At 73.4% G+C, this 57,671-nt stretch carries 47 protein-coding genes (1 of these 47 only partly in view); 36 read left to right on the top strand and 11 right to left on the bottom strand.

The window, feature by feature from the left end; genetic code table 11:
* The 5 genes from rimO to ACIG5E_RS24685 form a co-directional block, all read left to right on the top strand.
* On the top strand, nt 1-1,312 hold the 3' portion of the coding sequence (gene rimO / locus ACIG5E_RS24705) for a 30S ribosomal protein S12 methylthiotransferase RimO (protein ID WP_396536702.1). 194 nt of this gene lie to the left of the window's left edge; the window shows 1,312 of its 1,506 coding nt (coding positions 195-1,506); the start codon falls outside the window, past its left edge; its stop codon occupies nt 1,310-1,312.
* Nucleotides 1,309-1,944, top strand: a complete 636-nt coding sequence (pgsA, locus tag ACIG5E_RS24700) for a CDP-diacylglycerol--glycerol-3-phosphate 3-phosphatidyltransferase (RefSeq protein ID WP_396536700.1) — start codon at nt 1,309-1,311, stop codon at nt 1,942-1,944. Before rimO ends, pgsA begins: the two co-directional genes overlap by 4 nt.
* A gap of 16 nt (nt 1,945-1,960) precedes the next feature.
* Nucleotides 1,961-2,437: a CinA family protein gene (locus tag ACIG5E_RS24695; protein ID WP_396536698.1), complete on the top strand. Its 477-nt coding sequence runs from the start codon at nt 1,961-1,963 to the stop codon at nt 2,435-2,437.
* A gap of 315 nt (nt 2,438-2,752) precedes the next feature.
* Nucleotides 2,753-3,121 carry a helix-turn-helix domain-containing protein gene (locus tag ACIG5E_RS24690; RefSeq protein ID WP_030290911.1) on the top strand — a complete coding sequence of 123 codons (369 nt, stop codon included), beginning with the start codon at nt 2,753-2,755 and terminating at the stop codon, nt 3,119-3,121.
* A 54-nt stretch (nt 3,122-3,175) separates the two neighbouring features.
* Nucleotides 3,176-3,475, top strand: a complete 300-nt coding sequence (locus tag ACIG5E_RS24685; protein WP_396536696.1) for a hypothetical protein — start codon at nt 3,176-3,178, stop codon at nt 3,473-3,475.
* Nucleotides 3,476-3,547: 72 nt separating this feature from the next.
* Here the strand turns inward: ACIG5E_RS24685 and ACIG5E_RS24680 are convergent, their stop codons facing one another.
* Nucleotides 3,548-8,275 (bottom strand): ATP-dependent helicase, encoded by a 4,728-nt coding sequence (locus ACIG5E_RS24680; RefSeq protein ID WP_396536694.1) that lies wholly within the window; start codon nt 8,273-8,275, stop codon nt 3,548-3,550.
* 194 nt (nt 8,276-8,469) lie between these two features.
* Here ACIG5E_RS24680 and ACIG5E_RS24675 point away from each other — a divergent pair, with 194 nt between their 5' ends.
* The 5 genes from ACIG5E_RS24675 to recX all read left to right on the top strand — a co-directional run bounded on the left by ACIG5E_RS24675 (nt 8,470) and on the right by recX (nt 13,807).
* Nucleotides 8,470-9,972, top strand: a complete 1,503-nt coding sequence (locus ACIG5E_RS24675; protein ID WP_396536692.1) for a S8 family peptidase — start codon at nt 8,470-8,472, stop codon at nt 9,970-9,972.
* A 62-nt stretch (nt 9,973-10,034) separates the two neighbouring features.
* On the top strand, nt 10,035-10,229 hold the full coding sequence (locus ACIG5E_RS24670) for a DUF3046 domain-containing protein (RefSeq protein ID WP_396536690.1): 195 nt from the start codon (nt 10,035-10,037) through the stop codon (nt 10,227-10,229).
* Nucleotides 10,230-10,265: 36 nt separating this feature from the next.
* Nucleotides 10,266-11,492: an AI-2E family transporter gene (locus ACIG5E_RS24665; RefSeq protein WP_396536688.1), complete on the top strand. Its 1,227-nt coding sequence runs from the start codon at nt 10,266-10,268 to the stop codon at nt 11,490-11,492.
* 211 nt (nt 11,493-11,703) lie between these two features.
* A complete protein-coding gene (recA, locus tag ACIG5E_RS24660) occupies nt 11,704-12,819 on the top strand; it encodes a recombinase RecA (RefSeq protein ID WP_396536686.1) in 1,116 nt (371 codons plus the stop codon).
* A gap of 4 nt (nt 12,820-12,823) precedes the next feature.
* The gene (gene recX, locus ACIG5E_RS24655) at nt 12,824-13,807 is read left to right on the top strand and encodes a recombination regulator RecX (protein WP_396536684.1); all 984 of its coding nucleotides are present in this window, start codon (nt 12,824-12,826) and stop codon (nt 13,805-13,807) included.
* Between the two features lie 95 nt (nt 13,808-13,902).
* Here recX and ACIG5E_RS24650 read toward each other — a convergent pair whose 3' ends face one another.
* From ACIG5E_RS24650 to ACIG5E_RS24630, 5 genes are all read right to left on the bottom strand, one after another.
* Nucleotides 13,903-15,630, bottom strand: a complete 1,728-nt coding sequence (locus ACIG5E_RS24650) for an FAD-dependent monooxygenase (protein WP_396536682.1) — start codon at nt 15,628-15,630, stop codon at nt 13,903-13,905.
* 122 nt (nt 15,631-15,752) lie between these two features.
* Entirely contained in the window at nt 15,753-16,601 is an 849-nt protein-coding gene (locus ACIG5E_RS24645) for an amino acid ABC transporter permease (protein WP_396536680.1), read from the bottom strand.
* Nucleotides 16,598-17,248 carry an amino acid ABC transporter permease gene (locus ACIG5E_RS24640; protein ID WP_396536678.1) on the bottom strand — a complete coding sequence of 217 codons (651 nt, stop codon included), beginning with the start codon at nt 17,246-17,248 and terminating at the stop codon, nt 16,598-16,600. The genes ACIG5E_RS24645 and ACIG5E_RS24640 overlap by 4 nt, the downstream gene beginning before the upstream one ends.
* A gap of 43 nt (nt 17,249-17,291) precedes the next feature.
* On the bottom strand, nt 17,292-18,194 hold the full coding sequence (locus ACIG5E_RS24635; RefSeq protein ID WP_396536676.1) for a glutamate ABC transporter substrate-binding protein: 903 nt from the start codon (nt 18,192-18,194) through the stop codon (nt 17,292-17,294).
* A gap of 118 nt (nt 18,195-18,312) precedes the next feature.
* Nucleotides 18,313-19,089 (bottom strand): amino acid ABC transporter ATP-binding protein, encoded by a 777-nt coding sequence (locus ACIG5E_RS24630; protein WP_396536674.1) that lies wholly within the window; start codon nt 19,087-19,089, stop codon nt 18,313-18,315.
* Between the two features lie 391 nt (nt 19,090-19,480).
* Here ACIG5E_RS24630 and ACIG5E_RS24625 point away from each other — a divergent pair, with 391 nt between their 5' ends.
* On the top strand, nt 19,481-20,239 hold the full coding sequence (locus tag ACIG5E_RS24625) for a response regulator transcription factor (protein ID WP_396536672.1): 759 nt from the start codon (nt 19,481-19,483) through the stop codon (nt 20,237-20,239).
* Nucleotides 20,240-20,245: 6 nt separating this feature from the next.
* Nucleotides 20,246-21,679 carry a sensor histidine kinase gene (locus tag ACIG5E_RS24620; RefSeq protein ID WP_396536670.1) on the top strand — a complete coding sequence of 478 codons (1,434 nt, stop codon included), beginning with the start codon at nt 20,246-20,248 and terminating at the stop codon, nt 21,677-21,679.
* Here the strand turns inward: ACIG5E_RS24620 and ACIG5E_RS24615 are convergent.
* Nucleotides 21,676-22,695, bottom strand: coding sequence for a TAXI family TRAP transporter solute-binding subunit (locus tag ACIG5E_RS24615; RefSeq protein WP_396536668.1), 1,020 nt, complete (start codon nt 22,693-22,695; stop codon nt 21,676-21,678). The two genes, ACIG5E_RS24620 and ACIG5E_RS24615, sit on opposite strands and share 4 nt — an antisense overlap.
* 117 nt (nt 22,696-22,812) lie before the next feature.
* On the opposite strand from ACIG5E_RS24615, the gene miaB reads away from it, so the two are divergent.
* Nucleotides 22,813-24,315 carry a tRNA (N6-isopentenyl adenosine(37)-C2)-methylthiotransferase MiaB gene (miaB, locus tag ACIG5E_RS24610; RefSeq protein ID WP_396536666.1) on the top strand — a complete coding sequence of 501 codons (1,503 nt, stop codon included), beginning with the start codon at nt 22,813-22,815 and terminating at the stop codon, nt 24,313-24,315.
* 130 nt (nt 24,316-24,445) lie between these two features.
* Entirely contained in the window at nt 24,446-25,144 is a 699-nt protein-coding gene (locus ACIG5E_RS24605) for a class III extradiol dioxygenase subunit B-like domain-containing protein (RefSeq protein ID WP_396536664.1), read from the top strand.
* Between the two features lie 4 nt (nt 25,145-25,148).
* Here the strand turns inward: ACIG5E_RS24605 and ACIG5E_RS24600 are convergent, their stop codons facing one another.
* Complete coding sequence (locus tag ACIG5E_RS24600) at nt 25,149-25,406, bottom strand: antitoxin (protein ID WP_396536662.1); 258 nt, start codon at nt 25,404-25,406, stop codon at nt 25,149-25,151.
* Between the two features lie 180 nt (nt 25,407-25,586).
* Here ACIG5E_RS24600 and miaA point away from each other — a divergent pair, with 180 nt between their 5' ends.
* The 5 genes from miaA to hflX all read left to right on the top strand — a co-directional run bounded on the left by miaA (nt 25,587) and on the right by hflX (nt 32,340).
* Nucleotides 25,587-26,522, top strand: coding sequence for a tRNA (adenosine(37)-N6)-dimethylallyltransferase MiaA (miaA, locus tag ACIG5E_RS24595; RefSeq protein ID WP_396536660.1), 936 nt, complete (start codon nt 25,587-25,589; stop codon nt 26,520-26,522).
* A gap of 229 nt (nt 26,523-26,751) precedes the next feature.
* The gene (locus ACIG5E_RS24590) at nt 26,752-27,264 is read left to right on the top strand and encodes a hypothetical protein (protein WP_396536658.1); all 513 of its coding nucleotides are present in this window, start codon (nt 26,752-26,754) and stop codon (nt 27,262-27,264) included.
* Nucleotides 27,265-27,296: 32 nt separating this feature from the next.
* The gene (gene dapF, locus ACIG5E_RS24585; RefSeq protein WP_396536656.1) at nt 27,297-28,262 is read left to right on the top strand and encodes a diaminopimelate epimerase; all 966 of its coding nucleotides are present in this window, start codon (nt 27,297-27,299) and stop codon (nt 28,260-28,262) included.
* Between the two features lie 212 nt (nt 28,263-28,474).
* Nucleotides 28,475-30,841: a RelA/SpoT family protein gene (locus tag ACIG5E_RS24580; protein WP_396536654.1), complete on the top strand. Its 2,367-nt coding sequence runs from the start codon at nt 28,475-28,477 to the stop codon at nt 30,839-30,841.
* A complete protein-coding gene (gene hflX, locus ACIG5E_RS24575; protein WP_396536652.1) occupies nt 30,838-32,340 on the top strand; it encodes a GTPase HflX in 1,503 nt (500 codons plus the stop codon). Before ACIG5E_RS24580 ends, hflX begins: the two co-directional genes overlap by 4 nt.
* Nucleotides 32,341-32,381: 41 nt before the next feature.
* On the opposite strand, the gene ACIG5E_RS24570 is transcribed toward hflX, so the two are convergent.
* Together ACIG5E_RS24570 and ACIG5E_RS24565 are read right to left on the bottom strand one after the other, a co-directional pair.
* Nucleotides 32,382-33,503 carry a trypsin-like serine peptidase gene (locus ACIG5E_RS24570; protein WP_396536650.1) on the bottom strand — a complete coding sequence of 374 codons (1,122 nt, stop codon included), beginning with the start codon at nt 33,501-33,503 and terminating at the stop codon, nt 32,382-32,384.
* Complete coding sequence (locus tag ACIG5E_RS24565) at nt 33,500-34,678, bottom strand: trypsin-like serine peptidase (RefSeq protein WP_396536648.1); 1,179 nt, start codon at nt 34,676-34,678, stop codon at nt 33,500-33,502. The genes ACIG5E_RS24570 and ACIG5E_RS24565 overlap by 4 nt, the downstream gene beginning before the upstream one ends.
* A gap of 336 nt (nt 34,679-35,014) precedes the next feature.
* On the opposite strand from ACIG5E_RS24565, the gene ACIG5E_RS24560 reads away from it, so the two are divergent.
* Genes ACIG5E_RS24560 through ACIG5E_RS24540 form a run of 5 tightly spaced genes read left to right on the top strand, consistent with a single transcriptional unit; the run spans nt 35,015 to nt 42,706 of the window.
* Nucleotides 35,015-36,811 carry an IucA/IucC family protein gene (locus tag ACIG5E_RS24560; protein ID WP_396536646.1) on the top strand — a complete coding sequence of 599 codons (1,797 nt, stop codon included), beginning with the start codon at nt 35,015-35,017 and terminating at the stop codon, nt 36,809-36,811.
* Nucleotides 36,703-37,374, top strand: coding sequence for a GNAT family N-acetyltransferase (locus ACIG5E_RS24555; protein WP_396536722.1), 672 nt, complete (start codon nt 36,703-36,705; stop codon nt 37,372-37,374). The genes ACIG5E_RS24560 and ACIG5E_RS24555 overlap by 109 nt, the downstream gene beginning before the upstream one ends.
* Nucleotides 37,375-37,383: 9 nt before the next feature.
* Nucleotides 37,384-38,784, top strand: coding sequence for a lysine N(6)-hydroxylase/L-ornithine N(5)-oxygenase family protein (locus tag ACIG5E_RS24550; RefSeq protein WP_396536644.1), 1,401 nt, complete (start codon nt 37,384-37,386; stop codon nt 38,782-38,784).
* Nucleotides 38,762-40,585 carry an IucA/IucC family protein gene (locus ACIG5E_RS24545; protein ID WP_396536642.1) on the top strand — a complete coding sequence of 608 codons (1,824 nt, stop codon included), beginning with the start codon at nt 38,762-38,764 and terminating at the stop codon, nt 40,583-40,585. The genes ACIG5E_RS24550 and ACIG5E_RS24545 overlap by 23 nt, the downstream gene beginning before the upstream one ends.
* Nucleotides 40,586-40,597: 12 nt before the next feature.
* Nucleotides 40,598-42,706 (top strand): ATP-dependent DNA helicase, encoded by a 2,109-nt coding sequence (locus ACIG5E_RS24540; RefSeq protein ID WP_396536640.1) that lies wholly within the window; start codon nt 40,598-40,600, stop codon nt 42,704-42,706.
* 106 nt (nt 42,707-42,812) lie between these two features.
* On the opposite strand, the gene lexA is transcribed toward ACIG5E_RS24540, so the two are convergent.
* Entirely contained in the window at nt 42,813-43,598 is a 786-nt protein-coding gene (gene lexA / locus ACIG5E_RS24535; RefSeq protein ID WP_396536720.1) for a transcriptional repressor LexA, read from the bottom strand.
* A gap of 438 nt (nt 43,599-44,036) precedes the next feature.
* Between lexA and nrdR the strand changes: the two genes are divergently transcribed.
* The 12 genes from nrdR to ACIG5E_RS24475 all read left to right on the top strand — a co-directional run bounded on the left by nrdR (nt 44,037) and on the right by ACIG5E_RS24475 (nt 57,373).
* A complete protein-coding gene (nrdR, locus tag ACIG5E_RS24530) occupies nt 44,037-44,534 on the top strand; it encodes a transcriptional regulator NrdR (protein ID WP_396536638.1) in 498 nt (165 codons plus the stop codon).
* 235 nt (nt 44,535-44,769) lie between these two features.
* Nucleotides 44,770-47,652, top strand: coding sequence for a vitamin B12-dependent ribonucleotide reductase (locus ACIG5E_RS24525; RefSeq protein ID WP_396536636.1), 2,883 nt, complete (start codon nt 44,770-44,772; stop codon nt 47,650-47,652).
* A gap of 171 nt (nt 47,653-47,823) precedes the next feature.
* The gene (locus tag ACIG5E_RS24520) at nt 47,824-48,582 is read left to right on the top strand and encodes an SDR family oxidoreductase (protein ID WP_396536634.1); all 759 of its coding nucleotides are present in this window, start codon (nt 47,824-47,826) and stop codon (nt 48,580-48,582) included.
* Nucleotides 48,583-48,640: 58 nt separating this feature from the next.
* Entirely contained in the window at nt 48,641-48,877 is a 237-nt protein-coding gene (locus ACIG5E_RS24515) for an RNA polymerase subunit sigma-70 (protein ID WP_396536632.1), read from the top strand.
* A gap of 3 nt (nt 48,878-48,880) precedes the next feature.
* Nucleotides 48,881-49,447, top strand: a complete 567-nt coding sequence (locus tag ACIG5E_RS24510; RefSeq protein ID WP_396536630.1) for a Clp protease N-terminal domain-containing protein — start codon at nt 48,881-48,883, stop codon at nt 49,445-49,447.
* 227 nt (nt 49,448-49,674) lie between these two features.
* Nucleotides 49,675-51,390: a sensor histidine kinase gene (locus tag ACIG5E_RS24505; RefSeq protein ID WP_396536628.1), complete on the top strand. Its 1,716-nt coding sequence runs from the start codon at nt 49,675-49,677 to the stop codon at nt 51,388-51,390.
* A gap of 319 nt (nt 51,391-51,709) precedes the next feature.
* Entirely contained in the window at nt 51,710-52,150 is a 441-nt protein-coding gene (locus ACIG5E_RS24500) for a roadblock/LC7 domain-containing protein (RefSeq protein WP_396536626.1), read from the top strand.
* Nucleotides 52,147-52,515 (top strand): DUF742 domain-containing protein, encoded by a 369-nt coding sequence (locus ACIG5E_RS24495; protein WP_396536624.1) that lies wholly within the window; start codon nt 52,147-52,149, stop codon nt 52,513-52,515. The genes ACIG5E_RS24500 and ACIG5E_RS24495 overlap by 4 nt, the downstream gene beginning before the upstream one ends.
* Nucleotides 52,496-53,182, top strand: a complete 687-nt coding sequence (locus ACIG5E_RS24490) for a GTP-binding protein (RefSeq protein ID WP_396536622.1) — start codon at nt 52,496-52,498, stop codon at nt 53,180-53,182. The genes ACIG5E_RS24495 and ACIG5E_RS24490 overlap by 20 nt, the downstream gene beginning before the upstream one ends.
* Nucleotides 53,183-53,207: 25 nt before the next feature.
* The gene (locus tag ACIG5E_RS24485; RefSeq protein WP_396536620.1) at nt 53,208-54,446 is read left to right on the top strand and encodes a cytochrome P450; all 1,239 of its coding nucleotides are present in this window, start codon (nt 53,208-53,210) and stop codon (nt 54,444-54,446) included.
* A gap of 61 nt (nt 54,447-54,507) precedes the next feature.
* Entirely contained in the window at nt 54,508-55,722 is a 1,215-nt protein-coding gene (locus ACIG5E_RS24480) for a cytochrome P450 (RefSeq protein WP_396536618.1), read from the top strand.
* 265 nt (nt 55,723-55,987) lie between these two features.
* A complete protein-coding gene (locus ACIG5E_RS24475; RefSeq protein ID WP_396536616.1) occupies nt 55,988-57,373 on the top strand; it encodes an ABC transporter substrate-binding protein in 1,386 nt (461 codons plus the stop codon).
* Nucleotides 57,374-57,671 lie beyond the last annotated feature (298 nt).

Below are 57,671 nucleotides of genomic sequence, written 5' to 3'. Positions count from 1 at the left end.
CGAGGCCAACGACCTCAAGGGACACGGCCGCACCCAGGCCGTCGTCGCGGTCGGCTGCATGGCCGAGCGGTACGGCAAGGAACTCGCCGACGCGCTGCCCGAGGCCGACGGGGTGCTCGGCTTCGACGACTACGCGGACATCTCCGACCGCCTGCAGACCATCCTCTCCGGCGGCCACCACGCCCCGCACATCCCGCGCGACCGCCGCAAGCTGCTGCCGATCAGCCCGGCCGAGCGGCAGTCCGCCGCCGAGGCCGTCGCGCTGCCCGGCCACGGCGCCGAGGCCGCCGCCGAGCCGATCACCGACCTGCCCGAGGGCCTCGCCCCGGCCTCCGGCCCGCGCACCCTGCGCAAGCGGCTGGACGACAGCCCGGTCGCCTCGGTCAAGCTCGCCTCCGGCTGCGACCGGCGCTGCTCCTTCTGCGCCATCCCGGCCTTCCGCGGCTCCTTCATCTCCCGCCGCCCCTCCGACGTGCTGAACGAGGCCCAGTGGCTGGCCGGACAGGGCGTCCGCGAGATCGTCCTGGTCAGCGAGAACAACACCTCCTACGGCAAGGACCTCGGCGACATCCGGCTGCTGGAGACGCTGCTCGGCGAGATCTCCGCGATCGAGGGCGTCGAGCGGGTGCGGGTCTCCTACCTGCAGCCGGCCGAGATGCGCCCCGGCCTGATCGACGCGATGACCGGGACCGCCGACGTGGTGCCCTACTTCGACCTGTCCTTCCAGCACTCGGCCCCCGCCGTGCTGCGCCGGATGCGCCGCTTCGGCTCCACCGACCAGTTCCTGGAGCTGCTGGGGACCATCCGGGACAAGGCCCCGCAGGCCGGCGCCCGGTCCAACTTCATCGTCGGCTTCCCCGGTGAGACCGAGGAGGACTTCGCCGAGCTGGAGCGCTTCGTCACCCACGCCGGGCTGGACGCGATCGGCGTCTTCGGCTACTCCGACGAGGACGGCACCGAGGCCGCGACCTACGACGGCAAGCTGCCCGAGGACGTCGTCGCCGACCGGCTGGACCGGCTGAGCCGGCTCGCCGAGGAGATGACCGCCCAGCGGGCCGAGCAGCGGATCGGCACCGAGGTCGAGGTGCTGATCGAGTCGATCGAGGACGGCGTGGTCGAGGGCCGCTCCGCCCACCAGGCCCCGGAGACCGACGGCCTGACCACCCTGCACGGCGTCGAGGACCCGCAGGTCGGACAGTTCTGGCGGGCCACCGTGGTGGCCAGCGAGGGCGTCGACCTGATCGCCGAGGCGCTGGACCAGGTGCGGCCGCCCAGGACCGCGGGGGCCGAGGCTCCGGGAGCCGGGGCATGACCAAGGGGCCCGGCGCCCCGGCCGCGGCCCACCCGGGCAGACCAGCGGCCGCCCCGCCGGCGCCGGGTATCTGGAACATCGCCAACGTGCTGACCATGGTCCGGCTGCTGCTGGTGCCGGTCTTCGTGGCGCTGCTGTTCGCCGACGGCGGGCACGACCCCAAGTGGCGCTCGGTCGCCTGGGCCTCCTTCGCCATCGCGATGATCACCGACCTGTTCGACGGCGAGCTCGCCCGCCGCAAGGGCCTGGTCACCGACTTCGGCAAGATCGCCGATCCGATCGCCGACAAGGCCATCATGGGCGCGGCGCTGATCGGCCTCTCGGTGCTCGGCGACCTGCCCTGGTGGGTCACCGCGGTGATCCTGGCCCGCGAACTCGGCATCACCCTGATGCGCTTCTGGGTGATCCGCTTCGGGGTCATCCCGGCCAGCCGCGGCGGCAAGCTCAAGACGCTGACCCAGGGCATCGCGGTCGGCATGTACGTGCTGGACCTGCACGGGTGGCTGGCCACCGGGCGGGCGGTCCTGATGGGCCTGGCGGTGCTGCTGACCGTCGGCACCGCGCTGGACTACGTCGGGCAGGCGCTGCGACTGCGCCGCGAGGGCACGGCCGCGGAGCACGCGGACCGGTAGGAACGGGGGAGCTTCGGTGACGGACCACGAGCTGGCCGAGCGGGTGCACGCCGCCCTGCGGGCCGAGGGCGGCACACTGGCCGTCGCCGAGTCGCTCACCGGCGGGCTGCTGGCGGCCGCGCTGGTGGACGTCCCAGGGGCCTCCGCGACCTTCCGCGGCTCGGTCACCGCGTACGCGACCGAGCTGAAGGCCTCGGTGCTGGGGGTGGACGAGGGCCTGTTGGACGTGTACGGTCCGGTCCACCCGGTGGTGGCCCGTCAGATGGCCGAGGGCGTGCGCGCGCTGCTGGGGGCCACGTACGGGCTCGCGACGACCGGGGTGGCCGGTCCGGACCCGCAGGACGGGCGGCCGGTGGGCACCGTACACCTGGCGGTCGCCGGCCCGGGGGGAACTCTGGTCAGTTCGCCCCTGCTGTCGGGCGCTCGTGCCACAATCCGTCACGACGCGGTGACCGCCGCACTGGAACTGCTCGCCGGCCGGCTCGCTCGATGACGGTCGGCGGACGGATCTCCACGGAACCGAGATCTGCCGAACCGGCGCACGGGTATGGCACAGCTGGAGGATCGTGTTACATCCAACGGCCTGGTGGGGCAGAAACCAGGTGGCGAACGAGTTGCGTGACGGTGGCCGGGTGGGCCAGATCGGGTACCACGAGGGGCCCGCGAACCCGGGTGCGACACCGGAACAGGGAGGGGGACGGCCTTGCAGCCCAGAGTGAACACGACCAGGGTCCCCGCACGCGAAGCGGGCAAGGCGGTACGGTGGGGGCGTGACATCTCGATCCGCAGTCCGAGGAGGGAGGCACCGATGATCCTGCTCCGTCGCCTACTGGGCGATGTACTGCGTCGGCAGCGCCAGCGCCAGGGCCGCACACTCCGCGAGGTGTCGGCGGCCGCCAGGGTTTCGCTCGGGTACCTCTCCGAGGTCGAGCGGGGACAGAAGGAGGCCTCTTCGGAGCTGCTCTCCGCCATCTGCGACGCACTCGACGTCCGGATGTCCGAGGTCATGCGCGAGGTCAGCGACGAACTGTCGCTCGCCGAACTTGCGGCGATGGCCACCCTCTCCGAAGGTGATCTGCTGAGGCCGGTACTCGAACCGGTTCCGCTGCCCGCCCCCGGCGCCGACCGGGCGAACATGTCGCCCAAGGCCGCCGCGATGGACGTGGTCGCTGCCTGATCCGGCCTCGACTCCCGGGTTTCCGATGCCCGGGGCGAGCGGAGGAGGGCGGTCGTGCGGAGAATCGCGACGGTGCGCACGGTGGCCCGAATACGGCTGCGGGTGCGACGGGCGGTGCCGTGGCCGGTTCGCTTGGTCCTGGTGGTCCTCGCGGCCGGGCTCGCCTGGTGGCTCATGGCCGTCCGGGGGCAGCTGGCCGACGGCGCGGTGCTGGGGCTGCTGGTGGCCGGTGGCTGGGGGCTCGGTCTCATCCCGGTCCATGCCGACCGGAACGCGACCGGACCGGTGCGACGCCGCCGTCGGCGCGAGGAAGCCGTGAGCCGGGTGGAGGCACCATCGCCGCCGATCGGGTGAATCGACGTGGCCGGAGGCTGCGGGGTCGTTGACTCCGCGGCCTCCGGGCTTTTCCGCAGCCTTCGGGCCCTGTTACGGGCGCAGCCGCAGCCCGCGGGGCGTGGCGTGGAAGCCCGCCTCCTCCAGGGCGCGGCCGAGGTCGGAACCGAGGGCGGGCTCGCCGTTGGCCCGCTCGACCGTGACGCTGCCGAGCGCGCCCGCGCGGACCGCCCCGGCGAGTGCTCCGGCGGCCAGCGCGACGGCGGCCCCGTCCTCCGGCCACGCCAGCAGGGACTTGCCGCCCCGCTCGACGTACAGCGCCAGCTCGCCGTCCACCAGCACCACCAGGGCGCCGGCCTTGCGGCCCGGGCGGTGCGCCTTGGCCTCCTTGGCCCCCGGGGCGGCGGGCGGCTCCGGCCAGGGCAGCGCGGCGCCGTAGGCGTTCGCCGGATCGGCGGCGGCCAGCACCAGCAGCTGCGGCGGCTCGGCGGCCGGCGCGGCCGGCCACTCGGTGGCGCGGGCCCGCTCCAGCCGGCCGCTGACCGAGCGCAGCCGGTCGGCCGCGCCCTCCATGGCGAACTGGGCGCCGCCCAGGCCCTCGACGAAGTAGCCCCGGCGGGCCCGGCCGCGCTCCTCCATCGCGGCGAGCACCCGGTAGACCCCGGCGAAGCCGCCGGGCACCCGTTCGGCCGCCACCGTGCCGCGGGTGAGCAGACCGTGCCGGTCCAGCAGGCTCTGCGCCTGGGCGGTGGCCCGGACCGTCGGGTCGGCGGCGAGGGAGGGCAGCAGCGACCAGCGCCCGGCCACCGTCGGCGGGCCGCCGCGCAGCGCGCCGCCGGCCCGGCCGAAGGCGCGGCCCGCGCCGCCGTAGCGGCCGCGCGGGACGGCCCGGGGCGCGCGGTGGGCGGTGGCGCCGGCCGTGCGGCCGGAGCCGAGCAGGGCGCGCAGCGGGGCCAGGGTGTCGTTGGTGACGTACCCGGCCCAGACCAGGTCCCAGAGGGCCTCGACCACCTCCGGCTCGGCCGTCTCCTCGGGCAGCTGCTGGACGAGCTGGCGGAAGAACAGGCCGTAGCCGCCCGCCAGGGACTGCAGCAGGGCGCTGTGCAGCGGGGTGAGCGCGGGCGGCACCGGCTCGGGGCGCAGCAGGTGGGCGTTCTCGGCCAGGTGCAGGCTGAGCCAGCCGTCCTTGCCGGGCAGTGCGCCCGCGCCGCACCAGCCGATCTCGCCGGCCGCCATCAGCTCGTCCAGCAGGCCGGGGGAGTAGTCGCTGAGCCGGGCCGGGAGGATCAGCTTCTCCAGGGCGGAGGCGGGCAGGGCGGTGCCCTGGAGCTGTTCGACCACCCGGAGCAGGCCGTCCGGGCCGCGCAGCCGGTGCCCGGCCAGGTGCTGCCACTGCGGCAGGAAGGCGGCCAGGGCGCGCGGCGGGACGGGCTCGACCTCCTGGCGCAGGGCGGCCAGCGAGCGGCGGCGCAGCCGGCGCAGCACCTCGGCGTCGCACCACTCGTGGGCGGTGGTGTGGCTCTCGGCCGGCCTGAACTGGCCCTGGACCAGGCGGCCGGCCGAGGTGAGCCGCTGCAGGGTGCCGGTGACGACGGCGGTGCCCAGGCCGTAGCGGGCGCCGGCCTCGGTGGCGGTGAACGGGCCGTGGGTGCGGGCGTGCCGGGCCAGCAGGTCGCCCAGCGGGTCCTTGACCGGCTCGGTGAAGGCCTCGGGGACGCCGACCGGCAGCGGGGTGCCGAGCGCGTCGCGCAGCCGTCCGGCGTCCTCGATCGCGGCCCAGCGCTGCTCGCCGGCGATCCGGACCTGGATCACCCGGCGGGCGGCCTCCAGTTCCAGGGCCCAGAGCGGCTCGGCGCCGCGGACGGTCAACTCGGTCTCGGTGAGCGGGCCGAGCAGGCGCAGCGCGTCGGCGACGCCCTCGGCGTCCTTGATCCGGCGCTCGGGGGTGAGGCGTTGGAGCTCGGCCTCCAACTCGGCGAGCACCTGCGGGTCGAGCAGCTCGCTCAGCTCGGCCTGGCCGAGGAGCTCGGACAGCAGTCGGGAGTCGAGCGAGAGGGCGGCGGCCCGGCGTTCGGCGAGCGGGGAGTCGCCCTCGTAGAGGAACTGGGCGACGTAGCCGAAGAGCAGTGAGCGGGCGAAGGGCGAGGGTTCGGGGGTGGTGACCTCGACCAGGCGGACGGCGCGGGATTCGAGGTCCCCCATCAGCTCGACCAGGCCGGGGACGTCGAAGACGTCCTGCAGGCACTCCCGGACGGCCTCCAGGACGATCGGGAACGAGCCGTACTCGGAGGCGACTTCGAGCAGTTGGGCGGCGCGCTGGCGCTGCTGCCAGAGCGGGGTGCGGCGGCCGGGGTTGCGGCGGGGGAGCAGCAGGGCTCGGCCGGCGCACTCGCGGAAGCGGGAGGCGAACAGGGCGGAGCCGCCGACCTGTTCGGTGACCAGCTGCTCGATCTCGGTGGAGTCGAACAGGGCGGCGTCGGCGCCGACCGGGGCCTCGTCCGGGGCCGGACCGGCGGGCTCCGACGGGCTGCTGAAGTCGAAGTCGGGGGCGAGCAGGTCGGCGTCGGGCAGGCGGAGCACGATGCCGTCGTCGGCGTGCATGACCTGCGGGTCCAGGCCGTGCTTCTCGCGCAGCCGGGCGCCGAGGGCGAGCGCCCAGGGGGCGTGCACCTGGGCGCCGAACGGGGAGTGGATGACGATCCGCCAGTCGCCGAGTTCGTCCCGGAAGCGTTCGACCACGATGGTGCGGTCGTCGGGGAGGTGGCCGCAGGCGGCCCGCTGTTCGGCGAGGTAGTCCAGCAGGTTGGCGGCGGCCCAGTCGTCCAGGCCGGCCTGCTTGAGGCGCTCGGTGGCGGCCTCGGGCCGGAGGGTGCCCAGCTCGCGGGTGAACGCGCCGAGGGCGCGGCCGAGTTCGAGCGGGCGGCCGAGGGTGTCGCCCTTCCAGAACGGGAGCCGGCCGGGGACACCGGGGGCGGGGGTGACCAGCACCTTGTCGTGGGTGATCTCCTCGATCCGCCAGGAGGTGGTGCCGAGGGTGAACACGTCGCCGACGCGGGATTCGTAGACCATCTCCTCGTCGAGTTCGCCGACCCTGCCGCCGCCCTTTTTCCCCGTCTTTGAATCGGACGCAGTCGTACCGGCGATGAAGACGCCGAACAGGCCTCGGTCGGGGATGGTGCCGCCGGAGGTGACGGCCAGGCGCTGGGCGCCGGGGCGGCCGGTCACCGTGCCGGCCACCCGGTCCCAGACCACCCGGGGGCGCAACTCGGCGAAGGCGTCCGAGGGGTAGCGGCCGGCCAGCATGTCGAGCACGGCGTCGAAGGCGGACTGCGGGAGGGTGGCGAAGGGCGCGGCGCGGCGGACCACGGTGAGCAGTTCGTCCACCGGCCAGGCGTCCAGTGCCGTCATCGCGACCAGCTGCTGGGCCAGCACGTCCAGCGGGTTGCGCGGGATGCGCAGCGCCTCGATCCGCCCCGCCCGCATCCGCTCGGTGACCACGGCGGACTGCACCAGGTCCCCCCGGTACTTGGGGAAGAACACGCCGGTGGAGACGGCGCCGACCTGGTGGCCGGCCCGGCCGACCCGCTGCAGGCCGGAGGCGACCGAGGGCGGGGACTCGACCTGGACGACGAGTTCCACGGCGCCCATGTCGATGCCGAGCTCCAGGCTGGAGGTGGCGACCACGGCGGGCAGCCGGCCGGCCTTCAACTCCTCCTCGACGAGGGAGCGTTGCTCCTTGGAGACGGAGCCGTGGTGGGCCCGGGCGATCACCGCGGGCACGCCCCTGGCGGCGCCCGAGCCGCCCATCAGCTGGGCCGGGGCGTGCGCCTCGGGGGCGGCGGTGCCGGTGGCGCGCTCGTACGCGATCTCGTTCAGCCGGTTGCACAGGCGCTCGGCCAGGCGGCGGGAGTTGGCGAAGACGATGGTCGAGCGGTGCGCCTCGACCAGGTCGACGATCCGCTCCTCGACGTGCGGCCAGATCGAGGCCTGGCGCTGCGGGTCGGAGCCGGCGGCGCCGCCGGTGGCCGGGGCGGCGGGCAGGTCGTCAAGGTCGGGGACCGGGACGACCACCGAGAGGTCGAACTCCTTGGCGGAGGCGGGCTGGACGACGGCGGCGCCGCGCTGGGGGCTGAGGAAGCGGGCCACCTCCTCGACCGGGCGCACCGTCGCGGACAGGCCGATCCGGCGGGCCGGGCGGTCCAGCAGTTCGTCCAGCCGCTCCAGGCTGAGCGCGAGGTGGGCGCCGCGCTTGGTGCCGGCGACGGCGTGGACCTCGTCCAGGATCACCGTGTCGATGCCCCGGAGCGCCTCCCGGGAGGCGGAGGTGAGCAGCAGGAAGAGCGACTCGGGGGTGGTGATCAGGATGTCCGGCGGGTGGGTCGCGAAGCGGCGGCGGTCGGCGGCCGGGGTGTCGCCGGAGCGGATGGCGACCTGGACCTCGGGCTCGGGCAGGCCGAGCCGGACGGCGGCCTGGCGCAGGCCGGTCAGCGGGGCGCGCAGGTTCCGTTCGACGTCCACCGCGAGGGCCTTGAGCGGGGAGACGTAGAGCACCCGGCAGCGGCGCTTCGTCTCGGCCGGGGGCGGGGTGCTGCTGAGCCGGTCGAGTGCGGAGAGGAAGGCGGCGAGCGTCTTGCCGGAGCCGGTGGGGGCGACCACCAGGACGTCGGTCTCCCGCCGGATGGCGCGCCAGGCCTCGGCCTGGGCGGTGGTGGGGGCGGAGAAGGCACCGGTGAACCACGCCCGGGTGGCCGGGGCGAAGCCGGCCAGCGGGTCGTCGGGCCGGGGGGCGTCGGCGGGCGGGGTCGGGTGCTGGGGCGCCATGCCCCCATGGTGCCGGGTGGGACTGACAAGCGGGGGCGGGGCGCGAGGAGGGTGTAGCTGCGGGGGCGGGAACGATGATCCGCTCATATGGTGAGGAATCGGGCATGTGATCACTTCGTGGCTGCGGCTGCCCGGCTTGCCGGCTGCCCTGCTTTGGCCGTGACCTCACCGGACCGACGAGCGGAGAGCGTGGGATGGCGCAGACGCACCAGTCCGGCGGTCCCGTCCGGGCGGTCCGCCGCCGCAGAGTGTGCGGGCCCGCCCGGGCGCTGCTCGCGATGCTGCTCACCGCCCTGGTGGCCGGCGGCGCCGTGCCGTACGTGTCGGGGCCGGGGCGGGCCTACCTCAGCTACCTGGTGCTGGCCGAGCGGGAGGACGCCGCGGGGGCCGCCAGGGCCGGGAAGGAGAGCCGGGCGTCGGGCGGACAGGTGGTGCAGGAGTACCCGCAGATCGGGGCGGTGCTGGCGTACGCCACCGGCGGCTTCGCGGAGCGGGTGCGGAGCAGGCCGGGGATCGCCGCGGTCGGGGCGACCCGGACGGCGCCGGTGGTGGGGCCGCCGCGGGCGGTGGACGGGGCGGGGGACTTCGCGGCGGGGGTGGCGCGGGGTGCGGGTGGGGACGGGCGGGAGGACGGGGCGGGGACGGTGCCGGACCCGGGGGAGGGCGGGGCCTGGAACCTCGCGATGGTCCACGCGGGAGCGGGGCCGACGGGGGACGGTGTCGGCGGGGTGCCGGGGGCGGAGACGCTGCGCAAGGTGCTGGTCGCGGTACTGGACTCGGGCGTGGACGACACCCACCCGGACCTGCGGGCGGCCGTCGACCCGAAGGCCTCGGCCTCCTGCGCCGACGGGCGGCCGGATGCCCGCAACGGCTCCTGGCGGCCCGACTCCGGCGCGGACGAGAGCGGGCACGGCACCCACGTCGCCGGGATCATCGGCGCGGCCCGGGACGGGCAGGGCGTCACCGGGGTCGCTCCCGGGGTGCGGATCGCGGCCGTCCGGCTGCTCGGGCCGCTGGGGCAGTACTACGCGGAGAACATCGTCTGCGGCATGCTCTGGGCGGCCGACCACGGGGCCAGGGCGATCAACGACAGCTACTTCGCCGACCCGTGGAAGTACAACTGCCCCGAGGACCGGGACCAGGCGGCGCTGATCGCGGCCGTCGGCCGGGCCGTCGCGTACGCCCGGCGCAAGGGCTCGGTGGTGGTCGCCTCGGCCGGCAACGACGGGCAGGACCTCGGCGCGGCCCGGACCGACGAGCGCAGCCCCAACGACCGGGTCTCCGGACCGGCCCGCACCCGCTACCTGGGCACCGAGTGCGTCCGCCTTCCCGGCGAGCTGCCCGGCGTCCTCACCGTCACGGCCGTCAACCGGGACGGGCTGCCGTCCTCCTACACCAACTACGGGCGCGGCCGGATCTCGCTGGCCGCCCCGGGCGGGGACCCGGACGGCGGGGCGCAGGGGGCGATCGTCTCGGACTGGCCGGGTGGGCAGTACGCGGCGCTGGCGGGCACCTCGATGGCGGCGGCGCACGTGACGGGGGCGGTGGCGGTCGCGGCGGCGCTGCATCCGGACTTCGGGTCGGCGCAGCTCGCGGACCTGCTGGCGAGCACGGCGGCGGCGGGGTGTCCGGTGGGGGCACGGGGGTGCGGGGACCGGCGGTATTTCGGGGCGGGGTTGTTGGTGGTGCCTCGGTAGCGGGGTGGCGGTGGTGGCCCGCTGGCCCGTGGGGGTGGGGGTGGCTCCGGGATACTGGGGGCATGAGGCTGACGGAGTTCTGGCAACGGATGTACGCGCACTTCGGGGAGGGGTACGCGGAGTCGTTCGCGTCCGACCACGTGATGAGTGAGTTGGGCGGGCGGACGGTGCGGCAGGCGTTGGACGCGGGGTGGGAGGCCAAGGACGTCTGGCGGGTGGTCTGTGAGACCCAGGGGGTTTCGGCGCTGCTGCGCTGAGCGGCTGACGCGGGGGCGGTGGGACAGACTGTCCGGGTGACTACGAGTGGAGAGCAGGAGCGCCTCGGCGAGGCGGTGCACGGCGCCGAGGGGGAACGGGCGGGGCGTGGCGGGGTGTTGTGGGGCGGGATGCCGCCCTGGTTGCCGCGGGCGATGGTGTTGTTCCTCGTGCTGGTCGGGCTGTTCCAGCTCGCGGACTGGGCGTTCCGTCAGCTGATCGACCTGTTCGTGATGCTGTTGGTGGCGTTCTTCCTGTCGTTGGCGCTGGAGCCGCCCGTGGACCGGATGGCGGCGCGGGGGGTGCGCCGGGGGGTCGGGACCTTCCTGGTGTTCGTGGCGGTCGGGGTGGCGGTGGTGGGCTTCCTCGCGGCGCTCGGCACGCTGTTGGTGGACCAGGTGGCGAAGATCGCCGGGGACATGCCGCACCTGGTCGACAACCTGATCGGCTGGGTCAACCACACGTTCCACCAGGACCTCTCGCTGGGTGAGTTGCAGAAGCGGCTGCTGAAGGACTCCGGGACGATCGAGGGGTACGCCCAGCAGGCCGCGGACAACGTCTGGGGCGTCTCCTCGACCCTGATCGGCGGGCTGTTCCAGACCTTCACGGTGGGGCTGTTCACCTTCTACTTCACCGCCGAGGGCCCGCGGGTCCGGCGGACGGTGTGCTCGCTGCTGCCGCCCGACAAGCAGGGGGAGGTGCTGCGGGCCTGGGAGATCGCGCTGGCCAAGACGGGCGGCTACCTCTACTCCCGGGCGGTGCTGGCGGTGGTGTCGGCGGCCGGGCACTGGGTGATGTTCGCGCTGATCGACCTGCCGTACTCGGCCGCGCTGGCGATCTGGGTCGGCGTCATGTCGCAGTTCGTGCCGACCATCGGGACGTACCTGGCGGGTGCGCTGCCGGTGCTGGTCGCCCTCACCGTGGAGCCGGTGGACGCGTTGTGGGTGCTCGTCTTCACGGTGGTCTACCAGCAGATCGAGAACTACGTGCTGCACCCGAGGATCACCGCCAGGACGGTGGACGTGCACCCGGCGGTGGCCTTCGGCGCGGTGATCGCGGGGGCGGCGCTGCTGGGGGCGGTGGGCGCGCTGATCGCGATCCCGGCGGCGGCGACCCTGCAGGGCTTCGTCGGGACGTACGTGCGGCGGTACGAGGTGGCCACCGATCCGCGGATCGACCGGGGCGAGCAGCGGCGGGCCCGTCGGGAGCTGCGCCGGGAGGCGGCGCGGCGGCTGCGCCGGATGGTCGGCGGCGACGGGGAGTGACGGACGGTGCGGGGCGGGCGGCGGGGAGTGACCCGGCCGGCCCGCCCCGCGGCGTGTTCGGACCTGCGAGGCTTGAATCGAACGCATGTTCTTTTGTACGCTCCGGCGAGGAGTTTTCCACAGGCCGAGCCGGGTGGGGCTCGTTTGTCAGTGGGACGCGCTAGCGTCGATGACGATGAAGCGCACAGCACAGAACCCGAGGGAAAAAGCCATGGCAGGTACGGACCGCGAGAAGGCCCTGGAGACCGCGCTCGCCCAGATCGAGCGGCAGTTCGGCAAGGGCTCGGTGATGCGCCTCGGCGAGAAGGCGAACGAGCCGGTCGAGGTGATCTCCACCGGGTCGACCGCCCTGGACGTCGCCCTCGGGGTCGGCGGCATCCCGCGCGGCCGAGTGATCGAGATCTACGGCCCCGAGTCCTCCGGTAAGACCACTCTGACCCTGCACCTGGCCGCCAACGCCCAGCGGGCCGGCGGCACGGTCGCCTTCGTCGACGCGGAGCACGCGCTCGACCCCGAGTACGCCAAGAAGCTCGGCGTGGACACCGACGCCCTGCTGGTCAGCCAGCCGGACACCGGTGAGCAGGCCCTGGAGATCACCGACATGCTGATCCGCTCCGGCGCGATCGACCTGGTGATCATCGACTCGGTCGCGGCACTCGTCCCGCGCGCCGAGATCGAGGGCGAGATGGGTGACTCGCACGTCGGTCTGCAGGCCCGCCTGATGAGCCAGGCGCTGCGCAAGATCGCCGGTGCGCTGAACCAGTCGAACACCACCGCCATCTTCATCAACCAGCTGCGCGAGAAGATCGGTGTGATGTTCGGCTCGCCGGAGACCACGACCGGTGGCCGGGCGCTGAAGTTCTACGCTTCGGTCCGGCTGGACATCCGCCGGATCGAGACCCTGAAGGACGGCACCGAGGCGGTCGGCAACCGCACCCGCGTCAAGGTCGTCAAGAACAAGGTCGCCGCGCCGTTCAAGCAGGCCGAGTTCGACATCCTCTACGGCATCGGCATCAGCCGCGAGGGCGGCCTGATCGACATGGGCGTCGAGCACGGATTCATCCGCAAGTCCGGCGCCTGGTACACCTACGAGGGCGACCAGCTCGGCCAGGGCAAGGAGAACGCCCGCAACTTCCTGCGGGACAACCCGCAGCTCGCCGACGAGATCGAGCGGAAGATCAAGGGCAAGCTCGGCATCGGCCCGAAGACCGAGGAGCCGGCCGAGGCCGCGCCGGAGGCCGCCGCGGCCGACGGAGCCGCGAAGCCGATCACCGCGACCGCCGCCAAGACGGCCGCAGCGAAGAAGACGGCGGCTGCCAAGGCCTGAGCCGTTGACGCAGTACGACACGGTGGGCGGCGGCCCGGCGGGCCCCGAGGACGACGACTACGGGCCGCCGGACTGGTTCGCCGCGGTCGCGGAGGAGCCGGAGCCGGAGCCGCGACCGTCGGCGGGCGGGCCGCGGGCGCGCGGCGCGGCGCCCGGACCGGCTCTTGACCGGGAGCAGCCGACGGAGACCCCGGTCGAGGCACTCGGCCTGGTCTCCGCCTCCGAGCTGCCCGCCGGCCGCCGTCGGCGTCGCTCGGCGCTGGCCGAGGAGTCGGAGGCCGCGGTCGGCGGCACGCCCGCGGAGCGGGATCCGGGTGGGGTCGAGGCGGCCGGTCACGGGGGTGTGGCCGCCTCGCCCGCCCGACCGCGCCGCGGCCGCCGGAGCGCGCGCTCCGGCGAGGGACTGCCGGGCGAGGGATTGCCCGCCGAGGGACTGCCGGGCGAGGGGGAGGGCACCACCCGCGCCTGCCGCAAGCGGGCCGAGGAAGAGGCCGACCCGGAGGGCCGCGCCCGGGACATCTGCCTGCGGCTGCTCACCGGTGCGGCCAAGTCCCGCAAGCAACTCGCCGACGCCCTGCGCAAGCGGGAGATCCCGGAGGACGTCGCCGAGGAGGTGCTCACCCGGCTGGAAGAGGTCGGACTGATCGACGACGCCGCCTTCGCCGCGGCCTGGGTGGAGTCCCGGCACGCCGTCCGGGGCCTGTCCCGGCGGGCGCTGGCCCAGGAGCTGCGCACCAAGGGTGTGGCCGCCGACCTGGTCGAGCAGGCCGTCGCCCAGCTCGACCACGACGACGAGACGGACGCGGCCCGGGCACTGGTCGAGCGCAAGCTGCGGTCCACGCGGGGGCTGGACCCGCAGGTCCGCACCCGGCGGCTGGTCGGGATGCTGGCCCGGCGCGGCTACTCCGAGGGGCTGGCCTTCCGGGTGGTGCGCGGCGCGCTGGAGGAGGAGGCCGCCGGTGAGCCGCCCGGGCCCGGGTGGGAGTAGCGGAGGTCCGGCACGTTTTTTTGATCCGAGCCTGGGTGGTCGGGCCGGATCCGGGTGACGGTGGTCCGGGAGAGCCGGGCCGCGGCGGTCGCCGGCTAACTCGCCGAGTCCACCTGCTGGGGCTCGTGGGCGGGCTGGGGTTCGGGCTCCGGCTCGGGCGGGGCGGCGATCGGGGGCGGGCCGCCGCGGGCGCGGTCGGCGAGTGCCAGGAGGTCCTCGGCGGCGGCGCCCTGGGTGACGCCGACCAGATGGCCGTCCGGCCGGATCAGCAGCACGGTGTGCGGTCCGGCGCCCGGGTACTCCTCGGTGACGAGCACCTCGGCCGGTACCGGCAGCGCGGCGGCGACCTCGGCCAGCCGGGGCATCAGCCCGGCGCCGAGCCAGTGCTCGGCCGACCAGACCGCGGTGCCGGGGGCGACCAGCAGCAGCAGGAAGGTGGCGCCGAGCCGGGCGTGCAGGTGGTCCGGGGTGCCGTCGGCGGCGAGCACCGGCAGGTCCGGGACGAGCACGCCGGGGGCGGTGGCGGGCAGCAGCTCGCTGAGCGAGGTGGCGCCGCGCGCGCCGCGCTGCACCGGCACCCGGCCGGGGACTCCGGAGGGCGCCGCCGGGTAGGCGGGTGCGCCGCCGAAGCGCCCGGTGCCCAGCTGGCCGTCGGCGAGCAGCGGGGCGTGCTTGCGGAAGCCACCGACCAGCAACGAGCGCCGGGTCTGCTGCCAGCCGCGCAGCGGGCGCAGCAGCGGCATGGACTGGTCGACGGCGCGCAGTCGGGCGCCGACCGCGCCGCGCCGCTCGGCCTCGTAGCCGTCCAGCAGGGAGCCGCCGGGCTGGGGGCCGCCGGAGTGGAGGTGCCAGGCGAGGGCCAGCCGCCAGGCGAGGTTGTCGGCGTCGCGCAGCCCGTCGGCGAGGTTCTGCATGCCGAGTGCGCCGTGCAGGTGGGCGGCGTCGCCGGCCAGGAAGCAGCGGCCGCTGCGGAAGCGGGCGGCGAGGCGCTGCTGGGCGGTGTGGTCGGCGGCGGCGAGCAGCTCGTAGCGGGGGAGTTCGCCGCACCAGCCGGTGAGGGTGGAGGTGACCCGGGTGAGCAGGGTGTCGCCGGTGACGATGCCGGGCCAGGTGGCGTGCGGGTCGACCTGTTCGGTGGGGGCGGGCCGGCCGGGGGGCAGTCGCCAGTCGAGCCGCCAGACGCCGTCCGGCAGCGGGCGGGCGGTGGCCTCGCGGTCGCCGCGCCACGGGGGTTCGCGGTGCAGCCGGGCGCCGTCGAAGGGCAGGTCGACCCGGACGGTGGCGATGGCGTTGCGGTCGACGGCCGGGCGGCCGGGAAAGCGGATCTTCAGCAGCTTGCGGACGGTGGAGCGGGCGCCGTCGCAGCCGACCAGGTGGCTGCCGCGCCACCAGGTGGCGGAGCCGTCCTGGGTGCCGTGGGTGCGGACGCTGACGCCGTCGCGGTCCTGTTCGAGCTCGACGACCCGGTTCAGCGGGACCAGCCGGACCAGCGGGGTGCCGGTCAGGGCGTCGCGCAGGCCGCGCTGGAGGCGGTGCTGGGGGAGGTGGAAGGTGGGCGAGTCGGTGAGGTCGATCCGCAGCACCTCCTGGCGGCGCCGCCAGATGGCGAAGGAGTCCCACAGCGCCGAGTCGGAGGCGGCCCGGGAGTAGCCGATCCGGGTCAGGAAGGCGGTGGCGTCGGCGCCGAGGACGACGCTGCGGGGGCCCTCCGGGCAGAGCCCGGAGCCCTCGTCCAGGACGACGGTCGGCACCTCGTGCCGGGCCAGCGCGAGGGCCAGGGCCAGACCGACCGGTCCGGCCCCGACCACGATCACCGGGTCCATGCGGGGACCTCCGGGCACGAACCGGCCCATGGGCCGGCGTCAGTTACCGCTGCCGCATATGCCGCGTGGATGCTCCCGGGAGGTGTCACGAAGAGCAATGCAACAGTTCACCTGCGTGTCCGTCAAGCAGCAGCTGAAGTGCGCCGGTTCGCGCCGCGACGGCCGCGTGCCTCGATCCACCGCGCGAGCGCGGTCAGCAGCAGGCACAGGATGATGTAGATCGGCGCGATCACCAGCACCACGGGGATGTAGGGGAAGCCCGCGGCGTTCATCGGCTGGCTGGCGATCTTCTTGCCCATGAACAGCAGCTCGTTGTACGTGATGATGTAGCCGAGCGAGGTGTCCTTGAGGGTGACGACCAGCTGGCCGATCATCGACGGCAGCATCGAGCGGACGGCCTGCGGCACCAGGATGGTGGACATCACCTGGGTCTTGCGCAGCCCGAGGGCGTACGCCGCCTCGCCCTGGCCGCGCGGGACGGCGTTGACGCCGCTGCGGATGATCTCGGCCTGGACCGAGCCGTTGTAGAGGGTGAGGCCGAGCACCAGCGCCCACATCGGGTCCTTGGCGAAGAACGCGTAGTAGAGCGCGACGATCAGGATCAGCAGCGGCATCGCCCGGAAGAACTGGACGATCGCGGTGCAGACCCAGCGGACCGGCTTGTGGTCGGAGAGCGTCCCGGAGGCCAGCAGCGCGCCCAGGGTGAGCGAGAAGGCGGCCGCCAGGCCGAAGGCCTTCAGGGTGGCCAGCAGGCCGTCCACGATCATCTGCTGGACGAAGTTGTACTGGAACGGGTCCCACAGGTCGGCGTCGAACTGGCCGTTGTCGGCGAGCGCGCTGACGGCGTACCAGAGGAGCCCCGCGATGCCGAGCAGCGAGAGGACGCCGAACAGGCGGTAGCGGGCGCGGGTCCGGGGGCCGGGGATGTCGTAGAGGACGCTCGCCGAGCCCTGGCGCTGGAAAATACTCATCGGACCACCGCCAGTCGGGATTCCAGGAAGCGGAAGAAGGAGGCGACCGTCGCGCTGATCAGCAGGTAGGCGCAGGCCACCCAGAAGAAGATCGAGAAGATCGAGTAGCCGCGCTCGGAGAAGGTCTGCTGGGCGCTGTACAGCTCGCCGACGCTGAACGCGCCGGCGATCGCCGAGTTCCTCGGCAGCGCGATGAACACGCTGCTCATCGGGCCCAGCACGGTCCGGGAGGCCTGCGGCAGGATCACCAGGGTGAGGGTCTGGAAGAAGTTCATGCCGAGGCTGCGGGCCGCCTCCGCCTGGCCGAGCGGCACGGTGTTGATGCCGGAGCGGATCACCTCGCAGACGAACGAGGCGGTGTACCCGCCGAGCGCCAGCACCGCGAAGGTGAGGTGGCTGAAGTGCACGCCGAGCGGCGGCAGGCCGAAGGTGACGGCGAAGAACAGCAGGGTCAGCGGGGTGTTGCGGAACAGCGTCACCCAGGTCGTGCCGAAGGCGCGCAGGACCGGCACCGGGGAGACCCGGAAGGCCGCCAGCAGGGTGCCCAGCAGCAGGGCGAGCAGGGCGCTGAGCGCGCTCAGCTCGATCGTCTGCAGGAAGCCGTCGCGGAACAACGCGAAGTTGTCCTGCTCGAACAGGAACCCCATCCGGCGGCCCTCCTCTCACAGATGGTCGGGAAGCGGGGGTGGATCAGTAGCGGTCGAGGGTCGGGATCGCCGGAGCGGCCGAGCCGGACGCGCCCAGGGTCGCGTCGTAGGCCTTCTTCCAGTCGCCGTTGTCCTCGTGCGCCTTGAGGGCGTCGCTGATCGCGTCGCGCAGCGCCTTGTCGTCCTTGTTCAGGCCGACGCCGTAGTTCTCCTTGGTGAACGGCTTGCCGACCACCTTGAGCTTGGGGGCGTACTTGGAGGCGTAGCCCTTGAGGATCGCGTCGTCGGTGGTGACCGCGTCGACCTCGCCCGACATCAGCTTCTCGACGCAGGCCGAGTAGGTGTCGAACTGGGTGATCTTCGGGTTGTACTGCTTGATGTTCTGGATCGACGTCGAGCCGGTGGCGGTGCAGATGTTCTTGCCGCCGATGCTGTCCGGGCCGGTGATCGAGGTGTTGTCGCTCTTCACCAGGAAGTCCTGGCCGGCGATGTAGTACGGGCCGGCGAAGGAGACCGTCTTCTTGCGCTCGTCGTTGATGCTGTAGGTGCCGACGTAGAAGTCGATCTGGCCCTTGGCGATGGCGGGCTCGCGCTGCGAGGAGACCAGGGTCTGCCACTTGATCTGCTGCGGGGTGAAGCCCAGGTCGGCGGCGACCATCTTGGCGATCTCGATGTCGAAGCCGCTGCGGTCGCCGCTGGCGACGTCCTCCCAGCCGAGGTTCGGCTGGTCGGCCTTGGCGCCGATGATCAGCTGGCCGCGCTTCTTGGCCTCGGCGATGGCCGGGGAGTCGACCTTGACGTCGGTCTTGACCGTGTAGGTCGGCAGCGCCGGGGCGTTGCTCGCGCTCGCCGCGTTGGAGGCGGGGGTGCCGTCCTTGCCGCAGGCGGCGGTGGCGGTGAGCGCGACGGCACAGAGCGCCACGGCGAGGGTGCGGGAAGTCCTCATGAGGGTTGTACTCCTGGGGCTGGGCCACGGTCTCGACCGGGCTCTGGCGTCTGGAAGTCGTGCACGGGCAGGGCCGCCGGCGCCGTTGCCGGTGGCGGCCCCGCGTGGTCTCGAAGCCTCAGTGGTGCAGGATCTTCGAGAGGAAGTCCTTGGCGCGGTCGGAGCGCGGCGCGGTGAAGAACGCGTCCGGGGTGTTCTGCTCGACGATCTTCCCGTCGGCCATGAACAGCACCCGGTTGGCGGCGGAGCGGGCGAAGCCCATCTCGTGGGTGACGACGACCATCGTCATGCCGTCGGCGGCCAGCTGGCGCATGACCTCCAGCACCTCGTTGACCATCTCCGGGTCGAGCGCGGAGGTCGGCTCGTCGAAGAGCATCACCTTCGGCTTCATCGCCAGCGCCCGGGCGATCGCCACGCGCTGCTGCTGGCCGCCGGAGAGCTGGGCCGGGTACTTGTCCGCCTGCGCCCCGACGCCGACCCGGTCGAGCAGTTCGCGGGCGGTCTTCACGGCGTGCGAACGGAGCACCTTGCGGACCTTGACCTGGGCCAGGACCACGTTCTCCAGCACGGTCTTGTGCGCGAACAGGTTGAAGCCCTGGAACACCATGCCGACCTCGGCGCGCAGCTTGGCCAGCTCCCGGCCCTCGGCGGGCAGCGGGCGGCCGGACAGGGTGATCGTGCCGGAGTCGATCGTCTCCAGCCGGTTGATCGTCCGGCAGAGCGTGGACTTGCCCGACCCGGACGGGCCGATCAGCACGACCACCTCGCCCTGGTTGATCTCCAGGTTGATGTCCTGCAGTACGTGCAGCGCGCCGTAGTGCTTGTTGACCTTGCTCAGCACGACCAGTGGGGCGGTGGCTGCGGGGGTGGAGTCCTCGACCGGGCTCTCGGTCATCGCGCCTGCTCCCTACTGTGCCGAATTGGGTCGTTTCGTGCCTACCTGGGAGTCCCAACTCCCTTGGGTGGCAAAGGTGGTGCGAATCCGGGAGCCGCGACCGGCGGAGCCGCAGCCCCCGGTGGGGCGACCTTAGGAGCGCTGACGGTGCCCCGTCAGCCGATCTGAGCGGAACTTGAGGATCACAAAACGGCCACACGGTGCGTACGCACTGTTCGCGAGGGCGTCGACGGGGCATGTCACAGCGGGAACACGCGCCGGTGCTCGCCGTCCCCCACGAGCCCGGTACGCGGTCGAGCCTGGCGCCGGGCCGCGCACTGGCTCATACTGCGCAGGACCGGGCCCCGACCGAATCGGCCCGGCGATCACGTGGGGGAGGGAGGAGAACGGGATGCGACTGCTGCTCGTCGAGGACGACGAACGCGTGGCCGCGGCGCTGGTCGCGGTGCTCGGACGGCACGGCTTCCAGGTGCGGCACGCCCGCAGCGGGCACGAGGCGCTGGACGCCCTGGTGCCGGACGGCAACGAGCCGTACCGCGTCGTGCTGCTCGACCTCGGGCTGCCCGACCGCGACGGCTTCGAGGTGTGCAGCCGGATCCGGGCCGGCAGCGGCGTGCCGGTGATCATGGTGACCGCCCGCGCCGACATCCGCTCCCGGATCCACGGCCTCAACCTGGGCGCCGACGACTACGTCACCAAGCCGTACGACATGGGCGAGCTGCTCGCCCGCATCCACGCGGTCGCCCGCCGCGGCGCCCAGCCGTCCTCGGTGGCGGTGCCCGCGCCCGACGCCGTGCCGCAGCAGCGCGGCCCGCTGGAGTCCCGCGGCATCCGGATCGACCGGGAGCGCCGCCGGGTCAGCGTGGACGGCCGCGACGTGCCGCTCACCCGCAAGGAGTTCGACCTGCTGGCGCTGCTCGCCCAGAGCCCCGGCGTGGTCTACCGGCGCGAGCAGATCTTCAGCGAGGTCTGGCGCAGCGGCTGGGAGGGCAACGGCCGCACCCTGGAGGTGCACATCGGCTCGCTGCGCAACAAGCTCGCGCTGCCGGGCCTGGTCGAGGCCGTGCGCGGCGTCGGCTACCGGCTGATCCCCGAGTGCCCGACCTCCACCGCGGCCGACCAGGCCCCGTCCGCCCCCGCGGAGCACTGACCGCACGTGCGCACCCGCCTGCTCGGCATCCTGATCGCCCTCATGCTCTGCGTCCTGGCCGCCCTGGGGCTGCCGCTCGCGGCGGCGTTCGCGGCGGCCGAGCAGAGCAGGGTGGTGGTCGACCGGCTCGACGACGCCGCCCGCTTCGCCCAGGACCTGCCCACCTCGGGCGCCACCGCCCTGGACTCCGCGTTCAAGTCCGACCCGGAGCCCGCCCCCGGCGACCTCAGCCGCCGGCACGCGATCGAAGCCGAGGTCCAGCGCTACTACGACCTGTACGGCGTGCGCCTGGGCATCTTCCAGCGCGACGGCTCGCCGATCGCGATCGCGCCCGGCGACTGGCGGCTGCCCGCCGTCGGCTGGGGCGCCCAGGCCTTCCAGGAGGCGCTGGACGGGCGGCGCAGCCACAACCCGCCGCAGGTCTGGCCGTGGACCGAGGACCGGACGATCACCGTCGCCGCCCCGGTGGTGCGCGACGGCGACGTGGTCGCGGTGGTGCTGAGCGAGTCCCCGGCCGGGGCGCTGCGGGCCCGGGTGCTGCACAAGTGGCTGGTGCTCGCCGGCGGCGAGGCGGCCGCGATGGCCGTCGCCGTGCTGCTGGCCGTGCGGCTCACCGAGTGGGTGCTGCGCCCGGTGCGCACCCTGGACCGGGCCACCCACGACATCGCCACCGGCCGGATGGCCGCACGGGTCGCACCCGGTGGCGGACCGCCCGAACTCCAGCGGCTGGCACGCTCGTTCAACGAGATGGCGGACCACGTGGTGCACGCCATGGACCAGCAGAAGGCCTTCGTCGCAGACGCCTCGCACCAGCTGCGCAACCCGCTCTCGGCCCTGCTGCTGCGGGTCGAGGTGCTCGGCCTGGAACTGCCCGAGGGCCACGAGGAGGAGCTCGGCGGGGTCCGGGAGGAGGGCTCCCGGCTGGCCCGGGTGCTGGACGACCTGCTCGGGCTGGCCACCGCCGAGCACGCCCGCCCCGAACCCGAGCGGACCGACCTCGCCCAGCTGACCCTCGCCCGGGTGGACGGCTGGCGGCCGGTGGCCGAGCAGCGCGGCATCGACCTGCGCTGGGACGGCCCGGCGCTGGCGATCGGCATGGCGGACCCGATCGGCTTCGGGTCCGCGCTGGACGCCGTCCTGGACAACGCGCTCAAGTTCAGCCCGTCCGGCAGCGAGGTGCGGCTGCGGGTCGTGCTGCGCCGGGACGAGGTCGCGGTGACCGTCAGCGACGCCGGGCCGGGGCTGACCGAGGACGAGCTGTCCCGGGCCGGGGACCGGTTCTGGCGCAGCGCGCGGCACCAGAACGTGGACGGCTCCGGGCTGGGCCTGTCCATCGCCCGCACCCTGCTGGCGGCCGGCGGCGGCTCGCTCACCTTCGCCCCGGTCCAGCCGACCGGGCTCGCGGTGACCCTGGCGGTGCCGCGGCCGGAACGACCCTAGGGTTTCACCGACCGGTAGTAGCGCGCCGCGCCCTCGTGCAGCGGGAGCGGGTCGGTGTAGACGGCGGTGCGCAGGTCGACCAGCTGGGCGGCGTGCACCTGGGCGCCGATCTGGTCCCGGCTGTCTATCACCGCCCTGGTCATGCCCTCCACCAGGCCCGGGTCCACGTCGTCCCGGGTCACCAGCAGGTTGGGCACGGCCATGGTGGCGACGGGCTCCTTGGGCTCGGCGTTCGGGTAGGTGCCCTTGGGCATGGTGGCCGCCCGGTACGCGTCGACGCCGTCGCCGTCCGTCTTGTGCAGCGCCTCGGAGAGGTCGGCCAGCGGGACGATCCGGATCCGGAAGTGGTCGGAGAGGTCGGTGAGCGCGCTGGTCGGCAGGCCGCCGGACCAGAAGAAGGCGTCCAGCTTGCCCTCGCGCAGCTCGTCCGAGCCGTCGCTGACGCCCGCCGGGACCGCGGCGATGTCGTGGTCCGGGTCCAGACCGGCCGCGGCCAGCAGCCGCCTGGTCACCAGGTTCACCCCGGACTGCGGCAGCCCGACGCCGACCCGAAGGCCCTTGAGGTCGGCGGTGCGGTGCACCGGGGAGTCGGCCGGGACGATCAGCTGCAGGTAGTCGTCGTACAGCCGGGCGATCGCCCGCAGCCGGTCCTTGCCGGGGCCCTGGTAGGTGGCGACCGCGTCGGCGGTGGCGACGGCGAAGGTGTCCTGGCCGGTGATCACCCTGGTCAGGTTCTCCACCGAGCCGTCGGTGCTGTCCAGGGCCAGCCGCACCCCCGGCATGGTCTGCGACACGTGGGCCCGCAGCAGCTGCCCGTACCGGTCGTAGACCCCGCGCGGGACGCCGGTCGCGAAGCGGGTCTCCCCGCGCGGGTATCCGGGCGAGCGGCCCGCCGACAGCCACCAGCCGCCCAAGCCCGCGACCAGCAGCACCAGCACCAGCACCGTCCGCCACAACGGGCTGCGGGCCGCGCGGCGGACGGCGGCGCCGAGACGTGACGGATTGGTGGGGGCCATGCAGGGATACTGCCAGGCGCTCCGGCCGAACGGGAGGGGAACGGCTCGGCGAAGCTCCGGGACCGGACCGGCGAAGCTCCGGGAAAACCGCTATGCCGCTGCCCGTACCCTGGTCTGGTGAGCGGTGAGAGCGGATTGAAGAGCTACAAGGTCGTCACGCACGGCTGTCAGATGAACGTCCACGACTCCGAGCGGCTGTCCGGCCTGCTGGAGGACGCCGGGTACGTCAAGGCCGGCCCGGACGGCGACCCGGACCTGGTCGTGTTCAACACCTGTGCGGTGCGCGAGAACGCCGACAACAAGCTGTACGGCAACCTCGGACAGCTCGCGCCGGCCAAGAGCCGCCACCAGGGCATGCAGATCGCCGTCGGCGGCTGCCTGGCCCAGAAGGACCGCGAGACCATCGTCAAGCGCGCCCCCTGGGTCGACGTGGTGTTCGGCACCCACAACATCGGCCACCTGCCGGCGCTGCTGGAGCGGGCCGCCGTCGAGCGCAAGGCTCAGGTCGAGATCCTGGAGTCGCTGGAGACCTTCCCCTCCACGCTGCCCACCCGCCGCGAGTCCGCGTACGCGGCCTGGGTCGCCATCTCGGTCGGCTGCAACAACACCTGCACCTTCTGCATCGTCCCCGCGCTGCGCGGCAAGGAGGAGGACCGCCGCCCCGGCGACGTCCTCGCCGAGATCGAGGCGCTGGTGGACGAGGGCGTCATCGAGGTGACCCTGCTCGGCCAGAACGTCAACGCCTACGGCTCCGACCTGGGCGACCGCGAGGCCTTCTCCAAGCTGCTGCGCGCCGCCGGCCAGATCGAGGGCCTGGAGCGGATCCGCTTCACCTCGCCGCACCCGCGCGACTTCACCGACGACGTGATCGCCGCGATGGCCGAGACCCCGAGCGTGATGCACCAGCTGCACATGCCGCTGCAGTCCGGCTCGGACCGCGTCCTCAAGGCGATGCGCCGCTCCTACCGGCAGGAGCGTTTCCTCGGGATCATCCGCAAGGTCCGCGAGGCGATGCCGGACGCGGCCATCTCCACCGACATCATCGTGGGCTTCCCCGGCGAGACCGAGGAGGACTTCGAGGAGACGATGCACGTCGTCCGCGAGGCCCGCTTCACCAACGCCTTCACCTTCCAGTACTCCAAGCGCCCCGGCACCCCCGCCGCGGAGATGGCGGACCAGGTGCCGAAGGAGGTCGTCCAGGCCCGCTACGACCGGCTGATCGCCCTCCAGGAGGAGATCTCCTGGGACGAGAACAAGAAGCAGGTCGGCCGCACCCTGGAGGTCCTGGTCGCCGAGGGCGAGGGCAAGAAGGACGACCGGACCCAGCGGCTGTCCGGGCGCGCGCCCGACAACCGGCTGGTCCACTTCGGCAAGCCGGAGGAGCCGGTGCGCCCGGGCGACATGGTGACCGTCGAGATCACCTACGCCGCCCCGCACCACCTGCTGGCCGAGGGCCCGGCCCTCGCCGTGCGCCGCACCCGGGCCGGCGACGCCTGGGAGAAGCGCCAGGCCAAGCCCGCCGACAAGCCGGCCGGCGTGATGCTCGGCCTGCCGAAGATCGGCGCCCCGGCCGAGCTGCCGCTGGCCGCCCCGGCGGGCGGCGCCTGCTGCGGAGACTGACGCCGGTGCCGTGACGGCGGCCCGGCGGGAGCGTTGGTGCTCCCGCCGGGCCGTTGTCGTCGCCGGGGGTGCCCGGCGGGGGCGTCGCCCCGCAGCCGGGATCCGGGCGGCAGGCCCTAGAGTGATCAGCATGCTGGTAGCCGCCGCCGTGTGCCCCTGTCCGCCGCTGCTCGTCCCCGAGGTCGCCGCCGGGGCCGCGCCCGAGCTGGACGCACTGCGCGCCGCCTGCGACGAGGCGCTGGAGGCGCTGGTCGCGGCCGAGCCGCAGCTGGTCGTGGTGGTCGGCGCCGGTCCGGACGCCGAGGTGTGGACCGAGGGCGGGGCCGGGTCCTTCCACCGCTACGGGGTGCCGCTGGTCGCCAAGCTGCCCGGTGCGCGGGTCGAGGGCCCTGAGCTGGCGCCCTCGCTGACCGTCGGCGCCTGGCTGCTGGAGCGCGCGGGGGTGACCCTGCCGACGCACGCCTGCGCGGTGCCCGCCGACGCCCCCGCCGACCGGATGCTCGGCCTCGGCCAGGGCCTGGCCGGCCTCGCCGACCGGGTCGCCCTGCTGGTCCTCGGCGACGGCAGCGCCTGCCGCTCGCTGAAGGCGCCCGGCTACCTGGACGAGCGGGCCGAGGGCTTCGACGCCGCGCTGGCCGCCGCCCTGGGCTCCGCCGACCTGCCCGCCCTCGCCGCCGTCGACCCGGCGCTGGCCGCCGAGCTCAAGGCCGAGGGCCGGGCGCCCTGGCAGGTGCTGGCCGGCGCCGCCGAGGGCGCCGGCCTCACCGCGCGGCTGGCGTATCAGGACGCGCCGTACGGGGTCGGGTACTTCGTGGCGTCCTGGTCCTGACCGGTTACGGCTGCGGGGGCCGGGGGGTCTGACCCTCCTCGCCGCCCGGCTTCGGCTTGTGTGCGAAGTCGCCGACCGCGTCCTTGGCCTTGTCGGCGCCGTGCTCGATCTTGTCGCTGTACTTGCCCTTGGTGGCCTTGTCGATCGCGCCGCCGGCCTTGTCCACGATGTGCTCGATCTGGTCGCTGTGCTTGCCCGCGAGCTCGCTGGCTTTCTCCTTGAGCTCCTCGGCCTTGCCCTTGAGGTTGTCCATCAGACCCATGGCGATCTCCTTCGTTCCCTGTCTCCTTGCACAACGCACGTGACGGGTAAAGCGTTCGCAAAACGACGGTCGACTGCGGAAGCGGCCGGAGACAGTCCGGGGAACAGTCATATCCTCGCGCAGTCGGGGGCAGGCGGCAGCCCGGTCCCGGGCGCCGCGGCGGTTTGCGAGACTGGAGCGGTGAGCAGCTCCCGTGTGATCAGCATCGTCGGCGCGACCGCCGCCGGAAAGTCCGACCTGGCCGTCGCCATAGCCCGCAGCCTCGGCGGCGAGGTGATCAACACCGACTCGATGCAGCTGTACCGGGGCATGGACATCGGCACCGCCAAGCTGACCATGGACGAGCGCGGGGGGGTGCCGCACCACCTGATGGACGTCTGGGACGTCACCGTGGCCGCCAGTGTCGCCGAGTACCAGCGGCTGGCCCGGGCCGAGATCGACCGGCTGCTCGCCGCCGGGCGCACCCCCGTCCTGGTCGGCGGCTCCGGGCTGTACGTCCGGGCCGCGATTGACGAGATGGAGTTCCCCGGCACCGACCCCGAGGTGCGCGCCCGGCTGGAGGCCGAGCTGGAGCAGGCCGGCCCGTACGCGCTGCACCGGCGGCTGGCCGAGCTGGACCCGGCGGCCGCCGAGGCGATCCTGACCGGCAACGGGCGGCGGATCGTCCGCGCCCTGGAGGTCATCGAGATCACCGGGCAGCCCTTCACCGCCAACCTGCCGAGCAACACCGCGGTGTACGAGGCGGTGCAGATCGGCGTCGCGGTGCCGCGCCCCGAACTGGACGAGCGGATCACGCTGCGGGTCGACCGGATGTGGGAGGCCGGGCTGCTGGACGAGGTGCGGGAGCTGGAGAAGGTCGGACTGCGGGAGGGCCGGACCGCCTCCCGGGCGCTCGGCTACCAGCAGGTGCTCGATCACTTCGCCGGCGAGTGCACCGAGGACGAGGCGCGGGCCGAGACCGTCCGGGCCACCAAGCGCTTCGCCCGCCGTCAGGAGTCCTGGTTCCGCCGGGACGACCGCATCCACTGGCTCTCCCGACCGGCCGGCACCGACCCGGTCGAGTTGCTGGAACGATCCCTCGAACTGATCGGCCGTCAGGGAGTTCCGGCCGCGTAGTGTGTGTTCCGGCCAATTCGGCGGTGCACCTGCGCGCGCAGGCGACCGTGCAGAACGAACCGGGGGTCACGGCCCGATCACGTGATGGCCACGGATCACCCGAGGACCCCGGTCAGGCCCCGAACGCCCCCTCTGGACATGCCATCATCGATGCCATAAGGGTCGGCCCGCGCGGGTCGACCGTGCCCGGCCGCGAGTCCGCTCGTGTCGAACTGTCAGGGGAGGCCGTGTGTCGACGGGTACCGGCCCCGAACCCGGCCAGAGCGGGAGCGTCACCGCACCGGCCGAGGAGTTCGACGAGTCGACGATGGGCGACCTCCCCGTGCTGACCGGCCTGGAGGCGCCGACCTCCTACGCGTCCGCGGTGCCCGCGCTGGACACCCGCACCCCGCCGGACGCCCCGGTGCACGAGCGGGAGATCCGGCCGCTGCGCCGGCTCCGCTGGTGGCAGACCCTGCCGATCGCCCTGCTCGGCACCCTCGGCTCGCTGATGTTCGCCTTCCCGCTCGCCTTCGGCTCGGCCGGGGCGCGGGCCACCATGGTCGGGATGCTCGGGCTGCTGTTCACCGCCGCCTCGGTCGGCTGGGGTGCGATGGCCGCCCGGCACGCCGGCTACAAGTGGCCGGGGCTGCCGCGCCGGGGCTCCGGACAGCGGGCCGGCTGGAAGGCCATCGTGGTCTACACCCTGATCGCGCTAGCCGCCTGCGTGCTCGCGGTCTGGCGGGTCGCCTACCTGCGCTGAGGGGTTCGCCGGACCTCCATACAATCGGAGGGGTGAGCGCATCCTCTCCTCAGCAGGCCTCTCCTCGGCAGTCCGCTGCCCAGCAGGCCTCTGCCCAGCGGGCCGGCCTTCCCTTCTTCAAGGGGCACGGCACCCAGAACGACTTCGTGATCGTGCCGGACCCGGACGGCGTGCTGGAGATCGGCCCGGAGGCCGTCGCCGCGCTGTGCGACCGGCGCGCCGGCATCGGCGGCGACGGGCTGCTGCGCGTGGTGCGCGCGGCCGCCGACCCGGCTGCCGCGGCGCTGGCCGACCGGGCCGAGTGGTTCATGGACTACCGCAACTCCGACGGCAGCATCGCCGAGATGTGCGGCAACGGCCTGCGGGTCTTCGCCCGCTTCCTGGTCGAGGCCGGCCTGGCGGAGCCCGGAGAGCTGGCGATCGCCACCCGCTCCGGGGTGCTCACGGCGAAGGTCGCCGGGGACGCCGAGGACGGCACGCCCGGCGAGGTCACCATCGACATGGGCCGGGCCCGGCTGCCCGGACCGGACGGCATCGAGGTCACGGTCGGCGAGCGGCGCTGGCCCGCTCTGAACGTCAACATGGGCAACCCGCACGCGGTGGCCTTCGTGGAGAGCCTGGACCACGCCGGGGACCTCCACACCGCGCCGCTCACCAGCCCCGAGGGGGTCTATCCGGAGGGCGTCAACGTCGAGTTCGTGGTGGACCGCGGCCCGCGGCACGTCGCGATGCGGGTGCACGAGCGCGGCTCGGGCGAGACCCGCTCCTGCGGCACCGGCGCCTGCGCCGTCGCGGTGGCGGCCATCCGCCGGGACGGCGCGGACCCGGCGGTCACCGGCGAGTCGGTCTCGTACACGGTGGACGTGCTGGGCGGCCGCCTGGTCATCACCGAGCACCCGGACGGCCGGGTGGAGATGACCGGGCCGGCGGTGATCGTGGCCGAGGGGCGGCTCGACGGGCGCTGGTGGCAGTCTCTCGGTCAGGGCCTGTCGGCCTGATCCGGCCTGATCCGGCCTGATCCGCGCGACAGGCCCAGGGCTGACGGCCCGGCTTGCCCAATTCGTATGGTGACGAATCCCCCCGATCGGGTGATACCGGTCGCGGACGGGAATCACGGCGTCGCGGAACGTGCTCTGCTCGGTAGCATGGACCACCGGGTCGATCACCCCACGGGGAGGGGCAGCGCCCGGCGACGTTGCCGGAGGTGCCGATGACCATCGAAGCCGGGCAGCCCCCTCTCGCGGGGCAGCCGACGAGCGCACGGCAGGCCGGGGCCAGGAGGCCCCTGGGAGAGCTCGGCCGGGCCGCCCTCGGCCGGGCCGGGCGGGCCGCCTTACTGGCCACCGGGCGCCCGCCCGTGCCGGACGCCCTGGAACCGCTGGTCCGGGTGCACCGGCAGCACCATCCGCAGGCGGACCTCGCCCTGCTGGCCCGGGCGTACCGGCTGGCCGAGGCCAGCCACCGCGGCCAGAAGCGCAAGAGCGGCGAGCCGTACATCACCCACCCGCTGGCCGTCACCATGATCCTGGCCCAACTCGGCGCCGGGACGACCACCTTGGTCGCCTCGCTGCTCCACGACACGGTCGAGGACACCGAGTTGACGCTGGACCAGGTGAGCGCCGGATTCGGGCCCGAAGTCGCCTACCTGGTCGACGGGGTGACGAAGCTGGAGAAGGTCGACTTCGGCGCCGCCGCCGAGGCCGAGACCTTCCGCAAGATGCTGGTCGCCACCGGGGACGACGTCCGGGTGATGGTGATCAAGCTCGCCGACCGGCTGCACAACATGCGCACCATCCGGCACATGAAGCCGGCCAGCCAGGTGCGGATCGCCAAGGTCACCCGGGACGTGCTGATCCCGCTGGCCGAGCGGCTCGGCATCCAGGTGCTCAAGGCGGAGCTGGAGGACATCGTCTTCGCCACCCTGCACCCCGAGGAGCACGCCCGCACCCGCGCCCTGGTGGCCGGTCACGAGGCCGAGCCGGACACCCTGCTGGAGCCCTTCGCCCGCCGGCTGGCCCGTCAGCTGGCCGAGGCCGGGGTCGCCGCCGAGGTGACGGTTCGGCCGCGGCACTGCGTCTCGCTGCACCGGGTGCTGCTCAAGCGGGCCGCCGCGCCCGGGCCGGACGGGCAGCCGCAGCGGCCGCAGCCCGCCGACTTCGGGCGGCTGCTGGTGGTGGTCGAGGAGAACGCCGACTGCTACGCCGTGCTCGGCGAGCTGCACACCTGCTGGACGCCGCTGCCCGGGGAGTTCAAGGACTTCGTCGCCGCCCCCAAGTTCAACCTCTACCAGTCGCTGCACACCGCGGTGGCGCTGGACGGCGAGGTGGTGGAGGTGCTGGTCCGGACCCGGCGGATGCACGAGGTGGCCGAGACCGGGGTGGTCGCGCTCGGCGACCCGTCCCGCACCGGCGCCGCCCAGGACGCGGACGAGCTGGACCGGACCGACCCGGCCCGGCCCGGCTGGCTCAGCCGGCTGCTGGAGTGGCAGCAGGAGACCCCCGACCCGGACGCCTTCTGGTCCGCGCTCACCGCCGACCTGGCCGGCGACCGCGAGATCACCGTGGTGACGGAGGTCGGCGAAACGCTTCAGCTCAGGGCCGGGGCCAGCTGCGTGGACGCCGCCTACCTGCTCGGCGAGGAGACCGGCCACCGATGTATCGGCGCCCGGGTCAACGGCCGGCTGACCGCGCTGTCCACCGTGCTGCAGGACGGGGACGTGCTCGCGGTGCTCACCGAGGGCCCGCCGGCCGGGAGCGGCCAGCGCGGCGCCGAACCCTCGGGGCCGTCGCCGGAGTGGCTGGCGCACGCCCGTACCCCCGCCGCCCGGCTGGCCATCGAGCGCTGGCTCGCCGACCACCCGGCCCGGCTGCCGGTGGTGCGCACCGGCCCGGCCGGCGGGCAGCCCGCCCCGCCCGCGCACCCGGCGGGCGAGCGCCGGGCCGCCCCGGTCGCGGTGGCCGGCCGGCCCGGGGCAACGGTGCGGCTGGCCCGCTGCTGCACGCCCGTCCCCCCGGACGAGGTGGCCGGCTACACGATCCGCGGCGGCGCGGTGGCCGTGCACCGCACCGCCTGCCCCGCCGGGCAGCGGCTGCGCGCGGACGGGCGCGCCGAGCTGGAGGTCCGCTGGCAGCCGGAGGACGCCCCCGCGGCCGGGCACCGGGCAATCCTGCTGCGGGCCACCCTGCGGGCCGAGGCGCTGAACCGGCCCCGGCTGCTCGCCGACCTCACCGCGGCGATCTCCGCCGCGGGCGTCGGCATCGTCTCCGCCGAGGTCGAGCCGCCGCAGGAACTGCGGGTCCGGCACACCTACACCGTCGAGCTGCCCGAGCCGGGCGCGCTGCCCGCCCTGATGCGGGCGATGCTCAGGGTCTCCGGGGTGTACGACGTGAGCCGTCCGCACGCCCCCGAGGGCACCCGGACCCGGCACTCCGGCGGAAATGGGGGTGACCGGCCCGTGCCTGGCGTGGGACCATCATGGGGAATTCACGGCCGGTCCACGGCGTTCTCAGGGCACAGGAGCTCTGGTGGGACTCAAGGGCCTCCGCCGCAGCATTCCAGCGACCAAAGGACAGAATGACCTCCACGTTCGACACCCGCGACCACGCCGACGCCACGCGCCGCCTGGGCGGTCTGCGGGCGGAAGCCCTCATGAACGAGGACCTCGCGGCCATCGACGAGGACCTCGGCCACGACTACGACGGCGACCAGTACGACCGCAGCGAGCGCGCAGCCCTGCGCCGGGTCGCCGGCCTCTCCACCGAACTCGAAGACGTCACCGAGGTCGAGTACCGCCAGCTCCGTCTGGAGCGCGTGGTGCTCGTCGGCGTCTGGACCGACGGCACCCTGGAGGAGGCGGAGAACTCGATGGCCGAACTCGCCGCGCTCGCCGAGACGGCCGGCTCCGAGGTCCTGGACGGCGTCATCCAGCGCCGCGACAAGCCCGACGCGGCCACCTACATCGGCTCCGGCAAGGCGCAGGAGCTGCGCGACATCGTCGCCTCCAGCGGCGCCGACACCGTGGTCTGCGACGGTGAGCTCACCCCCGGCCAGCTGATCCACCTGGAGGACGTGGTCAAGGTCAAGGTCGTCGACCGGACGGCCCTGATCCTGGACATCTTCGCCCAGCACGCCAAGTCCCGGGAGGGCAAGGCGCAGGTCTCGCTCGCGCAGATGCAGTACATGCTGCCGCGCCTGCGCGGCTGGGGTCAGTCGCTGTCCCGGCAGATGGGTGGCGGTGGCTCCGGCTCCTCGGGCGGCGGCATGGCCACCCGTGGTCCCGGTGAGACCAAGATCGAGACCGACCGGCGCCGGATCCGCGAGAAGATGGCGAAGCTCCGCAAGGAGATCGCCGACATGAAGAAGGGCCGCGACACCAAGCGCCAGGAGCGCAAGCGCCACCAGGTGCCGTCCGTGGCCATCGCCGGGTACACCAACGCCGGCAAGTCCTCCCTGCTCAACCGGCTCACCGGCGCGGGCGTGCTGGTGGAGAACGCGCTGTTCGCCACCCTGGACCCGACCGTGCGCCGGGCCCAGACCCCGAGCGGGCGGCTGTACACCCTGGCCGACACCGTCGGCTTCGTCCGGCACCTGCCGCACCACCTGGTCGAGGCCTTCCGCTCGACCATGGAGGAGGTCGCCGACGCGGACCTCATCCTGCACGTGGTGGACGGCTCGCACCCCGAGCCGGAGACGCAGCTGGCCGCCGTCCGCGAGGTCATCGTCTCGGTTGACGCGCAGAACGTCCCCGAGATCGTGGTGATCAACAAGGCGGACGCCGCCGACCCGCACGTGCTGCAGCGCCTGCTGCGCCGCGAGCCGCACGCCATCGTGGTGTCGGCCCGCAGCGGCGCGGGCATCGAGGAGCTGCTGAAGCTCATCGACGACGAGCTGCCGCGTCCGGCCGTCGAGGTGCGGGCCCTGGTGCCCTACACCCAGGGCGCGCTGGTCTCCCGGGTGCACAAGGAGGGCGAGCTGCTCGCCACCGAGCACACCGGCGAGGGCACGCTGCTGCACGCCAAGGTGCCGGCCGAGCTGGCCGCCGAACTGGAGCACTTCACGGTCGCACTGCAGGGCTGACCGGCCTGCTGGAGCAGCCCCTGGACGAAAGCGTCCGGGGGCTACTTCACGTTCTTGGTGAAGTAGTCGAAGGCCTGCCTCGCCTGGTCCTGCAGGGACGGCCCGGCCAGGTAGCCGGCCGGGTCGCGGTTGCCGATCGAGCTGACGCTGACCAGGTTGGGCTTGCCGTCCTTGGTGATGAACCAGCCGCCGCCGCCCGCGCCGCCGGTCATGGTGCAGCCGATCACGTACATCGGCGGGCGGGCCGGGTCGAAGGACAGCCGGCCCGGTGCGGCGGTGGAGTCGCAGCGCTGCAGCTCCATGCCGTCGAAGGGCCGCTCGACCGGGTAGCCGAAGGCGGCGGCCGAGGTGATCTGCTCGCGGGGGGCGTTGAACCAGACCGGGACGGAGCCGCCGACGGTCTCCTCCAGGGAGCGGCCGGAGGCGGACTCGCCGCGCACCCGGACGATCCCGTAGTCGTACTGGTCGTGGGCGCCGACGCCGCCCTCCTGGAGCCAGGTCGGCGACACCAGCGCGCGCACCGCCGTCCAGCGGCCGTACGGGGCGGCCTGCTGGTCGCCGTACGGCTTGCCGCGGGCCCCCCGGCCGTCCCGGTTGAAGGCGGGCACGAAGACCAGGTTCTTCACCCAGCCGCCGCCCCTGCCGTCGTGCAGGCAGTGGGCGGCGGTGTAGACCAGGTTGCTGCGGCCAGGGTTGAGCGGGTCGGAGACCACCGTGCCGGAGCAGACCGCGTCGCCCTGGGGGGTGGTCATCAGCAGCTTGCCGACCAGGGCGGAGTCCGGGCCGTACGGGTGCGGCTGCGGCCGGGCCTGGACGGCGGCCGGCGGGGCGTCCCGCTGGACGGTGCCCGGGGAGGGGGCGGTCAGCGAGTACTCGGGGGTGGGCCGGGCCCTGGCGGCCTCCGCCCGGGCGGTCGTCCAGTAGCCGGGGGCCACCTGGTTGGTGAAGCCGCTGTCGGCGACGTACCGGGCCCAGTCCTCCAGCTTCCAGCCGCTCAGGTCGCCCAGGCTGCTCGGCGCGGCCTTGGGCAGCGCCGCGGGCGGGGTGGCCGGGGCGGCGGGGCCGTCCGGCCCGCAGGCGGCCGCGGTGAGGGTCAGGGCGGCGAGCAGCGCGGCGCCGGCCGTGGCGGCCCGCCGTCCTCCGGTGCTCGTGGTGCCGGTCACTGCTTCCTGGAGATCCAGTCCAGGGCCTGCTTGGCGACCGTCTCCAGGTACGGGCCGCTCAGCGAGGTGTGCTCCTGGGTGCCGATCGAGGTGTTGCTGACCAGGGCGGTCCGGCCGTCCGGCATGGTGGCGAACCAGCCGCCGCCGCTGGCGCCCTGGGTCATGTCGCAGCCGATGGTCAGCATGGACGGGCGCTTGGCGTCGAAGGACAGCCGGGTGGGCTTGCCGCCGTCGCACTTGTACAGCTCCTGGCCGTCGAACGGCTTGACCAGCGGGTAGCCGACGGCCGACACCTTGAGCTGGTCGCGGGGCGCGTCGAACCACACCGGGGCGGCCGAACCGACCGTCTCCTCAAGGGACTTGCCGGTGTCGCTCTGGTTGTGCACGCGCATCACGGCGAAGTCGTACTGGTTGGCGGCGTCACCGGTCGGGCCGCCCTCGACCATCCACTGCGGGGAGGTGACCACCTGGTCGGCCCACCAGGTGCCGAGCGGGGCCAGCTCGGACAGCGGGGCCTTCCTGCCGCCGCTGGAGGCGCCCGAGTTGTTGTAGGCGGGGACGAAGACCAGGTCCTTGTAGAAGTCGCCGCCCTTGCCCTCGTGGACGCAGTGGGCCGCCGTCCAGACCAGGTTGCTCTTGCCCGGGTGCTGCGGGTCGGCGATCACCGTCGCCGAGCAGTTGCCCCGGCCGCCCTGGGCGGAGAAGAACACCTTCCCGGAGGGCTGCTTGAGGTACGGGCGGGGCACCTGGACGGCCTTGACCACCGGCGGCTCCGGGTCGGTCACGCCGTTGTCGGCGGCCGGCTTGGCGGTCGGCGGGGCCGGGTCGGCGGGCTTGGCGTCGCCCATCTTGTCCGGGTTCCAGAAGTCCTTCACCACCGGGTTGTTGAAGACGTGCTTGGACGCCCACTTGTCCCAGTCGTCGAACTTCCACTTCTTCAGGTCGTCCCAGCTCTTCGGCAGGCCCTCCAGCAGGCTGCTCGGCAGGCCGGACGGCAGGGTGATCCCGCCGATGGCGCCGCCGTCCGGGGTCGTCGAGGCGCTCGCGTTCGCGGCGGGCGGCGGCGCGGGGGTCCCGTTGCCGCCGGCCGGGCCGTCCGGTCCACAGGCGCTCACGGCCAGCAGTGTTCCGGCGACCAGGGTGGCGGCCAGGGCTGACCGGTGGATCGATGGCATCTGTGCGCTTCCCCCTGTGCTCGATCGGACTTCGGTGTGGCGGCTCGCCGCCCTGGAGTCTTCCATCGTCGGCAAGGACGGCGGCGGCCGCCCCCAGGGTTCCGGAGCTGACCGGAGGTCACCGATCCGTGACGCGGAACCGGTCCCCTCGTTGGCACAGCAGGGCTGCCCCGCCCGGTGGTGCACTATCCCCGGTCTTCACCCGGACGAGTGATCCGTCCTTGTGATCACTCGTCAGGGATAGGTAACCCTTACCTGACGCGACGGTGCGAGCGCCCGCCGACCCCCTCCACCACCAGCGCGCGTCCGCACCCCCACGCGCCCCAAGGAGCAGCCTTGAGCACCGCCCTCACCGGAGCCCCGCCCGTACCGCCGCCGACGGCGGACCGGGCCGCCTCGCCTGACCCGCTGCTGCACCCCGATCCCGCCGTCGCCGCCGAACAGGCCGCCGTGGAGGCCCTGTTGAGGTGCTGGGCGCGGGAGACCGGAGCCCTCCCCGGGCCGGACGGCCGACTGCGGATCGACGTCCTCGGCGGCGCCGCCCGGCTCACCGCCCCGGTCCGCTACTGGTCGCCCGGCGGCTGGCACCGCTTCGGCCCGGCCGCCCTCTCCGCCGGCGAGGGGACCGCCGAGGCCCCGGTGGACGCCGTCACCGCCGCCGCACTGCTCGCCGCCGCGGCCGCCGAACGGCCCGACCCCGGACAGGTCGCCGACCTCGCCGCCCGGGTCGCCGACTCGGTGATGCGCACCGCCGAGATCCTCGCCCACCGTCGCACCGGCGCCGAACCCGGCGGGCCGGAGCGCTCCCACTTCCTCGCCGCCGAGCAGTCCCTGCTGCTCGGCCACCCGCTGCACCCCACCCCGAAGAGCCGCGACGGCCTCGGCCCGGCCCAGAGCGCCGCCTACTCGCCCGAACTCCACGGCTCGTTCCAACTGCACTGGTACGCCGTGGACCGCGCACTGCTCGCGGCCGGCTCGGCCGTCGCCCAGAGCGCCGACCGGCTCACCGCCGCTCTGCTCGGTGACCGAAACGCCCTGCCGCCCGGCACCGCCGCCCTGCCGCTGCACCCCTGGCAGGCCCGCGAACTCGCCCACCGACCGGCCGTCGCCGCACTGCTCGCCGACGGGCTGCTGCACGACCTCGGCCCGGCCGGCGAACCGTGGTACCCCACCTCCTCGGTGCGCACCGTCTACCGGCCCGGCACGCCGTGGATGCTCAAGCTCTCGCTCGGCCTGCGGATCACCAACTCCCGCCGGGAGAACCTGCGCAAGGAACTCCACCGCGGCCTGGAGGTGCACCGGCTGCTGGAGAGCGGACTCGCCGCCGAGTGGCGGGCCGCCCACCCCGGCTTCGACATCGTCCGCGACCCGGCCTGGATCGGCGTCGACCACCCCGACCTCGGCGACCCGGGCGGCCTGGACACCGTGCTGCGCGCCCAGCCCTTCGCGCCCACCGAGCGCGCGCTGTGCGTGGCCGGGCTGGTCGCCGAACAGCCGCGCGGCACCGGCGCCACCGTGCCGTCCCGGCTCGGCGACACCCTGCGCTCGCTCGCCGCCCGCACCGGTCGCCCGCTGCGCACCGTGGCCGCCGAATGGTTCCTGCGCTACCTGGATGCCGTCGTACTGCCCGTCCTCTGGCTGGACGGCCGGGGTGGCATCGCGCTGGAGGCGCACCAGCAGAACAGCATCGTCCTGCTGGACGCCGAGGGCTGGCCCAGCGGCGGCCGCTACCGCGACAACCAGGGCTACTACTACCGGGAGAGCGCCGCCGAGCGGCTCACCGCCCGCCTGCCCGGACTCGGCGCGCAGAGCGACACCTTCCTGCCGGACGCCGTCATCGACCACCACTTCGCCTACTACCTCGGCATCAACCACGTGCTCGGGCTGATCGGCGCCCTCGGCTCCCAGGGGCTGGCCGACGAGACCGTGCTGCTGGCCGGGCTGCGCCGGTTCCTGGCCGGCCCGCGGGCGGCCGCCACCGGCTCGGCGCTGCCCGCACTGCTGCTGGACGCGCCCACCCTGCCCTGCAAGGCCAACCTGCTCACCCGGATCAACGGCCTGGACGAGCTGGTCGGGCCGGTCGCCACCCAGTCCGTGTACGTGGACATCCCCAACCCGGTGGCGGGTGGCTGATGCCGGACGACCTGCCCGGGTGGGGCGAAGTCCCCACCCCGGCCGGCCGGTTCCGGCTCAGCCCGGTCCGGCTGCCCGCCGACCTGGAGCTGCTCACCGGCTGGATGAACGACCCCGAGGTCGACGAGTTCTGGGCGCTCGCCGGGCCGCCCGCCGTCACCGAACGCCACCTCCGGGCCCAACTCGACGGTGACGGGCGCAGCGTGCCCTGCCTCGGCCTGCTCGACGGTGCGCCGATGAGCTACTGGGAGGTCTACCGGGCCGACCTCGACCCGCTCGCCCGGCACTACCCGGCCCGGCCGCACGACACCGGAGTGCACCTGCTGCTCGGCCCCGCCGCCAGCCGCGGCCGGGGCCTGGGGGCACGCCTGCTGGACGCGCTCGCAGAAATGATTTTCCGCCAATTCCCTGACTGTGAACGAGTGGTGGCCGAACCGGACGTCCGCAACCGGCGCTCGGTCCGGGCCTTCGAACGGGCCGGATTCCGGGCCGCCGCCGAACTCGACCTGCCCGACAAGCGCGCCGCCCTGATGATCCGCGACCGAGACCCGCTCTCCGCCTAGGAAACCCCAGTGGACACTTTCCTTCCGCACGATCCCCCGTACGACCTGCTCGGCGTCGGCATCGGCCCGTTCAACCTCTCGCTCGCCGCCCTCGCCGAGCCCGTACCCGGCCTGCGCACGCTCTTCTTCGACCAGCGCCCGGAGTTCCGCTGGCACCACGGCATGCTGGTGGACGGCGCCCGGATGCAGGTGCCCTTCCTCGCCGACCTGGTCTCGCTGGTGGACCCGACGAACCCGTGGTCCTTCCTCAACTACCTGCGCGCCCAGGACCGGCTGTTCCCGTTCTACTTCGCCGAGCGCTTCCAGCTGCCCCGCCGGGAGTACGACCACTACTGCCGCTGGGCCGCCGAACGGCTGCCCAACTGCCGCTTCGGCACCGAGGTCACCGCCCTGCACCGGGAAGGCCCGCTGTTCCGGGTCGAGTTGACGGACACCGCCACCGGGCGGCACTCCGAGGTGAAGGCCCGCAACCTCGCGCTCGGCGTCGGCACCCGGCCCGTGCTGCCCGAGGCCTTCGCCGCACTGGCGCACCACCCGCGGGCCTTCCACTCCGCCGAGTACCTGGACCGCCGCGCCGACCTGGCCGACGCCCGGGACATCACCGTGGTCGGCAGCGGCCAGTCCGGCGCCGAGGTCTTCCTCGACCTGCTCCGCCGCCACGAGGGCGACGGCGTCCGGCTGCGCTGGCTCACCCGGACCAGGGCGCTCGCCCCCATGGAGTACTCCAAGCTCGGCCTGGAGCACTTCACCCCCGACTACACCCGCTACTTCCACAGCCTGCCCGGCCCCGTCCGGGACGCCCTGGTCACCGCCCAGTGGCAGCTGCACAAGGCCGCCAGCGCCGAGACCCTCGCCGAGATCCACGACCACCTCTACGAGCGCACCATCGGCCGCCCGATCGACACCGCCCCGGTCGAGATCACCCCCGGCACCGCCGTCACCGAGGCCCGCCCCGGCTCCTGCGGCGGCCTCGAACTGCACTGCCGGCACACCGACTCCGGCGCCGAGCACGTGCTGCGCACCGACGCCGTGGTGCTCGCCACCGGCTACCGCGCCGCCCGCCCCGCCGCCCTCGAACCGCTCGCCCACCTGATCGACTGGGACGAGTCCGGGCGCTACCGGGTCGACCTCGACCACAGGGTCGCCACCCGGCCCGGGCTCACCGGCGGCCTCTACGTCCAGAACGCCGAACTGCACACCCACGGCGTCGGCACCCCCGACCTCGGCCTCGGCGCCCACCGGGCCGCCGTCATCCTCAACGCCGTCACCGGGCGGACCGTCCACCGGCTGCCCGACCGCACCGCCTGGACCGGCTTCGCGCCGCCCGTCCCCGCCGTTCCGACCGAACGGCCAACCCCCGTCGTCCCCCGCCCCCAGGAGCTGACCCGTGCCGCAACCGTCGGCCGCTGAACCGCCGCTCTACCTGCCCCCGCACCTCACCGCCGGGCACTGGCAGCGGGCCGGCCGCGCCCTGCTGGCCAAGATGCTCGGCGAGTTCGCCTACGAGGACCTGCTCAGGCCTGTGCCGGGCGCCCTCGACGGCGAGTACCTGCTGAAACTGCCCGAGGCCGAGTACCGCTTCGCCGCCCGGCGCGGCGCCTACGACAGCTGGCAGGTCGACCCGGAGTCGATCCGCTGCTCCCAGCCGGACGGCCTGGACCCGCTGCGCTTCCTGCCGTACGCCCGGGAGACCCTCGGAATGCGCGGCGAGACCACCGCCCACCTGATCCGCGAGCTCTCCGTCACCCTGACCGCCGACGCCCGCCAGCTGGCCACCGCGCTCACCGCCGCCGAACTCGCGGACCTCGACCACCCGGCGCTGGAGGGTCGGCAGGGCGGCCACCCGTGGATCGTCCCCAGCAAGGGCCGGATCGGCTTCTCCGGCACCGACGCCGCCCGCTGGACCCCGGAGGCCCGCAGCCCCCGCCCGCTGCCCTGGATCGCTGTCCACCGCCGGCTCGCCCAGTACCGCGGCGTGCCCGGCCTGGAGCACCCCGAGCAGCTGTACGCCCGCGAGCTGGACGACCCGGCCGCGCTGCGCGCCCCGCTCGGCGCCGACGCCGACGACTACCTGCTGCTGCCCGTCCACCCCTGGCAGTGGGACGAGACGATCCTGCCGCTGTTCGCGCCCTGGATCGCCTCCGGCGAGATCGTCCCGCTGCCCTCGGACGGCGACCCACGGCTGCCCCAGCAGTCCATCCGCTCCTTCTTCAACACCGCCCACCCCGAGCGCTGCACCGTCAAGCTGCCGCTGTCCATCCTCAACACCCTGGTCTGGCGCGGACTGCCGGTCGAACGGACCCTCGCCGCGCCCGCCGTCACCGCCTGGCTGCACCGGCTGCGCGACGCCGACCCGTACCTGCGGGACGAGTGCCGGGTGATCCTGCTCGGCGAGATCGCCTCCGTCACCGTCGACCACCCCGTCTACCGGGAGATGCCCGAATCGCCGTACCAGTACAAGGAGCTGCTCGGCGCGATCTGGCGCGAACCGCTTGGCCCCTTCCTCGCCCGGGACGAACGCGCCCGCACCCTCGCCGCCCTGCTGCAGACCGGCTCCGACGGGCGCGCGCTCGCCGCCGAACTGATCACCCGCTCCGGCCTCACCCCCGCCCAGTGGACCGGCCGGCTGTTCGCCGCGATGCTGCCGCCGCTGCTGCACTTCCTCCACCGCTACGGACTGGTCTTCTCCCCGCACGGCGAGAACGCCATCGTGGTCTTCGACGAGCGCGGCACCCCGACCCGGCTCGCGGTCAAGGACTTCGTCGACGACGTCAACCTCAGCGACCAGGACCTGCCCGAACTGCGCGACCTGCCCGCCGAGGTCGCCGACGTGCTGCTGCGGGACACCCCCCAGGGCCTCTGCCAGTTCATCCACTCCGGGCTGTTCATCGGCGTCTTCCGCTACCTCGCCCCGCTGCTGGAGGCGCAGACCGGACTGCCCGAGACCGAGTTCTGGACCCTGCTGCGCGCCGAGATCCACCGCTACCAGGCCCGCTTCCCCGAGCTGGGCGAGCGCTTCGAGCTGTTCGACCTGTTCCGGCCCCGGATCGACCGGCTCTGCCTCAACCGCAACCGGCTGATCATGGACGGCTACCAGGACCGCCCGCACCGCCCGCACGCCGTCCGGCACGGGACGGTGCCGAACGCCCTGGTCGCCGTGGAGGTGCGGGTTCCGCCTGGGCGGGACCGGATTGTCACCCCCGCCCCGTAGGGTGGAGGGGTCATGACGAACGACTCCGAATCCCAGCCCGCGACGGACCTCGGCGACGAGGCCGAGGAAGCCGTCGCCGTCCCGCGCTCGCGGATCCCCGAGCTGCTGCACGCCGCGGTCGAGTCCGTCGGCGGCGTCGAGCGCCCCGGCCAGGTGCGGATGGCCGAGGCCGTCGCCGACGCCGTCGACCACGCCGAGCACCTGCTCGTCCAGGCCGGCACCGGCACCGGCAAGTCCCTCGCCTATCTGGTGCCGGCCCTCGCCCACGGCGACCGCGTGGTGGTCGCCACCGCCACCCTGGCGCTGCAACGCCAGCTGGTGGAACGGGACTTGCCGCGCACGGTCGAGGCGCTGCACCCGGTGCTGCGCCGTCGCCCGCTGTACGCGATGCTCAAGGGCCGCTCCAACTACCTGTGCCTGCACCGGGCCAACGAGGGCACCCCGAGCGACGAGGGCGAGGGCCTGTTCGACCCGGTGGACGCGCTCGGCGGCCCCACCGGCAAGCTCGGGCAGGAGGTGCTGCGGCTGCGCGACTGGGCGGACGAGACCGAGACCGGGGACCGGGACGACATGAGCCCCGGCGTCTCGGACAAGGCCTGGGCGCAGCTGTCCGTCAGCTCCCGGGAGTGCCTGGGGGCGACCCGCTGCGCGTACGGGCAGGAGTGCTTCGCGGAGAAGGCCCGGGAGCGCGCCAAGCTGGCGGACGTCGTGGTCACCAACCACGCGATGCTCGCGATCGACGCGATCGAGGGCGCGCCGGTGCTGCCCGAGCACGGGCTGCTGATCGTGGACGAGGCGCACGAGCTGGTCAACCGGGTCACCGGCGCGGCCACCGCCGAGCTGACCGTCGGCGCCGTCAACCGGGCGGTGAAGCGGGCGGCCCGGCTGGCCAACGAGAAGGCCGTGGACCTGCTGCAGGCCGCCGCCGAGAACTACCACGGCCTGATGGAGACCGCCCAGCCCGGCCGGGTCGAGGAGCTGCCCGAGTACCTGGCGTACGCGGTCACCGCGATCCGGGACGCCGCCCGGCAGGTGATCACCTCGCTCGGCGAGACCAGGGACAAGGGGCTCAGCGACGAGGACGCGGTCCGCAAGCAGGCGATGGCCTCGGCCGAGACCCTGCACGAGACCGCCGAGCGGCTGCTGGAGCACTCCGAGTACGACGTGATCTGGATCGAGCGCAGCGACCGCTACGGGCTGGGCACCGCCTCGCTGCGGGTCGCGCCGCTGAGCGTGTCCGGGCTGCTGCGCGAGGGCCTCTACAAGGAGCGCTCGGTCGTGCTCACCTCGGCCACCCTCAAGCTCGGCGGGGACTTCAACGGTGTGGCCGGCTCGCTCGGCCTGCCCAAGGAGACCCGGCTGCCCGACGAGCGCACGCCCGGCGACAACCCGGAGCCCGGCTTCGGGGAGGACACCGTCCCGTACTGGCGGGGGATCGACGTCGGCTCGCCGTTCAAGTACCCCAAGCAGGGCATCCTGTACGTCGCCAAGCACCTCGCCGACCCCGGGCGCGATCCCGAACGGCCGGACATGCTGGACGAGTTGGAGGAGCTGATCGGCGCGGCCGGCGGGCGGACACTGGGCCTGTTCTCCTCGATGCGCGGCGCCCAGGCGGCCGCCGAGGCGATGCGGGAGCGGCTGGACCACCGGATCCTGCTCCAGGGGGAGGACACCCTGGGCGAGTTGATCCGGGAGTTCGCCTCCGACGCGACCACCTGCCTGTTCGGCACGCTCTCGCTGTGGCAGGGCGTGGACGTGCCCGGCTCGGCCTGCCAGCTGGTCGTGATGGACCGCATCCCCTTCCCGCGGCCGGACGACCCGCTGATGAGCGCCCGTCAGAAGGACGTCGAACAGCACGGCGGGAACGGCTTCATGGCCGTCGCGGCGACGCACGCGGCGCTGCTGATGGCACAGGGCGCGGGCCGGCTGGTGCGCGCGGCGGACGACCGGGGCGTGGTGGCGGTGCTCGACCCGCGGGTGGAGACCAAGCGGTACGGGGGCTTCTTCCGGTCCTCGATGCCGGAGTTCTGGTACACCACGGACCGCAACCAGGTGCGCCGCTCGCTGGCGGCGATCGATGCCTCGGCGGCGCCGGTGCGGCCGGTGGTGAAGCGGGGCTGAGGGGCTCCCGGGCCCGGCCCGTGAACGCCGGAGGGGCTCCCCGCTGTCGCGGTGGAGCCCCTCTCCGGTGTACGTCGGTGTGCGGCGGTGCGGCGGTGCGGCGCCGTCAGAGGCGGCGCAGGACCGCGACGACCTTGCCCAGGATGGTGGCGTTGTCGCCGTTGATCGGTTCGTACGCCGGGTTGTGCGGCATCAGCCAGATCCGGCCGTCCTCGCGCTTGAGCCGCTTGACGGTGGCCTCGCCGTCGATCATCGCGGCCACGATGTCGCCGTTCTCGGCGACCGGCTGGCGGCGCACGGTGACCCAGTCGCCGTCGCAGATGGCCGCCTCGATCATCGAGTCGCCGCGCACGGTGAGCGCGAACAGCTCGCCCTCGCCGACCAGCTGGCGGGGCAGCGGGAAGACGTCCTCGACGGTCTGCTCGGCCAGGATCGGACCGCCGGCGGCGATCCGGCCGACCAGCGGCACGTAGGAGGTGGACGGGCGCCCGGCCGTTTCGGCGGTGTTGGGGCGGGCCACCTCGACGCCGCGGACCTCGTAGGCGCGCGGGCGGTGCGGGTCGCGGCGGAGGAAGCCCTTGCGCTCCAGGGCCATCAGCTGGTGGGCGACCGAGGAGGTGCTGGACAGGCCCACGGCCTGGCCGATCTCGCGCATGGACGGCGGGTAGCCGCGGCGCTGGACGGAGTCTCGGATGACCTCGATCACCCGGCGCTGGCGCTCGGTGAGGCCGGCCTCGTCGGTGCGGATACCGGGGGGACGGCCGGGCATCGCGCGGGCCGGGGAGGTGTGGTTGTCGTCCATTGCGGGGGAGTGTTCGATCGGCTGGTCGGGGACGCGGCCCGTGGTGGAAACGGCCGGGCCGGAGAGGCGGTGGTCTTCGCTACGGTCCATGCTGATGTCCACGCTCTGCTGATTCGTGGTGCGCTGCCCCACCTTGAACTGGGAGTGTTCCTGCACCGGGATGGTGTTGCTTTCGATGGTGTTCACGCGGCCCCTCTCGACGGCTGTCCTCTCCCCTTTTCCAGCCCAACGCACCTCCTATCGAAAGGTTGCGCCAAACACACGTTCGAGTGAATTATTCGGGAGTTGGCTGACTCGATCAAGGCTTTGTTGTACATCGAGCAATTGTTCGACCGGATGTCGACTCCGAAAGTCTAATCGGCACCGACACGCCAGGGGTGTCGCATCCCCCGAAGACCTAGATGTAGTGGCTAGAGTCCTCTCCGTGCCCAGTACTAGTGGTCGCGTCGCATGATCAGCTTGCCGAGGCCGGGGGCACATCGCATAGACTCAACCGGTCCGCACGTCCTGCCAGGGAGGGATCCCCAGGTGCACTGCCCCTTCTGCCGGCACTCCGACAGCCGCGTTGTCGACAGCCGGACCACCGAGGACGGCAGCTGCATTCGCCGTCGTCGACAGTGCCCGGACTGCGGCCGCCGTTTTACCACCGTGGAGACGGCCGCGCTCATGGTCATCAAGCGCAGCGGCGTCACCGAACCGTTCTCCCGGCAGAAGGTGATCACCGGAGTCCGCAAGGCCTGCCAGGGCCGCCCGGTCACCGAGGACGCCCTCGCCCAGCTCGGGCAGCGGGTCGAGGAGTGCGTGCGCGCCAGCGGCAACGCCGAGCTGACCACCCACGACGTCGGGCTGGCCATACTCGGCCCGCTGAAGGAACTCGACCTGGTCGCGTACCTGCGCTTCGCCAGCGTGTACCAGGCGTACGACGGACTTGAGGACTTCGAGGCCGCCATCGCGGAACTCCGCACCGAGCGGCCCGCCACCGAGGCGGACGGCACCTGCGTGCCCGTTCCCGCCGCCGCGCCCTAGGAGGCGCGCCGGGCCCCCGCGGGCCCGCCACAGCCAACACGACGCAGGCCCCCAGCGGGCCGTCAGCACCACAGGCCCCGCGTGGGCCCACGCGTGCCCGAAAACTGGGCACGAAACACTACAAACCGTGCGCAAGCGGCGGGGTCTCCGCCTGCCCGCACACCGGAAGAACGAACCAGCGGTGCCCGGATTTTTCGGGGCACTTCGGGCGTTTGCCCAGGAGGAGGAGCGAGAAGTGACAGACACCACGAGCGGTTCCGCACGCGGGTCGAAGTCCGAGAAGGCCGCGGCCAAGGGCGCCAAGGCCCCGAAGGGCGGTCTCCGGATGGAGCGCATCTACACCACCCCTGGCGTGCACCCGTACGACGAGGTCCGCTGGGAGCGGCGCGATGTCGTCATGACCAACTGGCGTGACGGCTCGATCAACTTCGAGCAGCGCGGCGTGGAGTTCCCGGACTTCTGGTCGGTCAACGCCGTCAACATCGTCACGTCCAAGTACTTCCGCGGCGCCGTCGGCACCCCGCAGCGCGAGTGGAGCCTCAAGCAGATCATCGACCGCGTGGTGCTCACCTACCGCGCGGCCGGCGAGAAGCACGGCTACTTCGCCACCAAGGACGACGCCGAGATCTTCGAGCACGAGCTGAGCCACGCCCTCCTCCACCAGGTGTTCAGCTTCAACTCGCCGGTCTGGTTCAACGTCGGCACCAAGCAGCCCCAGCAGGTCAGCGCCTGCTTCATCCTGTCCGTCGACGACTCCATGGAGTCGATCCTCGACTGGTACAAGGAAGAGGGCATGATCTTCAAGGGCGGCTCCGGCGCCGGCCTCAACCTCTCCCGCATCCGCTCCTCCAAGGAACTGCTGTCCTCCGGCGGCAACGCCTCCGGCCCGGTCTCCTTCATGCGCGGCGCCGACGCCTCGGCCGGCACCATCAAGTCCGGTGGCGCCACCCGCCGCGCGGCCAAGATGGTCGTGCTCGACGTGGACCACCCGGACGTCGAGGCCTTCATCGAGACCAAGGTGAAGGAGGAGGAGAAGATCCGCGCCCTGCGCGACGCGGGCTTCGACATGGACCTCGGCGGCGACGACATCGCGTCCGTCCAGTACCAGAACGCCAACAACTCGGTCCGCGTCAACGACGAATTCATGACCGCCGTCGAGAACGGCACCGACTTCGGCCTGCGCGCCCGGATGACCGGCGAGGTCATCGAGACCGTCGACGCCAAGAAGCTGTTCCGCAAGATGGCCGAGGCCGCGTGGGCCTGCGCCGACCCCGGAATCCAGTACGACTCCACCATCAACCACTGGCACACCTGCCCCGAGTCCGGTCGCATCAACGCCTCCAACCCGTGCTCGGAGTACATGCACCTGGACAACTCCAGCTGCAACCTCGCCTCGCTGAACCTGATGAAGTTCCTGGGCGACGACGACTCTTTCGACGCCGCGACCTTCGCCAAGGTCGTCGAGCTGGTCATCACCGCGATGGACATCTCCATCTGCTTCGCCGACTTCCCGACCGAGAAGATCGGCGAGACCACCCGCGCCTTCCGCCAGCTCGGCATCGGCTACGCCAACCTCGGCGCCCTGCTGATGGCCACCGGCCACGCCTACGACAGCGAGGGCGGCCGCGCCCTGGCCGGCGCCATCACCTCGCTGATGACCGGCACCGCCTACCGCCGCGGCGCCGAACTCGCCGGTGTGGTCGGCCCGTACGACGGCTACGCCCGCAACGCGGCCGCGCACCAGCAGGTCATGAAGCAGCACGCCGACGCCTCCCTGGACGCCGTCTCCTTCGACGACCTGGACGCCCCGGTCTGGCTCGCGGCCAACAAGTCCTGGCAGGACGTGCTGCGCATCGGCGCGCAGAACGGCTTCCGCAACGCCCAGGCCTCGGTGCTCGCCCCGACCGGCACCATCGGCCTGATGATGGACTGCGACACCACCGGCGTCGAGCCCGACCTCGCCCTGGTCAAGTTCAAGAAGCTGGTCGGCGGCGGCTCGATGCAGATCGTCAACGGCACCGTCCCGCGCGCCCTCAAGCGCCTCGGCTACCAGGACGAGCAGATCGAGGCGATCGTCGCCCACATCGCCGAGCACGGCAACGTGGTGGACGCGCCCGGCCTGAAGACCGAGCACTACGAGGTGTTCGACTGCGCGATGGGCGAGCGCTCCATCTCCCCGATGGGGCACGTGCGGATGATGTCGGCGATCCAGCCGTGGATCTCCGGCGCCATCTCCAAGACGGTGAACATGCCGGCCAGCGCCACTGTCGAGGACGTCGAGGAGATCTACTTCGAGGCGTGGAAGATGGGCGTCAAGGCGCTCGCCATCTACCGCGAGAACTCGAAGGTCGGCCAGCCGCTCTCGGCCAAGAAGAAGGACTCCGAGACCAAGGCCGAGGAGGCCCAGGCCGCCGTCCCCGCCGCGGTCGAGAAGGTCGTCGAGTACCGCCCGGTCCGCAAGCGCCTGCCCAAGGGCCGCCCGGGCATCACCACCTCCTTCACGGTAGGTGGCGCCGAGGGCTACATGACCGCCAACTCCTACCCGGACGACGGCCTCGGCGAGGTCTTCCTCAAGATGTCCAAGCAGGGCTCGACCCTCGCGGGCATGATGGACGCCTTCTCCATCGCCGTCTCGGTCGGCCTGCAGTACGGCGTGCCGCTGGAGACCTACGTCTCCAAGTTCACCAACATGCGCTTCGAGCCGGCCGGTCTGACCGACGACCCGGACGTGCGGATGGCCCAGTCGATCGTCGACTACATCTTCCGCCGCCTGGCACTGGACTTCCTGCCGTTCGAGACCCGCTCGGCGCTCGGCATCCACTCCGTCGAGGAGCGCACCCGCCACCTGGAGACGGGCTCCTACGAGCCGCTGGAGGCCGAGGAGCTCGACACCGAGGCGCTGGCCCAGTCCGCCCCGGTGGCCGCCGCCAAGCCGGCCCCGGCCGTCGAGGCGCCCAAGCCGGCCCCGAAGCAGGCCCACAACTCCACGGAGCTGATGGAGATCCAGCTCGGCCTCAACGCCGACGCGCCGCTCTGCTTCTCCTGCGGCACCAAGATGCGCCGCGCCGGCAGCTGCTACCTCTGCGAGGGCTGCGGCTCCACCAGCGGCTGCAGCTGACCGCCGGACTGACCCCGCGCGGGTGAGCCACCGCTGAGGCGGGGCGAGGACTTCACGTCCTCGCCCCGCCTCTTTTCCTTTTTCCCTTGCCCGCAGGCGTCGATGTCACGAATGCGGGCGGTGTCCGGTCCGTAGGGGGTGACGGCGTGTTCCGAGAGGAGTGGTGTGGTGATGGGGACGGTGCTGGTGACCGGGGCGACGGGGACGTTGGGTCGGGAGGTGGTGCGGCTGTTGGTGGCGCGCGGGGTGGCGGTGCGGGGCCTGAGCCGGCGGGCGCGGGCGGCGGGTGACGGGGTCGAGTGGGTGGTCGGGGACTTGGTGACCGGGGCCGGGATCGCGGCGGCGGTCGCCGGGGTCGAGACGGTGGTGGACTGCGCGACCACGCAGGGGAAGAAGGACGTGGCGGCGCTCGGGCGGCTGGTGGCGCAGGCCCGGGAGGCCGGGGTGCGGCACCTGGTGTACGTGTCGATCGTGGGGATCGACCGGGTGCCGATCGCGTACTACCGCGCGAAGCTCGGCTGCGAGCGGGTGCTGCGGGAGTCCGGGCTGGGGTGGACGGTGCTGCGGGCGACGCAGTTCCACGACCTGCTGCTGAAGGCCTTCGACCTGAGCGCGAGGCTGCCGGTGTTCCCGGTGGTGAGCGGCGCGCTGATCCAGCCGGTGGAGGTCCGGGAGGTGGCGGAGCACGTCGTGGAGCTGGTGGGGCGGGAGCCGGCCGGGTTCGCGCCGGAGGTGGGCGGGCCGCGGGTGCGGTCGTACCGGGAGCTGGCCGAGGCGTACCTGCGGGCGGCGGGGCGGCGGCGGGTGGTGCTGCCGCTGCGGATCCCGGGGGCGGCCGGCTGGGCCCTGCGGGCGGGCGGGCTCACGGCGCCGGAGCGGGCGGTGGGGAGCGGGACCTTCGAGGAGGCGCTGGCGCGGCGGTTCGGCTGAGCTCCGCGAATGTCAACCAGGGTTGACATTCCCGGGGATGTCAACCAAAGTTGACGGCATGAGCGAGAGCGGAGAGCTCGCGGCCGCCGCGAGCAGTCGTGACCCGGCCGTGGGGCTCCGGGCGGTCCGCGCCCTGCGCGATCTGGCGGACCGCCTGGAATCCCTGCAGGTGGAGAACGCCCGGTCGCAGGGCTGGTCCTGGCAGGACATCGCGGTCTGCCTCGCGGTCACCAGGCAGGCGGTGCACAAGAAGTACGCACGGCGGACGCCCGGCAAGGGCGAGGACGGAGGCTGAGCGATGTTCGAGCGTTTCACCGCAGCGGCGAGGCAGGTCGTGGTCGTCGCGCAGGAGGAGGCAAGGGGGCTGCGGCACGGCCAGGTCGGGACGGAGCACCTGCTGCTGGCGGCCCTGGCCGGGCCGGACGACCCGGCGGCCGAGGTCCTGATCGGGATGGGCCTGGACCACGAGGCGGCGCGCCGCGCGGTGGTCCGGCTGCTCGGGCCGGGGGACGACGCCGAGGTGCTGGCCTCGATCGGCGTGGACCTGGACGCCGTCCGGGCCGCCGTGGAGTCGGCCTTCGGGGAGGGTGCGTTGGACTCGCCGGCGGACGAGGGGTCCAAGCGGCGGGGCTGGTTCCGGTCCGGGGGGTCGAAGCCGGCCCGCAGTCCGTTCGGCCCGGGGGCGAAGAAGGCGCTGGAGCTGTCGCTGCGCGAGTCCCTGCGGCTGAAGTCGGGGGAGATCGCGGTGGGCCACCTGCTGCTCGGGGTGCTCCGGGTGGAGGACGGACTCGGGCTGCGGGTGGTCACCGAGCACGGGCTGGACCCGGCGGCCGTACGGCAGGCGGTGGAGGCGAAACTGGCCTGAGCGGGCCCGCCCGGCGCGAATGAATGAGATTGACCGTCAACTGGCGGGTTGAGGCCAATGTCTGAATCGATATGATCGGCCGAAAGCGTGAACCGATCAGCCGCCCGGAGACGTTTCGCGACGTCGCCGGGCGGTCTGGTATGCGCCCGACCAGCTGTCGGCGGCCGCAACCGTCGCCGACCCGCCGCCCGCGCCGCCGCCCGCCGACGTTGCCGAGGACCGCACCGATGAGAGAAGCCACCAGCCCCGACGGTCGGCCGCGCCGCCGTCCGGCGCCACGCACCGCCGCCCTGACCGCGGCCGCCGTCCTGCTGGCGCTGGTCGCCGCACCGGTCGGCATCGGCCGGGCCCTGAGCGCGCACCAGCCGCTCACCGCCGCCGCCGTGGCCGCCGTGGCGGTGCTCTGGCTGATCGCGGTGGGCGTCGCCGCGACCGGCGCCGAGCGCTCCCGCCGACTGGTCGAGGAGCTGGCCGCGCAGCACGAGGAGACCCGGGCCGCGCTGGTCGCCGCCGGCACCGCCCGGCAGGCCGAGACGGCCGCCCGGGACCACGCCGCCGCCGCGCTCACCGAACGCGAGGCCGCCCGGGCCGAGCAGGCCCGCGCCGAGGCGGACGTCACCGCCGCGCACACCGAGCTGGCCCGGCTGCGGGCCCGGCTCGACACCGAGCGGGCCGAGGCCGAGGCGGAACGGGAGCGGGCCGCCGCCGAGCGGGCCGAGCTGGAGCGGATCCCCGAGGGCGTGCTGCCCGAGGTGGTGAAGAAGCTGCGCGGGGGCGCGGCCGTGGACAGTGCGCTGGCCGCCCACCGCAAGCACCCCCAGTACGCGCTGCTGCGTGCCGTCGGCGAGGAGATCGGCCGGGGCGAGCGGCTGCGGGCCGCGGCGCTCGCGGTCTGCGCGACCGCCGCCGGCCGGGTCCAGGCGCTGGCCACGAGCATGCACGCCGAACTGCGCGAGATGCAGCACCGGCACGACGAGGAGGTCCTCGGCGACCTGCTGCGACTGGACCACTCGACCGCCCAGGCGGGCCGGATGGCGGACAGCATCGCGGTGCTCACGGGCGCCCGCTCGGGCCGCCGCTGGGCCAAGCCGATCGCGGTGGAGTCGGTGCTGCGCGGCGCGCTCGGCCGGATCGGCGCCTACCAGCGGGTGCGGCTGCACAACGCCAGCACCGCCGCGGTCGCCGGCTTCGCGGCCGAGGGCGTGATGCACGCGCTGGCCGAACTGCTGGACAACGCCACCAACTTCTCCGCCCCGCCGGCCGAGGTGCACGTCTACGTCGAGGAGGTGCCGGCCGGCCTGGCGGTCACCGTCGAGGACAGCGGGCTGGGCCTGAGCGACAGTTGGCTGCGCCGGGCCGAACGCGCGGTCTCCGCCGAGCCGCTGGACCTGGCCACGCTGTCCGCAGGCACCCGGCTGGGCCTCGCGGTGGTCGGCGTGCTGGCGCGCAAGCACGGGCTGCAGATCTCCTTCCGGCCCTCGGCGCGCGGCGGCACCGGGGTGGTGATGCTGATCCCGCAGCAGCTGGTCACGCACCTCACTCCGGCGCCCGTCCCGGCTCCCGCCCCGGCGTCCGCGCCCGCCGTGGAGGCCGTGCGCCCCGCGCTCACCCCCGCCCGCCCGGCTCCCGCCTCACTGCCGGCCGCTCCCAGCGCCGTACCGTCCGCCTCGGCGGTTCCGGTACCCGCCGTCCCCGTCCAGGCCCCGTCCGCGCCCACCCGGATGACCGACAGCGGCCTGCCGCAGCGCCGCCGCGGGCAGACGCTGGCCACCACCGCCCCGGCGGCGGCCCCGGCCGCCAAGCCCGTACGGACCGACGCGGTGAGCGCTGCCGCCCGGTTCGGTGCCTTCCGTAGGGCGGCCCTGTCGGCCAAGGGCGACGAGCCGCAGACCACGGACGTCACTTCCGATGCCTCGCCTGCCACCGAGAAGGACTCCAGTTGACTTCGCCCTCCGGCCGAGGCCAGAGGACTCCAACCCTCGCCGGTCGGGCTTTCCGCTTCACCGCCGCTTGCCGACCTGGGCTCGCTGGCGAAGGGACGGTGTGCCGCCCATCGGTCTTACACCAGCTCCGCAGACCTGACGTCCCGCCAGCCCGGCGGTAGGCCGACTCGGAGCGTCACAACGCCCTGGGCCGTCCGGCAACGTAGCAGACGGCGACGATGACGGCGCTGCAACTCGACAAGCCGTGCCGCGTTCTGCCTCGCCGACAGAACGCCCGTATTCCCCCCGGTCAGCGCCGGGGACTCATCGGAGGTAATTGATGATTAGCGCCACCGACCGCGACCTCGACTGGCTGTTGGAAAACCTGCTGGCGTCGACCCCCGGCACCCGGCACGCCCTGGTGCTCTCCGCCGACGGCCTCAAGCTGTGCCACACCGCCGGGCTGAGCGCCGACCAGGCCGACCAGCTGTCCGCGATCGCCTCCGGTCTGCAGAGCCTGGCGCACGGCGCCTCGATCGAGTTCGGCGACGGCAGCGGCGGAGTGCGGCAGTCGATGACCGAGTTCCACGGCGGCATCCTGTGCATCGTGGCGGCCGGTGAGGGCGCGCACCTCGCGGTGGTCACGGACGACGACGCCGACGTGGGCGTGGTCGGCCACAACATGCACGGCCTGATCGAGCAGATCGGCATCCACCTCAGTGCGCCCGCCCGGGGCGCGGATTCCGACGGGGCCGCCGCGCAAGAGAGCGCCGGGATATGAACGCCGGGCCGGTGCTGCCGGGCCGGGACGACGACCCGGACCGCCTCTACACCATCACCGGGGGCCGCAGCCGCTCCCCGGAGAACGCCTTCGACCTGGTCACCCTGATCGTCGCCGAGCGGCAGCCGGCGCCGGGGATGCAGTCGGAGCACGCCAGGATCCTGCGGATGTGCGAGGCCCCGACCGCCGTGGTGGAGGTGGCGGCGGAGCTGTCGCTGCCCGTCTCGGTGGTGAAGATCCTGCTCGGCGACCTGCTGGAGTCCGGGGCGGTCACCGCCCGCCACCCCAGGTTCGCGCCGAACAAGGCCCGGCTGCCCGATCTCGACACGCTGAAGCAGGTGCTGCATGGCCTCCAACGACTCTGATGTCCCGTCGATGGGGCGCACCCCGCTGCGGGCGACCGCCGACAACGCGCTGAAGATCGTCGTGGTCGGCGGCTTCGGGGTGGGCAAGACCACCCTGGTCGGTTCGGTCAGCGAGATCCGCCCGCTGAACACCGAGGAGGTGATGACCCGGGCGGGAGAGGGCATCGACCCGGCCGGCAGCTGGGGCAAGCGCTCCACCACGGTCGCCTTCGACTTCGGCCGGATCACCCTGTCCGAGCGGCAGGTGCTCTACCTGTTCGGCGCGCCCGGGCAGGAACGCTTCTGGTTCCTCTGGGACCGGCTGTTCAGCGGCGCCCTGGGCGCGGTCGTCCTGGTGGACACCCGGCGGCTGGAGGACTCCTGGTACGCGATCGACCGGCTGGAGCACCACGGCACCCCGTTCATCGTCGCCCGCAACAACTTCGGCGAGCCCGGCCACACCCTGGAGCAGGTCCGCGAGGCCCTGGACCTGCCGCCCGAGGTCCCGCTGGTGGACTGCGACGCCCGCGACCGGGAGTCCGGCAAGCGGGTGCTGATCGAACTGGTCCACCACCTGGCCGCCCTCGCCGGGGCCGATGCGGCCGCCCTTGCGGAGGCCGACGCCGGCGGTGACGCAGCCGTTCCCGCCGGAGCACCCGACGCGATCTACGAGCAGAGCACCCCGTGATCCAGATCTACGAGGAGAGCACCCCGTGACCCAGCCCGCAGTCACCCCGCCCCCGGGCTGCCCGGCGCACACCGGCGCCACGCCGCTGTACGGCCCGCGCTTCCAGACCGACCCGGCCCAGCTCTACCGCGAGCTGCGCGCCGCCCACGGCCCGGTCGCTCCGGTCGAGCTGGCCGGCGGCGTGCCCGCCTGGCTGGTCATCGGCTACCGCGAGCTGCAGCAGGTCACCGGCCAGCCGCAGCTGTTCGGGCGCGACTCCAGCCGCTGGCGCCTCTGGGACTCCATCCCCGCCGACTGGCCGCTCAAGCCGATGATGGCCCCGGTGCCGTCGATGCTGTACACCGAGGGCGAGGAGCACGTCCGGCGGTCCCGCGCGGTCACCGACGCGCTGGCCGGGATCGACCCGTACGAGCTGCGCAAGCACAGCGAGGACGTCGCGGACCGGCTGATCGACGGGTTCGCCGGGCGCGGTGAGGCCGATCTGGTCGCCGAGTACGCCCACCTGATGCCGCTGCTGGTGCTCTGCCGGGTGTTCGGTCTGGACGAGGAGCAGGCGCCGGAACTGGTCGACGCGGTGCTCACCATGCTGGACGGCGGACCGGGCGCACCGGCCGCGGCCCAGCGGCTGCTGGAGCTGATGCTCGAAGTGGTCCGGACGAAGGCCGAGTACCCGGGCGAGGACCTGGCCTCGCGGATGCTGGCCCACCCGGCGGGCCTGGACCACGACGAGATCATGCGCGACCTGCGGGTGCTGCTGATCTCCGGGCACCAGCCGAGTTCGTACTGGATCTCCAACGCGCTGCGGCTGATGCTCACCGACGAGCGCTTCGCCGCCTCGCTGGCCGGCGGTCGGCGCAGCATCAGCCAAGCGCTCAACGAGGCGCTCTGGGAGGACACGCCGGTCCAGATCTTCGCCGGCCGCTGGGCCACCCAGGACACCTCGCTCGGCGGCCAGCGGATCGCCGCCGGGGACATGGTCCTGCTGGGCTTCGCGGGGGCGAACGGGGACCCGCTGGTGCGCGAGCCCGACGGCCGCCCGGCCGAGGGGAACCGGGCGCACATGAGCTACTCGTACGGCGAGCACGGCTGCCCGTTCCCGGCCCAGGAGGCGGCCGAGGTGATCGCCACCACCGCGATCGAGGTACTGCTGGACCGGCTGCCGGACCTGCGGCTGGCGGTGGCCGAGCACGCCCTGGTGTGGCGGCCCTCGGCTTGGGTGCGCGGGCTGGTCGCGCTGCCGGTCTCGTACACCCCGGGCTACTAGCAACCGTCGTTCCAGCCCGATTCGACCCCATGTCCCCGTACGCGAAGGAGAGTTGCCGCCGATGACCGCTGCCCCGGCCCCGATCGCCCTCGACCCGCTGGCCCGCGACAACGCCGCCGAGGGTGCCCTGCTGCGGGCCGCCGGCCCGGCGGTGCCGGTGGTGCTGCCCGGCGGGGTCGCCGCCTGGGCGGTGACCCGGCACGCGGCCGCGCGCGACCTGCTCACCGACGCCCGGCTGGTCAAGGACGCCCGGCACTGGGCGGCCTACCAGCGCGGCGAGGTGCCGAAGGCCTGGCCGCTGATCGGGCTGGCGGTGCCCGGCCCGAGCATGGTGACCACGGACGGCGCCGAGCACCGCCGGCTGCGGGCGCTGGTCGCCCAGGCCTTCACCCCGCGCCGGGTCGAGCTGATGCGCCCGCGGGTGGAGGAGACCACCCACGCGCTGCTGGACGCCCTGGCGGTGGGGGAGCCGGTGGTCGACCTCAAGACCGCCTTCGCCTTCCCGCTGCCGATGACGGTGATCTGCTCGTTGCTGGGCGTCCCGGAGTCGGACCACGGCCTGTTGCGCGACCTGTACGAGCGGTTCTTCGGCATCAAGCCCGATCCGGAGGGCATCCAGGCGACCGTCGCCGGTCTGAACGCCTTCGTCAACGGCCTGGTGGCGCAGCGCCGTTCGGAGCCCGGCGAGGACCTGGCGAGCGTGCTGCTGGCGGCGGACACCGAGGGCGGGGCGCTCACCGACGCGGAGGCGGCGGCCACCCTGCGGGTGATCATCGCGGCCGGCCACGAGACCACGGTGAACCTGATCGGCAACGCGGTGCGGGCGCTGCTGGCGCACCCGGACCAGCTGGAGCTGGTGCGGTCGGGCCGGGTGTCCTGGGACGCGGTGGTCGAGGAGTCGCTCCGCTGGACGCCGCCGACCAGCAACTTCCTGTTCCGCTTCACCGCCGCGGACATCGAGGTCGGCGAGCTGGTGATCCCGGCGGGTGAGCCGGTGCTGGTCTCGTACAACGCGATCGGCCGGGACCCGTTGCAGCACGGGGTGACGGCGGAGCTGTTCGACATCACCCGGGACCCGACCCGGCACCTGTCCTTCGGGCACGGTCCGCACGTCTGCCCGGGCTCGCCGCTGGCCCGGCTGGAGGCGGGGGTCGCGCTGCCGGCGCTGTTCGAGCGCTTCCCCGGGCTGTCGCTGGCGGTGCCGGACGGTGAGCTGCGGCCGAGCCCGTCGCTGGTGGTGAACAGCCTGCTGGAGCTGCCCGTCCGGCTCTGGTGACGTCGCGTCGGTGACAGGGCCCCGTCCGGGTTCCGGGCGGGGCTTCGGCGTCCGCTGTCCGCGGTCCTCGGGTTTCGGAGGTCACGGTCGGGGCACCGGTGTGTGAAGGTCGACCATGGACCTTGGCGGCGGCCGACGGCTGCGTTAACGTCGTCCAATCGGTTCGGCCGCCCGCTCTCCCCGCGATCCCTGCCCGCCCATCTCCGGTACAGCGCAATGTCGTTCAGCCAACCCCAGGCAGCACGCCCTGGCGAGGAGGACCGCATTGACCCTCAACCCGACCGCGCCGTCCACGAGTTCCCGCCGCCGACTGGTCGCCGCACCCGCCCTGCTGGCGGTGCTGGCCCTGACCGCGGCCTGCTCGAACAGCTCCGGCGGTTCGGGTGGCGGCGGTGGAGCCGCCCAGACGCTGACCGGTGACTGCGCCAAGTACCAGCCGTACGCGGGGCATTCGGGCACCACGGTGACGATGTTCGCCTCGATCCTCAGCCCGGAGTCGGACAACCTGGAGAAGTCCTGGGCCGAGTTCAGCAAGTGCACCGGGATCAAGATCAGCTACGAGGGGTCCAACGACTTCGAGTCCCAGCTGCCGGTCCGGGTGGCCGGCGGCAACGCCCCGGACTTCGCCATCGTCCCGCAGCCCGGCCTACTGGCGCAGATGGTCAAGAGCGGCAAGGTGGTCAAGCCGCCCGCCCAGACCGTCGCCAACCAGGACAAGTGGAGCCCGGTCTGGAAGACCTACGGCTCGGTCGACGGCACCTTCTACGCGGCCCCGATGAGCGCCAACATGAAGTCGCTGGTCTGGTACTCGCCGAAGGCCTTCGCGGCGGCCGGCTACGAGGTGCCCAAGACCTGGGCGGACCTGATGGCGCTCAGCGACCGGATCGCCAAGGCGGGTGGCCCCAAGCCCTGGTGCGGCGGCATCGCCTCCGGCACGGCCACCGGCTGGCCGGCCACCGACTGGCTCGAGGAGGTGGTGCTGGGCACGTACGGCGGCGACGTCTACGACCAGTGGGTCGGCCACCAGGTGAAGTTCTCCGATCAGAAGATCACCACGGCGATGCAGACCGTCGCCGGCTGGATGCTCAACCCGGCCTGGGTGAACGGCGGTTACGGCGACGTCAAGTCGATCGCCACCACCACCTTCCAGGACGCTGGCGCACCGATCCTCACCGGCAAGTGCGCGATGCTCCAGCAGGCCTCCTTCTACGAGGCGCAGTGGCCCAAGGGCACCAAGGTCGCCCCGGACGGCGACGTGTTCGCCTTCCACCTGCCCGCGGTCAACCCGGCGATCGCCAACCCGGTCGAGGGCGGCGGCGAGTTTCTGGCCGCCTTCTCCGGCAAGCCCGAGGTGCAGGCGGTGCAGAACTACCTGTCCAGCTCGGACTGGGCGAGCAGCCGGGTGAAGACCGCGAGCGGCTGGGTCTCGGCCAACCAGGGCGTGGACAAGAGCCTCTACACCGACCCGATCGACAAGCTCTCGGCGGAGGCGCTGACCGACCCGACCGCGACCTTCCGCTTCGACGCCTCCGACATGATGCCGGCGGCCGTCGGTTCCGGGCAGGAGTGGAAGTCGCTGACCGCCTGGTTCGCGGAGGGGCAGTCGGTCCAGAAGGTCGCCGGTGACATCGACGCCGCCTGGCCGAAGTAGACCGGTCGGCTCGCGGCTCTTATGCGGACCGGTCCGCTCGGGGCTCGATGCGGACCGGTCCGCACGGGGCTCGATGCAGACCGGTCGGCTCGGGGCTCGATGCAGCCCGGTCGGCTCGGGGCTCGATGCGGCCCGTCGGGCGGGACTCCATGCGGGCCCGCCGTCGGGGCGCGCAGCTCGGGACCACCTGTCGAGGGGGGGGGGGGGGGCCCCCCCCCCCCCCCCCCCCCCCCCCCCCCCCCCCCCCCCACGGGCGGGAATGCCGAATAGGAATCGCGGGCCCCCCCCCCCGGGGCCG

Origin of the sequence: Kitasatospora sp. NPDC053057 (assembly GCF_044546945.1) — a bacterium.
Classification (GTDB): Bacteria; Actinomycetota; Actinomycetes; order Streptomycetales; family Streptomycetaceae; genus Kitasatospora.
The sequence above is the reverse complement of the archived record's forward strand: the minus strand, read 5'-3'. Positions and strand labels throughout refer to the sequence as shown.

What these genes read in the sequence shown, in the direction of transcription:
- ACIG5E_RS24480 (WP_396536618.1), top strand. Translation starts at nt 54,508, where the DNA reads ATGACCGCTGCCCCGGCCCCGATCGCCCTCGACCCGCTGGCCCGCGAC.
- ACIG5E_RS24690 (WP_030290911.1), top strand. Translation starts at nt 2,753, where the DNA reads ATGATCCTGCTCCGTCGCCTACTGGGCGATGTACTGCGTCGGCAGCGC.
- ACIG5E_RS24630 (WP_396536674.1), bottom strand. Translation starts at nt 19,089, where the DNA reads ATGACCGAGAGCCCGGTCGAGGACTCCACCCCCGCAGCCACCGCCCCA.
- ACIG5E_RS24680 (WP_396536694.1), bottom strand. Translation starts at nt 8,275, where the DNA reads ATGGCGCCCCAGCACCCGACCCCGCCCGCCGACGCCCCCCGGCCCGAC.
- lexA (WP_396536720.1), bottom strand. Translation starts at nt 43,598, where the DNA reads ATGGACCGTAGCGAAGACCACCGCCTCTCCGGCCCGGCCGTTTCCACC.
- ACIG5E_RS24500 (WP_396536626.1), top strand. Translation starts at nt 51,710, where the DNA reads ATGATTAGCGCCACCGACCGCGACCTCGACTGGCTGTTGGAAAACCTG.
- ACIG5E_RS24510 (WP_396536630.1), top strand. Translation starts at nt 48,881, where the DNA reads ATGTTCGAGCGTTTCACCGCAGCGGCGAGGCAGGTCGTGGTCGTCGCG.
- hflX (WP_396536652.1), top strand. Translation starts at nt 30,838, where the DNA reads ATGACCTCCACGTTCGACACCCGCGACCACGCCGACGCCACGCGCCGC.
- ACIG5E_RS24675 (WP_396536692.1), top strand. Translation starts at nt 8,470, where the DNA reads ATGGCGCAGACGCACCAGTCCGGCGGTCCCGTCCGGGCGGTCCGCCGC.
- ACIG5E_RS24605 (WP_396536664.1), top strand. Translation starts at nt 24,446, where the DNA reads ATGCTGGTAGCCGCCGCCGTGTGCCCCTGTCCGCCGCTGCTCGTCCCC.
- ACIG5E_RS24645 (WP_396536680.1), bottom strand. Translation starts at nt 16,601, where the DNA reads ATGAGTATTTTCCAGCGCCAGGGCTCGGCGAGCGTCCTCTACGACATC.
- ACIG5E_RS24520 (WP_396536634.1), top strand. Translation starts at nt 47,824, where the DNA reads ATGGGGACGGTGCTGGTGACCGGGGCGACGGGGACGTTGGGTCGGGAG.
- ACIG5E_RS24635 (WP_396536676.1), bottom strand. Translation starts at nt 18,194, where the DNA reads ATGAGGACTTCCCGCACCCTCGCCGTGGCGCTCTGTGCCGTCGCGCTC.
- ACIG5E_RS24540 (WP_396536640.1), top strand. Translation starts at nt 40,598, where the DNA reads ATGACGAACGACTCCGAATCCCAGCCCGCGACGGACCTCGGCGACGAG.
- ACIG5E_RS24505 (WP_396536628.1), top strand. Translation starts at nt 49,675, where the DNA reads ATGAGAGAAGCCACCAGCCCCGACGGTCGGCCGCGCCGCCGTCCGGCG.
- ACIG5E_RS24615 (WP_396536668.1), bottom strand. Translation starts at nt 22,695, where the DNA reads ATGGCCCCCACCAATCCGTCACGTCTCGGCGCCGCCGTCCGCCGCGCG.
- ACIG5E_RS24515 (WP_396536632.1), top strand. Translation starts at nt 48,641, where the DNA reads ATGAGCGAGAGCGGAGAGCTCGCGGCCGCCGCGAGCAGTCGTGACCCG.
- ACIG5E_RS24495 (WP_396536624.1), top strand. Translation starts at nt 52,147, where the DNA reads ATGAACGCCGGGCCGGTGCTGCCGGGCCGGGACGACGACCCGGACCGC.
- ACIG5E_RS24640 (WP_396536678.1), bottom strand. Translation starts at nt 17,248, where the DNA reads ATGGGGTTCCTGTTCGAGCAGGACAACTTCGCGTTGTTCCGCGACGGC.
- ACIG5E_RS24650 (WP_396536682.1), bottom strand. Translation starts at nt 15,630, where the DNA reads ATGGACCCGGTGATCGTGGTCGGGGCCGGACCGGTCGGTCTGGCCCTG.
- ACIG5E_RS24600 (WP_396536662.1), bottom strand. Translation starts at nt 25,406, where the DNA reads ATGGGTCTGATGGACAACCTCAAGGGCAAGGCCGAGGAGCTCAAGGAG.
- ACIG5E_RS24580 (WP_396536654.1), top strand. Translation starts at nt 28,475, where the DNA reads ATGACCATCGAAGCCGGGCAGCCCCCTCTCGCGGGGCAGCCGACGAGC.
- ACIG5E_RS24565 (WP_396536648.1), bottom strand. Translation starts at nt 34,678, where the DNA reads ATGCCATCGATCCACCGGTCAGCCCTGGCCGCCACCCTGGTCGCCGGA.
- ACIG5E_RS24625 (WP_396536672.1), top strand. Translation starts at nt 19,481, where the DNA reads ATGCGACTGCTGCTCGTCGAGGACGACGAACGCGTGGCCGCGGCGCTG.
- pgsA (WP_396536700.1), top strand. Translation starts at nt 1,309, where the DNA reads ATGACCAAGGGGCCCGGCGCCCCGGCCGCGGCCCACCCGGGCAGACCA.
- ACIG5E_RS24670 (WP_396536690.1), top strand. Translation starts at nt 10,035, where the DNA reads ATGAGGCTGACGGAGTTCTGGCAACGGATGTACGCGCACTTCGGGGAG.
- ACIG5E_RS24490 (WP_396536622.1), top strand. Translation starts at nt 52,496, where the DNA reads ATGGCCTCCAACGACTCTGATGTCCCGTCGATGGGGCGCACCCCGCTG.
- recA (WP_396536686.1), top strand. Translation starts at nt 11,704, where the DNA reads ATGGCAGGTACGGACCGCGAGAAGGCCCTGGAGACCGCGCTCGCCCAG.